General features: G+C 41.7%; 48 protein-coding genes and 1 pseudogene (1 of these 49 running past the window's edge). 32 read left to right on the top strand and 17 right to left on the bottom strand.

Going from position 1 to position 57,671, the window contains the following annotated elements; translation table 11 throughout:
* Positions 1–130 precede the first annotated feature (130 nt).
* The 4 genes from V7K44_RS24745 (at position 131) to tatA (ending at position 2,595) form a co-directional block, all read left to right on the top strand.
* Positions 131–1,402, top strand: a complete 1,272-nt coding sequence (locus V7K44_RS24745; protein WP_334935348.1) for a restriction endonuclease — start codon at positions 131–133, stop codon at positions 1,400–1,402.
* Positions 1,403–1,767: 365 nt separating this feature from the next.
* Positions 1,768–1,995 carry a DUF2188 domain-containing protein gene (locus V7K44_RS24750; RefSeq protein ID WP_334935350.1) on the top strand — a complete coding sequence of 76 codons (228 nt, stop codon included), beginning with the start codon at positions 1,768–1,770 and terminating at the stop codon, positions 1,993–1,995.
* Positions 1,996–2,073: 78 nt separating this feature from the next.
* Positions 2,074–2,286 (top strand): KTSC domain-containing protein, encoded by a 213-nt coding sequence (locus tag V7K44_RS24755; protein WP_334935352.1) that lies wholly within the window; start codon positions 2,074–2,076, stop codon positions 2,284–2,286.
* Between the two features lie 135 nt (positions 2,287–2,421).
* Positions 2,422–2,595, top strand: a complete 174-nt coding sequence (gene tatA / locus V7K44_RS24760; protein ID WP_094348761.1) for a twin-arginine translocase TatA/TatE family subunit — start codon at positions 2,422–2,424, stop codon at positions 2,593–2,595.
* Positions 2,596–2,636: 41 nt separating this feature from the next.
* Here tatA and cphA read toward each other — a convergent pair whose 3' ends face one another.
* Both cphA and V7K44_RS24770 read right to left on the bottom strand, forming a co-directional pair.
* Positions 2,637–5,342, bottom strand: coding sequence for a cyanophycin synthetase (gene cphA / locus V7K44_RS24765; protein WP_334935354.1), 2,706 nt, complete (start codon positions 5,340–5,342; stop codon positions 2,637–2,639).
* A 174-nt stretch (positions 5,343–5,516) separates the two neighbouring features.
* The gene (locus tag V7K44_RS24770) at positions 5,517–6,380 is read right to left on the bottom strand and encodes a cyanophycinase (RefSeq protein WP_094348499.1); all 864 of its coding nucleotides are present in this window, start codon (positions 6,378–6,380) and stop codon (positions 5,517–5,519) included.
* A 538-nt stretch (positions 6,381–6,918) separates the two neighbouring features.
* Here V7K44_RS24770 and trmD point away from each other — a divergent pair.
* The 8 genes from trmD to argH all read left to right on the top strand — a co-directional run bounded on the left by trmD (position 6,919) and on the right by argH (position 14,876).
* Complete coding sequence (trmD, locus tag V7K44_RS24775) at positions 6,919–7,701, top strand: tRNA (guanosine(37)-N1)-methyltransferase TrmD (RefSeq protein ID WP_334935356.1); 783 nt, start codon at positions 6,919–6,921, stop codon at positions 7,699–7,701.
* A 59-nt stretch (positions 7,702–7,760) separates the two neighbouring features.
* Entirely contained in the window at positions 7,761–8,246 is a 486-nt protein-coding gene (gene ispF / locus V7K44_RS24780) for a 2-C-methyl-D-erythritol 2,4-cyclodiphosphate synthase (RefSeq protein ID WP_334935358.1), read from the top strand.
* A 63-nt stretch (positions 8,247–8,309) separates the two neighbouring features.
* The gene (locus V7K44_RS24785) at positions 8,310–10,091 is read left to right on the top strand and encodes an ABC transporter substrate-binding protein (protein ID WP_334935360.1); all 1,782 of its coding nucleotides are present in this window, start codon (positions 8,310–8,312) and stop codon (positions 10,089–10,091) included.
* Between the two features lie 94 nt (positions 10,092–10,185).
* On the top strand, positions 10,186–10,317 hold the full coding sequence (locus V7K44_RS24790; protein WP_442940714.1) for a hypothetical protein: 132 nt from the start codon (positions 10,186–10,188) through the stop codon (positions 10,315–10,317).
* A 25-nt stretch (positions 10,318–10,342) separates the two neighbouring features.
* Positions 10,343–12,133 (top strand): ABC transporter substrate-binding protein, encoded by a 1,791-nt coding sequence (locus V7K44_RS24795; RefSeq protein ID WP_334935362.1) that lies wholly within the window; start codon positions 10,343–10,345, stop codon positions 12,131–12,133.
* Positions 12,134–12,305: 172 nt separating this feature from the next.
* The gene (gene larB, locus V7K44_RS24800; RefSeq protein ID WP_334935364.1) at positions 12,306–13,094 is read left to right on the top strand and encodes a nickel pincer cofactor biosynthesis protein LarB; all 789 of its coding nucleotides are present in this window, start codon (positions 12,306–12,308) and stop codon (positions 13,092–13,094) included.
* 107 nt (positions 13,095–13,201) lie between these two features.
* Entirely contained in the window at positions 13,202–13,408 is a 207-nt protein-coding gene (locus V7K44_RS24805; protein WP_334935366.1) for a hypothetical protein, read from the top strand.
* An 82-nt stretch (positions 13,409–13,490) separates the two neighbouring features.
* Complete coding sequence (argH, locus tag V7K44_RS24810) at positions 13,491–14,876, top strand: argininosuccinate lyase (protein ID WP_334935368.1); 1,386 nt, start codon at positions 13,491–13,493, stop codon at positions 14,874–14,876.
* 171 nt (positions 14,877–15,047) lie between these two features.
* Here the strand turns inward: argH and V7K44_RS24815 are convergent, their stop codons facing one another.
* Positions 15,048–15,215: a hypothetical protein gene (locus tag V7K44_RS24815; protein ID WP_012412073.1), complete on the bottom strand. Its 168-nt coding sequence runs from the start codon at positions 15,213–15,215 to the stop codon at positions 15,048–15,050.
* A 716-nt stretch (positions 15,216–15,931) separates the two neighbouring features.
* Between V7K44_RS24815 and V7K44_RS24820 the strand changes: the two genes are divergently transcribed.
* Complete coding sequence (locus V7K44_RS24820; RefSeq protein ID WP_094348491.1) at positions 15,932–16,426, top strand: NUDIX hydrolase; 495 nt, start codon at positions 15,932–15,934, stop codon at positions 16,424–16,426.
* A 192-nt stretch (positions 16,427–16,618) separates the two neighbouring features.
* Positions 16,619–17,461 carry an alpha/beta fold hydrolase gene (locus tag V7K44_RS24825; RefSeq protein WP_334935369.1) on the top strand — a complete coding sequence of 281 codons (843 nt, stop codon included), beginning with the start codon at positions 16,619–16,621 and terminating at the stop codon, positions 17,459–17,461.
* Here V7K44_RS24825 and V7K44_RS24830 read toward each other — a convergent pair.
* The 3 genes and pseudogenes from V7K44_RS24830 to V7K44_RS24840 all read right to left on the bottom strand — a co-directional run bounded on the left by V7K44_RS24830 (position 17,453) and on the right by V7K44_RS24840 (position 19,339).
* A pseudogene (locus tag V7K44_RS24830) lies at positions 17,453–17,916 on the bottom strand (type II toxin-antitoxin system VapC family toxin). The gene V7K44_RS24825 and the pseudogene V7K44_RS24830 sit on opposite strands and share 9 nt — an antisense overlap.
* A gap of 14 nt (positions 17,917–17,930) precedes the next feature.
* Positions 17,931–18,407, bottom strand: a complete 477-nt coding sequence (locus tag V7K44_RS24835; protein WP_334935370.1) for a hypothetical protein — start codon at positions 18,405–18,407, stop codon at positions 17,931–17,933.
* An 83-nt stretch (positions 18,408–18,490) separates the two neighbouring features.
* Positions 18,491–19,339, bottom strand: coding sequence for a pantothenate kinase (locus V7K44_RS24840; RefSeq protein WP_334935372.1), 849 nt, complete (start codon positions 19,337–19,339; stop codon positions 18,491–18,493).
* Between the two features lie 110 nt (positions 19,340–19,449).
* Between V7K44_RS24840 and V7K44_RS24845 the strand changes: the two genes are divergently transcribed.
* Both V7K44_RS24845 and V7K44_RS24850 read left to right on the top strand, forming a co-directional pair.
* Positions 19,450–21,174 carry a diflavin flavoprotein gene (locus V7K44_RS24845; protein ID WP_334935374.1) on the top strand — a complete coding sequence of 575 codons (1,725 nt, stop codon included), beginning with the start codon at positions 19,450–19,452 and terminating at the stop codon, positions 21,172–21,174.
* Between the two features lie 141 nt (positions 21,175–21,315).
* On the top strand, positions 21,316–23,028 hold the full coding sequence (locus V7K44_RS24850; protein ID WP_334935376.1) for a diflavin flavoprotein: 1,713 nt from the start codon (positions 21,316–21,318) through the stop codon (positions 23,026–23,028).
* 74 nt (positions 23,029–23,102) lie between these two features.
* Here the strand turns inward: V7K44_RS24850 and V7K44_RS24855 are convergent, their stop codons facing one another.
* Complete coding sequence (locus tag V7K44_RS24855; protein ID WP_334935378.1) at positions 23,103–24,533, bottom strand: M48 family metalloprotease; 1,431 nt, start codon at positions 24,531–24,533, stop codon at positions 23,103–23,105.
* Between the two features lie 33 nt (positions 24,534–24,566).
* Positions 24,567–25,019, bottom strand: a complete 453-nt coding sequence (locus V7K44_RS24860; protein ID WP_334935380.1) for a hypothetical protein — start codon at positions 25,017–25,019, stop codon at positions 24,567–24,569.
* A 127-nt stretch (positions 25,020–25,146) separates the two neighbouring features.
* Between V7K44_RS24860 and V7K44_RS24865 the strand changes: the two genes are divergently transcribed.
* Positions 25,147–25,275: a hypothetical protein gene (locus tag V7K44_RS24865; protein WP_334935382.1), complete on the top strand. Its 129-nt coding sequence runs from the start codon at positions 25,147–25,149 to the stop codon at positions 25,273–25,275.
* Positions 25,276–25,334: 59 nt separating this feature from the next.
* On the opposite strand, the gene ribBA is transcribed toward V7K44_RS24865, so the two are convergent.
* Positions 25,335–27,008 (bottom strand): bifunctional 3,4-dihydroxy-2-butanone-4-phosphate synthase/GTP cyclohydrolase II, encoded by a 1,674-nt coding sequence (gene ribBA / locus V7K44_RS24870; RefSeq protein WP_334935384.1) that lies wholly within the window; start codon positions 27,006–27,008, stop codon positions 25,335–25,337.
* A 314-nt stretch (positions 27,009–27,322) separates the two neighbouring features.
* Here ribBA and argC point away from each other — a divergent pair, with 314 nt between their 5' ends.
* Positions 27,323–28,381, top strand: a complete 1,059-nt coding sequence (gene argC / locus V7K44_RS24875) for an N-acetyl-gamma-glutamyl-phosphate reductase (protein ID WP_334935386.1) — start codon at positions 27,323–27,325, stop codon at positions 28,379–28,381.
* Positions 28,382–28,451: 70 nt separating this feature from the next.
* On the opposite strand, the gene eno is transcribed toward argC, so the two are convergent.
* The gene (gene eno / locus V7K44_RS24880) at positions 28,452–29,741 is read right to left on the bottom strand and encodes a phosphopyruvate hydratase (RefSeq protein ID WP_334935388.1); all 1,290 of its coding nucleotides are present in this window, start codon (positions 29,739–29,741) and stop codon (positions 28,452–28,454) included.
* Positions 29,742–29,998: 257 nt separating this feature from the next.
* Here eno and gloA point away from each other — a divergent pair, with 257 nt between their 5' ends.
* From gloA to V7K44_RS24935, 11 genes are all read left to right on the top strand, one after another.
* Positions 29,999–30,433, top strand: a complete 435-nt coding sequence (gloA, locus tag V7K44_RS24885; RefSeq protein ID WP_334935390.1) for a lactoylglutathione lyase — start codon at positions 29,999–30,001, stop codon at positions 30,431–30,433.
* A 539-nt stretch (positions 30,434–30,972) separates the two neighbouring features.
* The gene (clpB, locus tag V7K44_RS24890; RefSeq protein WP_334935392.1) at positions 30,973–33,615 is read left to right on the top strand and encodes an ATP-dependent chaperone ClpB; all 2,643 of its coding nucleotides are present in this window, start codon (positions 30,973–30,975) and stop codon (positions 33,613–33,615) included.
* A 774-nt stretch (positions 33,616–34,389) separates the two neighbouring features.
* A complete protein-coding gene (gene hpsA / locus V7K44_RS24895; protein ID WP_334935394.1) occupies positions 34,390–39,333 on the top strand; it encodes a hormogonium polysaccharide biosynthesis protein HpsA in 4,944 nt (1,647 codons plus the stop codon).
* 146 nt (positions 39,334–39,479) lie between these two features.
* A complete protein-coding gene (gene hpsB / locus V7K44_RS24900; RefSeq protein WP_334935396.1) occupies positions 39,480–40,184 on the top strand; it encodes a hormogonium polysaccharide secretion pseudopilin HpsB in 705 nt (234 codons plus the stop codon).
* A 64-nt stretch (positions 40,185–40,248) separates the two neighbouring features.
* Entirely contained in the window at positions 40,249–41,268 is a 1,020-nt protein-coding gene (gene hpsC, locus V7K44_RS24905) for a hormogonium polysaccharide secretion pseudopilin HpsC (RefSeq protein ID WP_334935398.1), read from the top strand.
* Between the two features lie 38 nt (positions 41,269–41,306).
* Positions 41,307–42,026, top strand: coding sequence for a pilus assembly FimT family protein (locus tag V7K44_RS24910; protein ID WP_334935400.1), 720 nt, complete (start codon positions 41,307–41,309; stop codon positions 42,024–42,026).
* A gap of 189 nt (positions 42,027–42,215) precedes the next feature.
* The gene (hpsE, locus tag V7K44_RS24915) at positions 42,216–43,175 is read left to right on the top strand and encodes a hormogonium polysaccharide biosynthesis glycosyltransferase HpsE (protein WP_334935402.1); all 960 of its coding nucleotides are present in this window, start codon (positions 42,216–42,218) and stop codon (positions 43,173–43,175) included.
* Positions 43,176–43,196: 21 nt separating this feature from the next.
* Positions 43,197–44,189 (top strand): hormogonium polysaccharide biosynthesis glycosyltransferase HpsE, encoded by a 993-nt coding sequence (hpsE, locus tag V7K44_RS24920; RefSeq protein ID WP_334935405.1) that lies wholly within the window; start codon positions 43,197–43,199, stop codon positions 44,187–44,189.
* 1 nt (position 44,190) lies between these two features.
* The gene (locus V7K44_RS24925; protein WP_334935407.1) at positions 44,191–45,156 is read left to right on the top strand and encodes a glycosyltransferase; all 966 of its coding nucleotides are present in this window, start codon (positions 44,191–44,193) and stop codon (positions 45,154–45,156) included.
* Positions 45,157–45,209: 53 nt separating this feature from the next.
* The gene (locus V7K44_RS24930) at positions 45,210–45,860 is read left to right on the top strand and encodes a pilus assembly FimT family protein (RefSeq protein WP_334935409.1); all 651 of its coding nucleotides are present in this window, start codon (positions 45,210–45,212) and stop codon (positions 45,858–45,860) included.
* 30 nt (positions 45,861–45,890) lie between these two features.
* Positions 45,891–46,547, top strand: a complete 657-nt coding sequence (locus V7K44_RS24935; RefSeq protein ID WP_334935411.1) for a TIGR04282 family arsenosugar biosynthesis glycosyltransferase — start codon at positions 45,891–45,893, stop codon at positions 46,545–46,547.
* A 138-nt stretch (positions 46,548–46,685) separates the two neighbouring features.
* Here V7K44_RS24935 and V7K44_RS24940 read toward each other — a convergent pair whose 3' ends face one another.
* On the bottom strand, positions 46,686–47,342 hold the full coding sequence (locus tag V7K44_RS24940) for an NAD(P)H-binding protein (RefSeq protein ID WP_334935413.1): 657 nt from the start codon (positions 47,340–47,342) through the stop codon (positions 46,686–46,688).
* Positions 47,343–47,520: 178 nt separating this feature from the next.
* Here V7K44_RS24940 and V7K44_RS24945 point away from each other — a divergent pair, with 178 nt between their 5' ends.
* The gene (locus V7K44_RS24945; protein WP_334935415.1) at positions 47,521–48,192 is read left to right on the top strand and encodes a DUF1997 domain-containing protein; all 672 of its coding nucleotides are present in this window, start codon (positions 47,521–47,523) and stop codon (positions 48,190–48,192) included.
* 81 nt (positions 48,193–48,273) lie between these two features.
* Here the strand turns inward: V7K44_RS24945 and V7K44_RS24950 are convergent, their stop codons facing one another.
* Positions 48,274–48,744, bottom strand: coding sequence for a DUF4079 domain-containing protein (locus V7K44_RS24950; protein ID WP_334935417.1), 471 nt, complete (start codon positions 48,742–48,744; stop codon positions 48,274–48,276).
* Between the two features lie 196 nt (positions 48,745–48,940).
* Between V7K44_RS24950 and V7K44_RS24955 the strand changes: the two genes are divergently transcribed.
* Entirely contained in the window at positions 48,941–50,224 is a 1,284-nt protein-coding gene (locus tag V7K44_RS24955) for an ankyrin repeat domain-containing protein (RefSeq protein WP_334935419.1), read from the top strand.
* Positions 50,225–50,795: 571 nt separating this feature from the next.
* Here V7K44_RS24955 and V7K44_RS24960 read toward each other — a convergent pair.
* Entirely contained in the window at positions 50,796–52,187 is a 1,392-nt protein-coding gene (locus tag V7K44_RS24960) for a PP2C family protein-serine/threonine phosphatase (RefSeq protein ID WP_334935421.1), read from the bottom strand.
* Positions 52,188–52,897: 710 nt separating this feature from the next.
* Between V7K44_RS24960 and V7K44_RS24965 the strand changes: the two genes are divergently transcribed.
* A complete protein-coding gene (locus tag V7K44_RS24965; protein ID WP_334935423.1) occupies positions 52,898–53,128 on the top strand; it encodes a hypothetical protein in 231 nt (76 codons plus the stop codon).
* Between the two features lie 414 nt (positions 53,129–53,542).
* Here the strand turns inward: V7K44_RS24965 and ftsY are convergent, their stop codons facing one another.
* From ftsY to V7K44_RS24985, 4 genes are all read right to left on the bottom strand, one after another.
* A complete protein-coding gene (ftsY, locus tag V7K44_RS24970; protein WP_334935425.1) occupies positions 53,543–55,213 on the bottom strand; it encodes a signal recognition particle-docking protein FtsY in 1,671 nt (556 codons plus the stop codon).
* Positions 55,214–55,493: 280 nt separating this feature from the next.
* A complete protein-coding gene (nusB, locus tag V7K44_RS24975; protein WP_190896800.1) occupies positions 55,494–56,135 on the bottom strand; it encodes a transcription antitermination factor NusB in 642 nt (213 codons plus the stop codon).
* Between the two features lie 122 nt (positions 56,136–56,257).
* The gene (locus V7K44_RS24980; RefSeq protein ID WP_334935428.1) at positions 56,258–57,022 is read right to left on the bottom strand and encodes a DUF502 domain-containing protein; all 765 of its coding nucleotides are present in this window, start codon (positions 57,020–57,022) and stop codon (positions 56,258–56,260) included.
* 642 nt (positions 57,023–57,664) lie between these two features.
* Positions 57,665–57,671 carry the final stretch of a glycosyltransferase family 2 protein gene (locus V7K44_RS24985; RefSeq protein WP_334935430.1) on the bottom strand. It continues 902 nt past the right edge of the window, so the window shows 7 of its 909 coding nt (coding positions 903–909); the start codon falls outside the window, past its right edge — the gene reads right to left on this strand; its stop codon occupies positions 57,665–57,667.

Consider the following 57,671-nt stretch of genomic DNA (forward strand, 5'->3'; position numbering starts at 1 on the left):
TCATCTCGTAGTGCATATCGGCGCGTCATCTTTTTCCTGTTATTTATCTTTCTTCACCTGTTCTTATTCCACTTTACCTAATTGATGACACGCCCGATAGCTAGCTTCAGAAAATATCAGCAAATTGGCAATGAATTGTTTCTTATCACTCAGAGCCTATCAGCTTATTGGAGACTTGGAACAGCCACGCCAATATAAAATCACTCCTCTTGTTGAGGAAATTTTATCGAAGTCCAACAATACTTCTTTTGTAAATCGACGGTTTGCGGCTCACATATTAAATAATCTGTCAGGCATGGCTTTATTAAAAGCTATCGACGCAATTAATTCTAGAGGAGAAGAACCACAGTTGGAGTCGATAGCTTATGAATTACAAGAAAGGGGATATGCCATATCGCCCAACGCCATTTACACAAGTACCATGAGAAGTTGGTTGTTCCAAGCAGGTGTTTTTGAACGGGAATACGAAATAAACTGGGATATTGTTTCAGAAATTTTAGGCATCAATAAAGATTTTATTGACGAGCTTTATACCCTGACTCCCGGACAAAAACATTTTCTGCTTAGTCTGCTGAATCTTGATGTGAAAGAACTTATACCAGCTAATAAAGTTGCCCAACATACCAGAAGTATTTATAAATTAAGACTAACAACTAAAAATTTAGTCAAGGATGTTATTGAACCTCTTGCAAATCTCGGTTTGATAGAAACAGAAAAAACCACAGGTGGTAGAGGAGCTAAACCGAATAAAGTCAGATTAACAAGCATTGCCCAGTCTGAACTATTAGCACCCTTTCTAAAATCAATCGCTAATGAAACAAGGCTTTCGGAAATTGAACTCAACCGTACCTTTGATGATGTTGTAAATGAATTAAATCATCCAGATAAACATATTAAAGGCAAAGCGTTAGAGCTTCTGGCAGTCTGGATGATACGCCTAACTAGTCTGCGTTTTACAAAATGGCGCAGTAGAGAAAATGGCAAAGGGGAAGTAGATGTTCTGGCAGCTTCAGACAGATTTGTTTATAGTCGGTGGCAGATTCAATGCAAAAATACAAATAAGGTTGATATTGATGTCTTAGCCAAAGAAATCGGGCTGACATTTGTTACGGGGGCAGACGTGGTAATGGTTGTAACAACTGGTGAGTTTACAAGGGATGCTTATCAATATGCTTACAGAATGATGGAAGTATCCCGCTATTATATGATTTTGTTACAAAAAGATGATATTGAAGCAATTAAAAGGGATAAGACGAATATTGTTGAAATTTTCGGCAGAAAGGCTAGGCGAGTCTTTGCGAAGAAAGAACTCGACGTGTCTGACGAAGAGTTAAATGAAATTGAACAGGAAGAAGATTTGATGGCTGAAGCTATCGAAGATGAAATAGATGATAACACTTGAGATATTTATTTGATAATATCGATATTTCTATACGTCTAAATTAATATTTAGCCGTGGATCTCGCTTCAATTTCAAGCATTATCTAATTATAAGCTTAATGACACAATAATGTGGCACTTAGTATTTTTACCATTAAATTTTCCGTCATGTAGAGACAGTTATAACTCCTCAAAAAAAGGTATTAATATTGAAATCTAAAACTTAGATTAAAATGACTGCTGATGGAGAACAATTTTAAAAACTTATTTTGAAAGAATAACCAAAATTATTTAATAATTATTTAATATTGCTTCTACTGCAAGATACTTACATTAGTAAATATTGTGCTAAGGTATAAAAGTAGTTAAGTATAAATAATATCACTAATGTCTAAAGGTAAAGACCAACATATTGTCCCTCACTCTGAAGGTTGGGCAGTTAAGTCTGAGGGTGCTAGTAAGGCTACTAAAATATTCCCAACCCAGCAAGAAGCAATTGAGAAAGGGCGTGAGATTGCTATTAATCAGCAGTCTGAATTATTGATACATAACCGAGAAGGGCAAATTCGAGAGCGGAACAGCTACGGCAATGACCCGCACCCACCTAAAGGTTAAAGACTAGTAGATTAGTTCAAGATAGACTGTCAGGTGAGTAATTTTCACCTGACATTTATTTTTGTATAGGAATAAAGAATGCTACGAACACAAGTTAGCTCAAGCGATCTGCAAAGTGTTGGTTACGATGCCACAACTTGCACGCTTGAAATTAAGTTTCATAGTGGAGGCATATACCAATATCTTATAGTTCCAGAAACTCTTTATAGGGGACTAATGGCTGCTTCCTCACACGGGAAGTATTTTCACGCTTACATCAAAGATTTATACTCTTATGAAAAAATAGCCTAAAATTTGATTCCCAACTCGACTTGTGTATACACGGTAGATTTCTGCAAGAGGGTCGAGCGCTGATCATTGGGGAACTCATCGTATTTGAGCCATCAATGTCTATATTTAATTACAGATGCCTTAGAGGAAATTTATATGTTTGGACTGGGATGGCCAGAAATAGCTGTAATTAGCATAGTCGCTATTCTAATTTTCGGCCCAAAAAAAATTCCTGAACTGGGGACTGCACTGGGCAAAACCTTACGAGGTTTTAAGGAAGAGATGAAAACTCCCAGCGAGGAAACCAATCAGGAAGAAGAAAAACAGTAATAAAAGTAGTCAGTAGAAGTCAGCGCACTGACTCCTGCTGACTACAGCAAGGTATTAACCACAGAAGAAGGTGCGATCCCATTTTGGGAATCGATGACAGTTGTGCCGGGATTTGGTTGGTGTGTCTCTTCTTTCGCTAAACCACGCAGCTTAATTAACTTAATTGCGCGAGTAACGCTTTCTGGCAAAATTACTACCAGACTGTTATCAGGAGCCATGTCTAAGCCTTTATTAATCGCTTGAGTTTCATCCAGAATCGATTCATAACGGCTATCAGGTTTCACTTCCGTGATGCCTTGAATAATCAACTGGGCAGCCGATCCCCGTGGTCGTCCCCGTGTATCATCGTCTTCTTTGATGATGATGTAATCAAAAATTTGCGCTGCTAATTTGCCCAAAGTAACAAAATCTTCGTCACGGCGATCGCCAGGACCACCAATTACGCCAATCCGTTGTCCTGTAGTCCAGTTCCGTACAAAGGAACCTACAGCTTCGTAACTGGCTGCGTTGTGGGCATAATCTACTAAAGCGTGGTAGTTGCCTAAATTAAATAAATTCATTCGTCCCGGGGTTTGACTAACTGAAGCCCGGAAGGTCTTCAAACCAGCACGAATCTGCTCAATTGTGACGTTTTGCACGAATGCTGCCAAACTTGCAGCTAAAGCGTTGGCAATCATAAACGGCGCACGTCCGCCCATTGTTAAAGGTATATTTTCGGCTCTTTCTATGCGGTGTGTCCAATCACCTTTAACAATTGACAAATAGCCATTTTCATATACTGCCGCTACTCCACCCTTTTGGATGTGCTTCCGCACTAATTCCGAGTCGGGGTTCATGGTGAAGTAAGCAATATTAGCCTTAGTTTTTTCTGACATCGCAGCGACGCGGCGATCGTCGGCATTAAGTACCGCATAGCCATCAGGGAATACAGCTTCCGCTACTACGCTTTTAAGGTTAGCTAACTGCTCAATGGTATCTATATCGCCGATCCCTAAGTGGTCGGATGCTACATTCAATACCACCCCTACATTTGCGGCTTCAAAGCCCAATCCAGAGCGGAGAATGCCACCGCGAGCTGTTTCCAGCACTGCTACCTCTACTGTGGGATCTTGGAGGATGACGTGGGCACTTTGGGGGCCTGTATTATCACCAGCTTCTACTAAGTAATCACCGATATATGTCCCATCAGTTGTAGTATAACCTACTACTTTTCCGGTCTGTTTATAAATATGTGCTAGTAGTCGAGTCGTGGTAGTTTTGCCATTAGTACCCGTAATGCTGAGGATGGGAATTTGGCTAGATTGCTCGTTAGGAAACAGCATATCCATCACTGCGCCAGCGACGTTGCGAGGGATGCCCACGCTTGGGGCAACGTGCATTCGGAAGCCGGGGGCGGCGTTAACTTCGACAATCACGCCATCAACTTCCCGCAGAGGACGGCTAATATCCGTGGTGACAATATCGAGTCCGGCGATATCCAAACCGATAATCTTGACAACTCGTTGTGCCAACCAAAGATTTTCTGGGTGAATTTCATCGGTACGGTCAACGGCACTACCACCTGTACTCAAGTTGGCTGTTGCCCTGAGATAACAAAGAGTACCCTTGGGTGGCACGCTATTTAGGGTGTAACCTTGCCTTTCTAGCAACTGGTAGCTGGTGCGGTCTAGTTCAATTTTGGTCAGGACGTTATCATGTCCTTCACCGCGATTTGGGTCAAGGTTTGTTTCCTCAATCAGTTCGGCAATGGTGGATCTGCCGTTGCCAATGACATGAGCCGGGACACGTTCGGCTACTGCTACTACTTTTCCATTTACCACTAGTACCCTGTGGTCACGCCCAACGTAATATCTTTCGACAATAATTGACCGAGAAACTTGTCTGGCAGCTTCATATCCAGCTTCAGCTTCTTCCCAAGTTCTAATATCAATGGTGATCCCACGTCCATGATTGCCATCTAGGGGCTTGATGACGATGGGATAGCCGCCAACGAATTCAATTGCTTGTTCTAAATCGTCTAAAAAGTTGATTACTGTACCTCTGGGTACTGGCGCACCAGCCGCAGCGAGGATACGTTTAGTGGCTTCTTTATCGCAAGCTAGTTCTACGCCCAGAATACTGGTGTTGTCCGTCATTGTCGCCTGCATCCGCTTCTGGTTGACGCCGTAGCCTAGCTGAATCAAAAAGCGGGCTTCCAGCGACATCCAGGGAATACCTCTTTTTTCTGCTTCTTTAACGATCGCTTCGGTGGAAGGGCCTAAAGAAGCATCACGGGTGAAGTCTTTCAGGTCTTGGATATCTTGCTCTAGTTCTGCTTTGGGATAACGGCCTCGATCGACGATACTCTGGCACAGCCGTACTGCGGCTCGTCCAGCGTAGCGTCCCGCTTCCTCATTCAGGTACTCGATTACTACTTGGTAAATTCCGGGTGTGGCAGTTTCGCGGGTGCGACCAAAGCCGACATGCATACCAGCTAATTCTTGGAGTTCTAAGGCTACGTGTTCCACTATGTGGCCAATCATAGTGCCTTCTTTGACTCGCATTAGAAAACCACCACGACAGCCAGGCGAACAATAGTGGCCCTCCAGACTTGGCAGCGCCTCAACTAATCCTTCATAAAAGCCAGGGATTTCATTCGAGGGCGTCTCGCCAAGGGTTTCTAAATCGAGGCGCATGACGATCAGCTTGTGGCGTCGAATGCTCCAATAGTTTGGGCCGCGTAAGGTCTGGATCTTGAGGATTCTCATGGGAATAGGTAGATGGAGATTCGGAACCAAAATTCTAGTTTCTTACTGGAATTGACCGCTAAACTGTTCATTAGAAACAGTTTTTTCTTTTTACATGGTATTCTTATCATTTTTCTACGGTAAGAAATAATAAATGTGCGGTCAACTCAGTGTAACCTCAGATACTCTATCCCGTCAGCTGGAGATTCGGTGTACAGCAGGCAATACAGTCCGCTGGTACAAGTGGAAGCGATCGCCGTAGCTGAGGATATGGAGACGTAAATTATGTACGGTTAAGGGTTCATTAGCGCCGACGTGGGGTTCGTTGGTGTGGGTTAGCTCTGTGGGATCGACAATAGTGACACTGCCTTTGCCCATGACTTGTAACCAACCATCACGTTCAAACACAGCACAAGTATCTTCGTCAATGCCAATACCTAAGCGATCGGGATGAGCTGCGATCGCACTAATCAGTCGCCCCATCCGATTACGGTTGTGAAAGTGTTGGTCAACGATGACTTCAGGAATAAATCCCAAACCCGTTGCCATATCCACTAGGGAACGATTGGGCGTCTCTCCACTACCGCCGCCAGCAATCATGTGATGCCCCATCACCGCCGCTCCTGCACTGGTGCCTGCTAACGTAAGTTGCCCCGCCCTCACCCGCTGGCGAATAATTTCCATTGCTGGCGTATCTGCCAATACGCCACAAAGACGCAGCTGGTCTCCTCCTGTCAAAAATACCCCGCTACAGGCTTCTAAGGATGCTTTGATCTGGGAGGCTTCACACTGTTCTCGTTCGCGGATGTCTAAAATCTCTACCTTCTGGGCACCCATTTCTTCAAAAATGCGAATATACCGACCACCAATGATGGCGGGTTCGCGAGAGGCAGATGGAATAATTGTAATATAAGCCTTACTAGCACCGGCGCGTCCAAAAAAAGTTCGTAGGATTTCGCGTCCATGAACTTTATCTTCTGCACCTCCGATAACTAGAACGGCGGTTTTAGTTGCTTGGGGTGTCCTCATTTCTAGCGATTTAGCTTGTAATTGCGGCATTTTGGTTCTCCTGTCAACAACTTCAGGTGAATTTAACAAGGTTCAGTTGCCTGATAATTTTTGCGCTTTGCAACTTTTGAGAGGACACTTTTTGGAAGTTTGGAACTGGGTCAGCCACTCTCCAAATTCTCGCTTAAAGCTCGCGTTGCCTCAGTCTAAACGTGTTTGTTCACATTCCTCAAAGCCAGCGCCTTGTTTTTCACCTGTCCACTTGTAGCAGGGCAAAATAGTCTTTAAGTGGCTATATTCCCCCTTTCGGGTTGGGGAAGAGCAGTTAAGACTACGCTTTTTTCTGAGGCTGGCTCGATGCATCCTGGAAGTTGTTAACTTGATATGATTATTAATTTAAATGTAGTTGTGACAACATTTAAACATAAATTAAGTAATTAGAAAAACTTTTGATCCCATCTAAAATCCAGGAGGTCTGGTAGTTTTAGATACTATTGATAAAGTTTAACTGGAGTTTAACCCGACCTTGGCTTGCTGGTGTTTGCTAGACATTCAAATTTAAGATTAGTGTCCTCGAATACGAATAACTGTGCGCTTTGATATAGTTACGCTTTTTCCTGACTGTTTTAACTCTGTTCTCAATTCTGGGCTGCTAGGTAAAGCCTTAGCCAAACAGATTGCTGAAGTGCATCTGATTAATCCACGGGACTTTACCACTGACAAGCACCGAAAAGTAGATGATGAACCCTACGGCGGTGGTGTTGGGATGCTAATGAAGCCAGAACCTATTTTTACCGCTGTAGAGTCGCTGCCGATTCTACCCCGAAGAGAAGTAATTTTGATGAGTCCCCAGGGTCAAACAATTAATCAACCTCTTTTGAAAGAATTGGTGACAAATTATGACCAGTTAGTAGTTATTTGTGGGCATTACGAAGGAGTTGATGAGAGGGTGCTACATTTGGTGACTCGTGAAGTATCTTTGGGCGATTTTATTCTGACTGGTGGGGAAATTCCAGCAATGGCTTTGATTAATGGCGTCGTGCGCCTGCTCCCAGGCACTGTGGCCAAAACTGAGTCCCTCATAGCAGAAAGTTTTGAGGAAGGGTTGTTGGACTATCCCCAATATACTCGCCCTGCGAATTTTCGCGGTTTGAAAGTGCCTGATGTCTTGCTCAGTGGGAATCATGCCGCGATCGCTCGGTGGCGTTACGAACAACAAATTAAAAAAACCCGCGATCGCCGCCCCGATCTTTTGGAGAAATTGCAGCAGGAGGAGCAGGGGAGCAGCACTTCGACTCCTTTCGACTTCGCTCAAGGCAAGTCGCTCAGTGACCGAGGAGCAGGGGAGCAGGGAGAGAATAATAATTTCTAACTCCTGACAAATGACAAATGACCAATGACAAATGACTAATAACTAATAACTAATAACTAATGACAAAAATTCGTATTGGTAACGGCTACGATATTCATCAACTGGTGAGCGATCGCGCTTTGATTTTAGGTGGAATTAAAATTCCCCATGAACTCGGCTTATTAGGGCACAGTGACGCTGATGTACTGACCCACGCGATTATGGATGCCATGCTTGGGGCATTATCTTTGGGGGATATTGGTCATTATTTCCCGCCTAGCGATCCTCAATGGGCGGGAGCAGATAGTTTAATACTATTAACTCAAGTGAATCAACTGATTCGCGATCGAGGCTGGCAGGTGGGGAATATTGACTCGGTGATAGTAGCAGAACGTCCAAAATTAAAACCGCATATTCACAATATGCGTGACAAACTAGCGGCGGTTTTAGAATTAGAACCAAATCAAATTGGCATCAAAGCTACCACTAACGAAAAATTAGGCCCCGTTGGACGGGAAGAAGGGATATGTGCTTATTCTGTCGTCTTGCTAGTTGCTTCAGAGTAACTTTTGTTTTAACCTCGGATCGAGATATTGAAGACTGATTAGGATGGAAATAAATTTGGAATTATGAAATTTTTTAGACAAATTTTTCTGGCAATTAAAGATTTTTGGTTGCCAATAATTTTGGCTTCAGCAACAGCATTTATACTTACTGCCTGCAACCCAGCTAACTTCAAAAGTGCAGCTGCTCAAATGCCGCAATTGGTCAGTGCCATTCTCAGCGATCCCAAAACCTTTAACTACCCTCTGAGTCAAGAGTCTCCTAATGTTTTTTCTCTAATTTACGAGGGGCTAGTTACCCAAAACTCGATAACTGCTAAAGTTGAGCCAGCTTTAGCGGAATCCTGGCAAATTTCTGATGATAAATTAAAGATTGTTTTTACCCTACGTGAAGGGTTGAAATGGTCTGATGGTCAGCCGCTAACAGTAGATGATGTAGTGTTTACCTACAACGATATTTACTTTAACGAAGCGATTCCTACAGATGTAAGAGACGGCTTGAGGATTGGTGAAAGTCGGAAACTGCCCACTGTGCGAAAAGTGGATGATCGCCGGGTTGAGTTTAGCGTACCGGAACCCTTTAGACCTTTCTTGCTAAGTACAAGTTATCCCATTTTGCCCGCTCATGTGTTGCAAAAATTGGTAAAAACGAAAGACCAAGATGGGAAGCCGATTTTTCTGACACAATGGGGCGTTGATACTCCTCCCGACCAAATTATTGTCAACGGCCCTTACAAAATAGAGCGCTACGATACTAGTCAGCGTGTGGTCTTCCGGCGCAATCCCAACTACTGGCGCAAGGATGCTCAAGGTAATTCCCAGCCTTATATTGAACGGGTAATTTGGCAAATTGTGGAATCAACAGATACCTCCTTGCTGCAATTTCGTTCTGGTGGGTTAGATACTGTGGGAGTATCGCCAGATTACTTTTCTTTGCTAAAGCTGCAAGAAAAACAGGGTAATTTCACAATTTATAATGGTGGGCCAACATCTAGTACATCGTTTGTTTGGTTCAATCTCAACAAAGGTAAAAGGGACGGAAAACCACTGGTCGATCCAGTTAAATCTCGGTGGTTCAATAATGTGCAATTTCGGCAAGCTATAGCTTATGCAATTGACCGCCAAACGATGATTAATAACACTTTTCGCGGCTTGGGCGTACCACAAGATTCACCGATTTCTGTGCAAAGCCCCTATTACCTTTCACCAAAAGAGGGGTTAAAAATCTACGATTACAACCAGCAAAAAGCGAAGGAATTACTGCTAAAAGCAGGATTTAAGTACAACAACAATCAGTTAGTAGACGATCGCGGAAATCGTGTCCGTTTCTCTTTGCTTACCAATGCTGGAAATAAAATCCGTGAGGCAATGGGATCGCAGATTAAACAAGACTTGAGCAAAATCGGTATTCAAGTTGATTTCACTCCGTTGGCATGGAATACTTTTACTGATAAAACTTCTAACTCCTTAGATTGGGAAGCTTCTTTGATGGGTTTGACCGGCGGATTAGAACCGAATGACGGTGCTAATGTCTGGGCACCTGAAGGCGGATTGCACATGTTTAATCAAAAACCCCAAGCAGGACAAAAGCCAATTCAGGGTTGGGAAGTTGCTCCTTGGGAAGCGGAAATAGGAAATCTTTACATTCAAGCTGCACGAGAATTAGACGAAGCTAAAGTTAAAGCGATTTATGCCGAAACACAGCGGATTACTCAGGAAAATTTACCTTTTATTTACTTGGTTAATCCTTATTCAATGTCAGCTGTGCGTAATCGTTTTGAAGGAATTAAATTCTCTGCTCTTGGTGGCGCATTCTGGAATATCGAACAAATTAAAGTAACCGATTAGTCATTAGTCAATATTCATTAGTCAGTAATTAGTGGTATCTAACAACTGATAACTGACAACTGACAACTGATAAGTAACAAAGTACAAATGACCAATGACAAATGACAAAACTTTGCGATCGCTCTTAGAAGCGGTTGCCAATGGTAAAGTTACGCCAGATATAGGATTAGACGCACTTGAATTTTTGTCCTATAAACCTGCGGGTGAATTGATTGACCATAATTAGATAGAATTCCAGTAAATTTAATTCTATGAAATCACCCTCCACCTTTTTTGCAATCAGGCGTTTTTGGTTGCCAATAATTCTGACTTCAGCAATAGCACTTACACTTACCGCCTGCAACCCAGGGAACTTTAAAAGCGCAGCTGCTCAAGTAACGCAACTCGTCACCGCAGTTTTGAGTGAGCCTTCAACTTTTAACTATGCTTTAAATGAATCAGCATATAGTGTTTTTAGCTTCATCTATGACTCATTGATTAATGAGAATCCCCTAACTACAAAACTAGAGCCTGCTTTAGCAGAGGACTGGGAAGTTTCTGAAGATGGTCAACGGATTGCGATCACTCTGCGAGAAGGAATTAAGTGGTCAGATGGTCAGCCAATGACTGCTGATGATGTTGTCTTTACTTATAACGAAATCTACCTCAACCCCAAAATTCCTACCTCTACCAAGGATGCCCTAAGAATTGGTGATAAGGGCACTTTGCCAAAGGTCAAAAAAATCGATGAGCGCCGAGTTGAATTTAGTATACTAGAACCCTTTGCTCCTTTTTTAAGATATGTAGGTGGTATCCCAATTATGCCAGCCCATGCTCTACAGAAAGCAATTCGCACAGTTGGATCTGATGGAAATCCAAAGTTTCTCTCAATGTGGGGAACAGGCACTGATCCGAAACAAATTGTTGGTAACGGCCCATATATCATGGAAAGTTACGTTTCCAGTCAGCGAATTATATTTCGGCGTAATCCATATTACTGGCGCAAAGATGCTCAGGGTAATTCTCAGCCTTACATTGAGCGTATTGTTTGGCAAATTATTGAATCTACTGAAAACCAGTTGATTAGTTTTCGCTCTGGGCAGTTGGATAATTTAGAAGTTCCTCCTGAAGGTTTCAGTTTGCTCAAGCGAGAAGAAAAACGGGCGAAGTTTAAAATTTATAATGGTGGGCCAGGTACAAGTACGAGTTTTATTGCTTTCAATCTGAGTAAAGCAAAGAATTCTCAGGGTAAACCTTTTGTAGACCCAATTAAATCTATATGGTTTAATAAAAAGGAATTCAGGCAGGCTATAGCCTACGCCCTCGACCGCGAAACGATGAAAACAAATGTTTATCGGGGACTGGGTGAACTGCAAAATTCATTTGTTTATGTCAAAAGTCCCTATTTCCTGACTCCAGAAAAAGGGCTAAATGTATATAATTACGAACCAGAGAAATCGAAGAAATTACTGTTACAAGCTGGTTTCAAATATAATGACCAAAATCAGCTTTTAGATACTGATGGTAACAGAGTCAGATTTACACTCTTAACGAATTCGGAAAGAAAAGTTAGAGGAGATATGGCATCCCAAATCAGGCGGGATCTTGCTAATATTGGGATTCAAGTAGATTTGCAAATTCTCAGCTTCAATTCCTATCTAGAAAAACTCAAAGTTACGCATAATTGGGATTGTTACCTTGGAGGATTTACTGAAGGCGGTATTGAACCCCACGGCGCTAGCAATATATGGAGAATTACTGGTGCATCCCACGCATTTAATTTAGGGCCACAACCGGGAGATCCACCCATAATTGGCTGGGAAGTTTCCGACTGGGAAAAGCAAATCGACAGCCTTTACATTAAAGGCGCACAGGTATTGGATGAAAACAAGCGCAAGGAGATTTATTACGAATATCAGCGCATCGCCTCAGAACAGTTGCCGTTTATTCATTTAGTGGAGGCGTTGAATTTGCAAGCAGTGCGCGATCGCTTCCAAGGAATTAAATATACTGCTCTTGGTGGCCCATTTTGGAATCTCTATGAACTAAAAGTAACTGATTAGGTATTGGGCATTGGGCAAAACAGTTCGGTTAGCGGATAGCTAAGGTTTAGCCCGTTCCGAGTTCTAAGTAAAGAAGTGAAATTCGTTACTCAGCACTCCTGAAGGGCATAGAAAATTAGTTATTAGACGACTGATAAATCACAAAGGGCAAAAGACAAAGGGCTAATTACCGATGACCGATGAAAAAACTTTGCGATCGCTACTCGTTGCGGTTGCTAATGGTAAAGTTACGCCAGATACGGCATTAGACTCACTCAAAGACTTAACTTATGAATCTGTAGGTGAATTTGCCAAAATTGACCACCATCGCCAGCTAAGAACTGGTTTCCCAGAAGTGATTTGGGGTCCTGGTAAGACTCCCGAACAAATTGCTCAAATTATGGAAGTGATGCGCCTGCGCAACCCGGTGGTGATGGCGACTCGGATTGAACCAGCAGTTTATACCGCACTGCAATCAAAAGTTAGCGATTTGCGATATTACCAATCGGCGCGAATTTGTGCGATCGCTCCCCTTACCATCGAACCACAATTTGTGGGTGAAATTGGCATTCTTTCTGCTGGTACTGCCGATTTACCCGTTGCTGAAGAAGCTGCTGTCACTGCTGAACTTTCTGGTTTTAAGGTACAGCGCCTCTGGGATGTTGGCGTTGCTGGGATTCATCGTTTGCTGAGTAACCGCCACCTGATAGAATCAGCATCAGTGTTGATTGTTGTGGCGGGGATGGAAGGCGCTTTACCCAGCGTTGTCGCAGGTTTAGCGAGTTGTCCTGTGATTGCCGTACCCACCAGCATCGGTTATGGTGCAAGTTTTGGTGGTTTAGCGCCTTTGTTGACAATGCTTAACTCTTGTGCTGCGGGAGTAGGCGTAGTAAATATCGATAATGGTTTTGGTGCAGCAGTTTTGGCGGGGCAAATTTTGCGGACTGCCGAGAAATTGCGGTTGGCATCGTCTGCATCTTGAGTTAAGACATTGAAGTTATATTCAAGATTTCAGTAAATATCAGTAATTAAGGTAAATAAGAAACTGATGCTGAAATTTGCCACCCCTAACTTCATTAAGCACCAAATATGAGCCATTACAGCGATTTCATATCTCAGTTTTTTTGGCACTTGCCTGTAAATTTAACGGCATTAGCACAAACAATTACCGATCCAAACGTCATGGGTCAGATGCAAAAAGCTTGGAGCCACTTTATACAGACAGGTCAAGTGTGGGCATTGTTGATTGGTGTAATCATTGGCTATATGATTCGGAATCTAACTAGCTACGGTTAAAGAAATTTTAGATTTTGGATTTTAGATTTTAGATTAATCATTAATCTAAAATCCAAAATTGATGCTCAATCCCTTGATATTTATGACCAAAGAACAAACTTGGAGCCAGAGGTTTGAATCAGCGTTGCATCCAGCGATCGCTCGTTTTAATGCCAGTATAAGTTTTGATATTGAATTAATCGAATACGACCTCACTGGTTCTCAAGCTCATGCCAAAATGCTTGCTCACACGGGCATTATCTCCCCAGAAGAAGGAGAGCAACTGATTGCCGGTTTAGAACAAATTCGCCAAGAGTATCGCCAAGGTAAATTTCAGCCTGGTGTCGATGCTGAAGATGTGCATTTTGCAGTTGAACGCCGACTGACAGAAATTGTTGGCGATGTAGGTAAAAAGGTGCATACAGCGCGATCGCGTAATGACCAAGTTGGCACTGACACCAGACTTTACCTGCGCGACCAAATCCAACAAATCAAAAGCGAATTGCGAGAATTTCAAGGTGTTTTACTAGATATAGCCGAAAAGCACGTTGAAACCTTGATTCCTGGCTATACTCATCTACAACGCGCCCAGCCCGTGAGTTTAGCTCATCACCTTTTGGCATACTTTCAAATGGCCCAACGCGACTGGGAACGCTTAGGAGATGTTTCTCGCCGCGTGAATATCTCACCTTTGGGATGTGGTGCTTTAGCGGGAACGACTTTCCCCATCGATCGCCACTACACAGCCAAACTATTGAATTTTGACGATATTTATGCTAATAGCCTCGATGGAGTGAGCGATCGCGATTTTGCGATCGAATTTTTGTGTGCTGCTAGCCTGATTATGGTTCACCTCAGCCGCCTTGCAGAAGAAGTGATTCTTTGGTCATCTGAAGAATTTCGCTTTGTCACGCTCAAAGATAGCTGTGCTACTGGTTCCAGTATCATGCCCCAAAAGAAAAACCCCGATGTCCCAGAACTCGTGCGAGGGAAAACAGGACGTGTATTTGGTCATCTCCAGGCGATGTTAGTGATTATGAAGGGGCTACCTCTGGCATATAACAAAGACTTACAAGAAGATAAAGAAGGTCTATTTGATAGCGTTAATACAGTCAAAGCGTCTCTAGAAGCGATGACGATTTTGCTCAGAGAAGGCTTAGAATTTCGTACCCAACGGTTAGCATCAGCTGTGGCGGAAGATTTTTCTAATGCTACCGATGTAGCAGATTATCTAGCAGCACGGGGCGTTCCTTTTCGGGAAGCTTACAACCTTGTGGGTAAGGTGGTAAAAACTAGTATTGCCGCAGGTAAACTCTTAAAAGATTTGAAATTGGAAGAGTGGCAACAACTACATCCGGCATTTGCAGCAGATATTTATGAGGCAATATCCCCTCGTCAAGTAGTGGCAGCCCGCAACAGTCACGGAGGTACTGGCTTTGTACAGGTAAACAAAGCACTCATAGCCGCCCGCGCTCAAATTGCTCAATAGAGGGACTGGGGAAAAGGAGACAAGGGGAGTTTTGGAAAAAATCTCTCCCTTGTCTCCCTTATCTTTTCTCTATGCCCAATGCCCCAATCCCCAAAAATAAATAAGGGCGTACAAATAAATATACGCCCTAAAAGATAAATAATCTAAATAAAAAGGCTTTAAGCAGACAGCTTAGTCAGTGTCAGCTGCTGTTGCTGCGCCTTCTTCTTCTTCACTCTTCGGTGGTCTTTGTTGGAACCTTCTCTGCATTCTTCCTGTCGTAGTTCGTTTACGAAACTTTCTGGCATACGCCTGGTTACGTAGCGCCTTTTCTTTTTTCGGGTTACGGCGCTTGGCCATGTTCACCTCTATTAATAAACAACAAAAAAGTAGCAACTAGGCATCACGTAGGCAATATTAGCTACCAATGTTATTGATATACTTTTAACCTAGTGCAGCAATAAATACGCTTTAAACAGTGTACTAGTATATCGCATTATATCTAACTTTGTCAATAAAAATTATGAATTTTCCCTGCTAGCAAGACGAAAAATATCTTTTCTGAGATTCTAATCTATTTAATAGATTGGAAATTAGCTCATTAGTTGTTGTTCTTGAAACAAACCAATATTATCAAGAAATAATTCAGAAGGCATAGGTGGGTTTAAGCATAGAGTCTAAATATTTGATTTAGCTATCTTTAATTAATTATAGGTTTTAAACCCTACTTAATTGCCTCTTATAAATTCAGAATTCATAATTTTGGATTTCGACTTATTATTCATATTATTTATTTTAATGTGTTCTAAAAAACTATTAGTAACAGCTAGTTTCAACAGCACTAATGCTAGCTATCAACTGAAAATTTACCTGATTCAAGAAATATTATGTATATACAAACACAGTGCTTCTCTTGAAACTTGATGTTAGAATTGATAATATTCTACGTAAATCGTGAGAATAAAATCTCAAGCCACAAACATTTTTGTATAAAACAAAACTCAGCAAAAATCTTATTAGTTGAGCCTATGTTAAGTGGTAGGGAACTATAGAATACAACACATAAATTTTGAAGATTGAACGTTATTGCTTTTTTTCCGGCAGCTGTAGAGTCCACACGTAGCTTATGGCGTATTGGACAAACAGTATTGGGTATAATATTTCGTCATCCCATTACTGGCACTAGTATCATCCCAATTTTACCCGATGGTCGGATTGTACTGATCCGGCGGCGCGACAATGGTCTTTGGTCATTGCCTGGAGGGATTGTGGATTGGGGAGAAGATATTCCCAATACAGTTCGCCGGGAATTGATGGAGGAAACCGGGCTAGAATTAGTGAAAATTAACCGTTTGGTAGGAGTTTACTCTGCACCAGACCGCGATCCCAGAATCCATTCAATTTGTATTGTGGTTGAAGCCGAAGTGTATGGGACAATGGAGATTCAAGACACTTTAGAAGTCATGGAAATCCAAGCTTTCTCTCCCAGTTTACTACCTTCAGAAAAGATGTCTCACGACCATACTAGGCAGTTGCAAGACTACTTGAATGGCTTGACAACACTGGCATAATAATATTTTGTCATTAGTCATTAGTCATTGGTCATTTGCCACCAAAGTTATGATTTAAGGAATCTTCTCTACGAGAGGCTCCCCCAAGGAGACGCTCAACGAATCGCACCACATCTTTGTGTTTGTAATTTGACTAATGACTAATGACTAATGACTATTTATTATGGTGCTAAAAGTTAACTACTAAATAAAATGGATACACTATTCCGTAACTCCCGGAGAAAGCTCTCTCAAGGGCTACTTTTCTGGCGTGAAGTTGGTGAAAAAACTCCTATAATTTTTTTACATGGTGCTTGGAATGAGAGCAGTCAATGGTTATCTGTGATGGAATCCCTTGCACAAGATTTTCATTGTTTTGCACCTGATTTGTTAGGATTTGGTGAATCAGAAAATCCCAATATCCACCATTCGATAGATTTACAAGTTGAGTGTTTAGCTGAATTTTTGCAAGCTGTGAAGTTAGAAAAAGTATATTTAGTGGGGCATTCTCTTGGGGGTTGGATTGCTGCTAGTTATGCTTTAAAGTATCCAGAGAAAGTTGATGGTGTGGTACTGCTAGCACCAGAGGGCGTAGAGATAGCAGGACAAGAAGAGTATTGCCAGAAGATGCGGCGATTATTGAATTATCCACCACTAGTAGTTAAATTGTTGCGATCGCTAACTCCCTTGACTAAAATCCTGGGTTGGCATGAAAAAATCGCACAAGACTTGCAGTTGCGTCAATCGCTATTGCCCTATCCCATAGGTTGCCAGTTACTTTTCAAACGGCGACAAGTAGAAATTGAGGCGGAATTACTGCAAAAGCAGCTTTACATGATAGATGTCCCAGTTTTTATTTTACAAGGTGGCCAGGATACACCAGATGCTTTAGCCAGAAGTCGTGTTTATGCTCAACTAATGCCAAAAGTCGAGTTAAAAATGATTGCCCATGCCGGAAATGACTTGCCAGAATCTTGTGCTGAGGTTGTGGCGACCGAAATTCAGGAGTTTATTCAAGGTATTTTAAAAATCCATAATTTCAATGAGTTAAACTAGCTCATTCAGGGTTTGTTGCCAATCCACTACACATATTCCTTCGCTCTCAAACCGTGATATGTGTTTCAAGTTTGTTGTCACAACTATGACTTGATCAAAACTCTTCAATTGGAGAATTGCTTGAGCAGCAAGAATTACATCACCATCCAAACTTTCATTGCTTGCTGTAGGCTTCCCCTGGTTTCTTACCCATGCCCATAATTCGGCTGCTTTTCGCATTGGTTCGGGAGTCAGTGGTATCAGACAAATTTGACTAAGTTTGTTGAGGCGATCTATACTTCTTTGTTTTCCTTGTCTCAATAGTTCACGCCGAAGTTCATAATCGGCTATTTCTGGCACACGTATAACAGTTTCGGTTTTCCCTAAGATCGCAACCACTGTTGTACTAGTGGGTTTACTTTTGGATGCGTTACTTGACTCAAAGGATGAGTGTCTAGCAATACGGCTCTACTCATCTGTGTTTTTACACTTATATCCGATTTTGATTCAAGCCTGTCTCAATCTGTGGGTACGTTTGTTCATCATATCCAGATTCATCAGCTATCCATTCGTCAACCAATCCTGTTACTTTTTTTAAAGTATCATCTACTTTTGCTTCCGATTCAGAAAATTGGGCAAGTTGATTTTGTCTTGATTCTCGTAACCAGGTTGGCAAGAGATTTATTGCATTTGTTCCGAGTGTGTTTATGGTTGTAAGTGCAGCAAGGATGTCTACATCGTTATTATCATTACGAATAAATGTAAATCTACTAAAACTCCCACGATATGCAATATTTTCAGCGTTCCGAACGTTACGCCAACGAAATAAAGGTGGTAGAACTTTACCCACTGGCAACGATTGTCCCTCAATCAAGGCATCGATTTTTGCCCTAACTACTAGCAATTCTGCTGAAGAAAGGGCATCCAATTGCTGCATAATTACATCTAGCTGTGAAGTTTTGGGCATAGTTTATTTAGGGGGTAAACTTCTCTTTTAATTCTATGCTATCTGGGATTTGGATTGTATCTTTGCCGTGAAAAATCTGATTCCTATTCCTTATTCTCCATTAGTATTTCGCGCATTCCCCAAAAAATTAAATTTGGTTCCACAATTAAACGTTCTGCAATTTCAGGATATAAGGCTTGTAAATAGGTTACTAATAAAGCGCGATCGCCTCCTTTAATCGCAATCTTACCATTAGGATATAATTGCAACCACGCTTCAATAAAATCTTTGATTCCAGCTATTAAAGTGTAAATTACCCCGCTTTGAATTGCTTCTGTAGTATTGAGAGCAAAACGTGGTGGTAGAGACGGAAAGTTTTGCATTTCCACTAATGGTAATTGTCCTGTTTGTTGACCAAGAGTTGCAAATTGTAAGCCCAATCCCGGCAAAATTGCACCTCCAACTAGACACTCATTAGTATCCGCAGCCGTAAAAGTTAGCGCTGTCCCAGTATCAATTACTAACATTGGAAAACCCCACATTTTCCCCGCACCCCACAAAGCTAAAGCGCGGTCAATTCCTAGTGTGGGATAAACACCTTTTAGTGGTACTTGGTCTAAGGTAATAACGCGAACATTTGGGTAAGCTTGCCAAATAGCGGTTTGGCTGGGAACTACCGAGGCAAGGACAAGAGGGCACGGGGGCAGAGAGACAAAAGCGCAAAGGGGTGGAGTATTTGTGAGAAAATTACTTTGTTGATGGCTTGGAGAAATTGCTAGCAATAAATCATCTAGGGTTTGAAATTCAGCTAGATGTTGTATGACAGACTCAGCAAAATAGTCGGTATCCCAAGCTGAGTAAAGTGTCTCGCCAATAAACAATGCCCAATGCAGCCGCGAATTACCAATTTCCAAGGCTAGCCAAATTTCCTCTCTGTGGCTCTGTGGTTTCACAGTTTTAACTTTATTTAAGTCAACTATAGATTTTTTAATAAAAATTAACATTAAAGCCGTGTAACAATAAAAGAAGAGGAAGAAATACTCATTGTGTCAAGGAGGGAGTTATGGTAGCACTCACCGAAAAAACTGAAAAACGGCTCACCATACAGACTGTAGAGATTGCTCAAGAGACGACGGCAATTCGTTCTTTGGATTGGGATCGCGATCGCTTCGATATTGAGTTTGGTCTGCAAAACGGTACTACTTATAACTCGTTTCTCATCCGTGGCGAGCAGACTGCTTTAGTTGATACCTCCCATGAAAAGTTTCGTCAACTATACTTTGATACGCTCACCGGATTAATCAAGCCAACAGAGATTGATTATTTAATTATCAGCCACACGGAGCCAGACCATAGCGGTTTAGTTAAAGATTTGCTGCTGATGGCTCCAGAAATAACCGTTGTCGGTTCTAAAGTGGCGATTCAGTTTCTTGAGGATTTGGTACATCAGCCATTTAAACGGCGGATTGTGAAAAATGGCGATCGCTTAGATTTGGGCAATGGTCATGAATTTGAATTTGTGATTGCCCCAAATTTACATTGGCCGGATACCATTTTCAGCTTTGACCACAAAACCAAAACTCTCTATACTTGTGATGCCTTTGGGTTGCACTATTGCTCAGATAGCACCTTTGATGAAAACCTGGCAGCGATCGAAGAAGATTTTCATTACTACTACGATTGCTTGATGGGGCCAAATGCCCGATCGGTTTTGTCTGCCCTGAAGCGGATGGCAGAACTGAAAACCATCGACATGATTGCTACAGGACACGGGCCATTATTATCTCACAATGTTGAAGAACTAGTTGGACGTTATCGCACTTGGAGCCAAAGCCAAACCAAGGCAGAAACGGTAGTGGGAATATTTTACGTTTCCGAATACGGATATAGCGATCGCCTCGCGCAAGCAATTGCCAACGGTATCGGGAAAACCGGTGTCGCTGTGGAAATTGTCGATTTGGGATCGGAAGTCGATTTACAAGAACTGCGGGAAGTAGTTAGCCGTTGTGCTGGACTAGTCGTTGGATTACCTCCGGCTTCTGGCGCTGCGAACATCCAAGCTGCACTTAGCACAGTTTTAGGATCAGCCAAAGAAAAGCAAGCTATCGGCGTATTTGAAACTGGCGGTGGCGATGATGAGCCAATAGATCCTTTGGTGAGTAAATTCCGCAATTTGGGTTTGACAACAGTTTTTCCAGCGATTCGGATTAAACAAACACCCACAGAAAATACCTACAAGTTGTGTGAAGAAGCAGGTACAGACTTAGCTCAATGGGTAACACGCGATCGCAACATCAAAGCCATGAAATCTCTTGGTGCTGACTTAGATAAAGCATTAGGTAGAATCAGCGGTGGGTTATATATTATTACTGCCAAAAAAGGCGATGTTTCCAGTGCCATGCTAGCCTCCTGGGTTGCTCAAGCTAGCTTCAAACCCTTGGGATTCTCCATTGCAGTCGCAAAAGATCGGGCAATTGAATCACTCATGCAAGTAGGCGATCGCTTTGTTCTCAATGTCTTAGAAGAAGGCAATTTCCAACCATTAATGAAGCACTTTTTGAAACGATTCGCCCCTGGTGCAGATCGCTTTCAAGGTGTGAGAACTCAGCCAGCCGAAAATGGTGCGCCTATCCTCAACGATGCGCTCGCCTACATGGAGTGCGAAGTCATCAGTAGAATGGATTGTGGCGACCATTGGGCAGTATACAGCACAGTCTACGCCGGAGGAGTTTCTAAGCCAGAAAGTTTGACTGCTGTGCATCACCGTAAAGTTGGTAATCATTATTAATTTTGGATTTTGGATTTTGGAATTTAGATTAATAATCCAAAATCCATAACCACTCAATAAAGCATTTGTGTAGTATAGCCGTGCCTACTTAAGGATCTTTAATTAACAATCCAAAATCTAAAATCTAAAATTGTTTCAGCCATGTCAAAAAATAAACCCCGTGACGTTCAAGTTTTCCCCATTGCGACAGATACGAGAATACTGCGATCGCGCAGTTGGTCAAGGCTGAGATTTGAAATTGAATATGCTCTTGCTAAGGGTACAACTGCTAACTCTTATTTAATCGAAAGCGAGAAAACCGCCATTATCGATCCTCCAGGGGAAACATTTACACAAATTTATTTAGAAGCTTTACAGCAACGTTTCCATCTGGAAGATTTAGATTATGTAATTTTAGGACACGTAAATCCTAACCGCGCTGCAACTTTAAAAGCTTTGTTAGAAATTGCCCCGCAAATCACTTTTGTATGTTCTAATCCAGGGGCGAGAAATTTACGTGCGGCGCTGGAAAATCCTGATTTACAAATTCTTGTCATGCGGGGCGAAGAAACTCTAGATTTGGGTAACGGGCATAATTTACAATTTATTCCTACCCCCAATCCCCGCTATGCAGATCAACTTTGCACCTACGATCCACAAACAGAAATTCTGTACACAGATAAGTTATTTGGGGCCCATGTTTGTGGAGATCAGGTATTTGATGAAGGCTGGGAAGTATATAACGAAGATCGGCGCTATTATTTTGATTGCCTCATGGCTCCCCACGCCCGTCAAGTTGAAACAGCGCTGGATAAACTTGCTGATTTTCCTGTGCGAATGTATGCCACTGGACACGGGCCCTTGGTACGCTATGGCTTAATCGAGCTAACCAAAGCTTATCGGGAATGGAGTCAACAGCAAGCATCTGCTGAATTGACAGTAGCATTGATTTATGCATCAGCTTATGGGAATACAGCCACATTAGCCCAAGCGATCGCTCGTGGGATCACCAAAGCTGGTGTTGCTGTAGAATCGATTAACTGCGAATTTACGGAACCAGAAGAAATCCGCGCGGCTGTGGAAAAAGCCGGTGGTTTCATCATCGGTTCTCCTACTCTCGGCGGTCATGCACCGACACCCGTACAAACAGCTTTAGGAATTGTATTATCCACCGCTACTAACAATAAACTCGCTGGTGCTTTTGGTTCCTTTGGCTGGAGTGGGGAAGCGGTTGATTTAATTGAGGGTAAATTAAAAGATGCTGGCTATCGGTTTGGTTTTGATACCATCCGCGTAAAATTCAAACCCGACGATGCCACCTTACAATTGTGTGAAGAAGCCGGAACAGACTTCGCCCAAGCACTGAAGAAAGCGAAAAAAGTGCGATCGCCAAGTCAACCTGCAACCAATGTAGAACAAGCAGTTGGTCGGATTGTCGGTTCTCTTTGCGTTCTCACAGCCAAAGAAGGCGATCGCTCCAGTGCTATGTTAGCCTCGTGGGTGTCTCAAGCTAGCTTTAATCCCCCTGGTTTAACCATAGCCGTCGCCAAAGACCGTGCAGTAGAAACACTGACGCATACAGGAAACAAATTTGTCCTTAACATCCTCAAAGAAGGGAATCACCTGGGATTGATGAAGCACTTCCTCAAACCTTTTGGCCCAGGACAAGACCGATTTGCTGATGTCGCCGCCAAAGAAGCTGAAAGCGGTTCTCCCATACTTACAGATGCCCTAGCATATCTTGAATGTTCCGTACAAAACCGGATGGAATCTGGCGACCACTGGCTGGTTTATGCGACTGTCGAGAGTGGCAAATTGTTAGATACTGATGGCGTCACAGCCGTGCATCATCGCAAGTCGGCAACTCATTATTAATTTAGCGTTTTGGATTTTGGATGAATTATTTAAAATCTAAAATCCGAAACAGCAATTTTAATCTCGCAAAATTACTATTTATAATAAATAAGAGATTGTTTTATTTGTTGCATCTTTTTGATAACTTTGGAATTGCCATTAGCCACGACTATAATCTCCCAATTGTGCTGAATTTGGAGTTTCTTTTTTAAAATTGTTGTTAGCTCTAAATCAGCATCACTAGACTCTAGTCGAAGGAAGCTTGAGTGGCGAACAATTCCCAGAACAAAAAAAGATATATTCGAGAAGTGATTCATGACTTTTTGCACTAAGAAAGCTTTTTTGACTTGAGGACATTGGGATATCAAAGTGCGAATTTTGCGTATTTCAGTTTTTTCTAATCCGTGCTGACAGAAAGTGTCTTGATGACTCACAACAGAACGTTCCTTCTTAGCTTTGCTCAATTGCTCATTAAAAGCATCTAGCCTATCACGATAATAGTTAGATTTTTCTACTTCACTGCGTTGCCAAAACAATTCATACAGAATTTGTAGACAACGATTTGTTAAACTAACATCTTGGCTTAAAGCTGTTTCTAGATGCTGTACTCCATCCAAATTATCTTGTTTGAGCAAAATCTGTCCTAGCAAGTAATGTACGCTCACATTATCCGAATCCATGATGAGTAACTGATGTAGCCTTTGCATAGCTAATTCTTCTTTGTTTACTTCTAAACTCCAATTAGCTAACTTCCAGATATCTTCTAAACTTAAATTATCCTGAGTTTCCTTTTCTTCCAAGATTTTTATTTCTTGCAGAACTTCTTGTACAACTGCATAACGTTGTCTCCAGGAACTCTCAATTTGCTGTTTCCAAACTTTATCTAAATCAAGGGTAAACTCTTGTAATGCCTGTTTACCTAATAGCACTTCTGCGGCATTTTCTTGAAGCACAAAACAGCGTGAAAGAAGTTCCTGAGAAACTGAAGTAATACCTAGTATTTTCAAACGTTCATTCAGACAAGGATGGGTATCTATATTATTGGTTTTGCGAGCTAAAGCTTGTTTAAGAAACTTATAGCTTTCATGAAAGTTATTGGGTTGGAATAAAGCTGTTAGTAGTTTGGTGTATGCATCAGCAGGTGGTTGTGGTTTATGTTCTACCTGCTGGTATAGATTAGGCCAAAAAGTATGCAATGCAAATTCACTTGTTAACTGCATTTTAATAAGTGACACAGCATAAGTTTCAGATCCTGCTAACTTAAGAGCGCACTTGTCAGCATCATACTCATCAATTCGAGCAAGTACAAACGAATAAGCATTAAAAAACGGAATGTACCATTTAACAAAAGGTGTAATGAAGATAGAGGGATGTCCTTCATTGACTTGCTGCATGTGTTTAACGGTATCTGCTAAAGTTTGTCGCAACAGATAAATCCATCTATCAAATTGAGAATGATTTCCTGACAAATGCGCTAATTCATGAATCAAAACAGCCTTTAATTCATCGCACGATAGAGATGCCATTAGAGGAAGCCCCAAAATAAGATAATTATCATACTAACCAAATATCCCTAGTCTAGGAGCTTGTATAATAGAAGCATTAAATTCCGCCGTCAGTAAAACTTTCTTTAGGGAAGTAACTTTGACTTTGACTTGTAATTCATCAATCAAGCTAAATAGTTTTGGAAACTGGGAGCGACTTAGACATTTTCCATAAATTGGTGAACTATTTCTCAAGAGAGCTGGTAGAGTTCCTATAGCAAACTGAACTCCAGGAAAACTAATAATAATTACATAAAACCATGCCCAAATATTGAAAGGCTGCTTGAGTATCACCAACCCAAGTACTAAAATTGCTGGTGATAGTAAAAAGACAAGCATAAACAGTAGATATCCATAACCCAGAAGGGCGAACAAAGCTACTTGTAATCTATATAAATTGGGATGCTTTCGGGCAAATTTCTCTGTACGCTCAATCAAACTATCGAACTGAGCTGTATTCCAAAGCATTTTAGACGACTCCCTGTTAAACAAATCTCTTTGTTTAGAATTCCCTAAATCGGATACGATCTGGTCATGGAGTTCGAGTGGGATAAATCAAAAGCAGTCGCAAATTTGAAGAAGCACGGTATCAGCCTTGAAAAAGCCAAAACTGTCTTTCAGCAATTCTCTGGGAGTCATATTTGATGATGAAGCGCATTCTATAAATCATTATTGGCTGACAACCGCGTTGCATCGAGCGATCGCGGCGCATTTTTTGATGTAGTTTGTCACGAAAAACATGACATGAGCGCCTAATGCACCGCTAAACAATATAGTCTGTGGCTATTTGCTAAAGCTGTAAATTTGCTGTGTCTCCAAGCGATCGCTAATCGATGAAGGCAGTGTACCATCGGTGAATGTCTGCCGATCTAGTTGGACTTGTAAATTACTCAAAGGATCGCAACCAGAAGAAATCAGAAATTCTAGTTTTTGGATGTATGGCAAAGTTGCGAGGTTGTCCAGAATTTGGAAGATTGCCTGTATATAAGGATGACCACTCTGCTGATACCAATCACAGCTAGCAACTTTTGCCTGATCGAAACCTAAGTGTACTGTTAAAGATGGCTCATCAAATATAGCGATCGCTAACGGACGCGCTTCTTCCTGCAACAATAGATCGTTAGTTTTCGCTAAATGCCGCAGTTTCTCCAAGCGTTCATAACGTTCCGTTACAGCTTCCGGGTCATCTTGCCAATGGATTGCTACTGTCACCAGATAAGTCTGTAACAGCATATGACCCAGCTTTTTCGCCTTTGTCGCTAGATAATAGGAATTGTAATCGGTTGCCTCAATCAACAATGGCACGCGATCGACTACTTCCAATCCATAACCCTTGACTCCAGCAATTTTACGGGGATTATTGGTAATCAGGCGAATCTTTTTGATGCCCAAATCCATGAGCATTTGTGCCCCCATCCCGTAGTCTCGCAAGTCAGCAGGAAATCCCAAACGCTCATTAGCTTCTACTGTATCCAGTCCCATATCCTGCAACGAGTAGGCTTTCAGCTTATTAATCAAACCGATTCCCCGCCCTTCTTGACGCAGGTATACAACTACACCTTGACCAGCAGCCTCAATCATTTTCAGTGCAGCTTCAAGCTGCATCCGACAATCGCAGCGCAAAGACCCCAAAGCGTCACCAGTTAAGCATTCTGAGTGCATCCGCACCATCACTGGCTCATCTTTGAAGTTAGCTGGATCGCCCTTGACAATTGCAACGTGTTCTGTATTATCCAGAGTATGACGATAGGCGTAAATTTCAAACTGACCGAATTGACTAGGCAGCTTGGTAATCACCTCACGATACACTAGGCGATCGTGCTTTAGGCGATAACTGATTAAATCAGCAATACTAATAATTTTTAAATTGTGACGTTTTGCGTATTCAACCAACTGCTGCAACCGCGCCATTGAACCATCAGGGTTTTGAATTTCGCAAATTACCCCGGCTGGGTATAGCCCTGCTAATCTAGCTAAGTCCACAGCCGCTTCCGTATGTCCTGCGCGTTTGAGTACGCCTCCAGCCTTAGCCCGTATGGGAAAAATATGACCAGGACGACGTAAATCGGTAGGTTTTGTGGCTGGGTTGAGAGTAACCTGGATAGTGCGGGCGCGGTCTTCTGCTGAAATGCCTGTAGTGACACCTAATTCTGGCCCGGCATCAATACTGACAGTAAAGGCAGTTTGGTTAGTATCTGTAATATTGCTTACCATCAAGGGTAAGTCTAGCTCGTCTAGGCGATCGCCTGTCATTGCCAAACAAATTAGTCCTCTTGCTTCCACCGCCATAAAATTAATCATGTCGGGTGTGGCAAATTGGGCAGCACAAATTAAGTCGCCTTCATTTTCTCTATTTTCATCATCTACCACTACAATGACGCGACCAGCTTTTAGGTCTGCTAAAGCGGCATCAATCGAATCAAATTTAAAAGCTTGGGTAGGATTAGTCTGTGACACAGAAAGATTTCCAGCTATAAACGTAAATTTTTTTAACAATTTCTTCTTTTAGATTGTAGCTCCTTTATAAGGCAGAGAAGTAGACTAGCAATGATTTGATAATGGGGCAAAAATTTTTGCCATCAAAAGTGGCGATAAAGTGGAGCGACAGTAAAGGATGAAGGGGATGAGGAATAATAATCGTTTGTTTGCTCGCCCATCTTCTCAGAACAAAGTAGAGGGGTTTAAGACCTTTTGTGCGCTGTGCGTCTGGTCGCTGATATTGTTGATAGCTGAGAACGAATTAACCATTCATGGGATAAGGATTTCAGATCATGGGCAAATTTAGACGCGTACCCGTTGGGATTGTTGGCGCGTCGGGCTATGGTGGAGTGCAGTTAGTACGACTACTGATGGATCATCCAGAAGTTGAACTGGTTTATTTAGGAGGTGAAACCAGTATCGGAAAATCCTTCGGGGATCTCTACCCGCATCTGGCTCATGCAACTAACCTACTAATAGAAGCGGTAGACCCAGAAATAATTGCTCACCGCTGTGAAGTAGTTTTCCTGTCTTTACCAAATGGTCTGGCTTGCCAAATCGCGCCCAAACTGTTGGAAAAAGGATGTAAAGTACTAGATTTGAGTGCAGACTATCGGTTTAGTGATTTGACAACTTATACAAATTGGTATGGTAAAGAGAGAAGCGATCGCACAATTGCAGCTACAGCAGTTTATGGATTACCAGAACTTTACCGCGATCGCATTGCCGAAGCTCAACTCATTGGCTGTCCTGGTTCCTATCCCACTGCAAGTCTCCTTGCGCTTTCGCCACTCTTAAAGCAAGGTTTAATCGTACCAGAAACAGCTATTATCGATGCCAAGTCAGGCACATCTAGCAGTGGACGACAGCCTCAAACCAACTTATTACTAGCTGAAGCAGACAACTCGATAGCAGCTTTCAACGTCGGTCGTCACCGTCATACCCCAGAAATTGAGCAAATTTGCAGTGACTTAGCTGGTCACGAACTCATGATCCAATTTACACCGCATCTTATCCCAATGGTACGCGGGATTTTGGCAACGGTATATGCCAAAATGAGCGATCCTGGTCTAGTGCGAGATGACTTAATCACAATTTTTTCAGCCTTTTACCGCAACTCTCCTTGGGTGAAAATCTGCGGTAGCGGCATTTACCCGCAAACCAAGTGGGCTAATGGCAGTAATCTTTGTTATATCGGTGTAGAAGTTGACCCGCGCACAAGTCGCGTAATTGTCATGTCAGCAATTGACAATCTAATCAAAGGACAGGCGGGCCAAGCTATTCAGTGTCTAAACCTGATGATGGGCTGGGATGAAACTTTGGGGTTGCCCAAGTTGGGGTTTTATCCTTGATTAGGGGAAAGGGGATAGGGGATAGGGTACAGGGTACAGGAAATACCTGTAACCTGTAGTAACCTATTCCCTACTTCGGCCCTAACCCCACAGCACCAGCATAAACGGCGCGATCGCCTAGTTCATCTTCAATTCGCAGCAAGCGATTATATTTTGCTACGCGTTCGCTGCGACACAGAGAACCTGTTTTGATTTGACCGGCACGGGTTGCTACAGCTAAATCAGCGATCGTTGTGTCTTCTGTTTCACCAGAACGATGGCTAATTACTGAACGGATACTATTGCGAGTTGCCAAATCAATCGTTTCCAAGGTTTCGGTAAGTGAACCGATTTGATTGAGTTTAATCAAAATGGCATTAGCGGCTTTTTCCTGGATGCCTCTTTGCAAGCGAGTAACGTTAGTCACAAATAAATCATCCCCTACCAATTGCACCTGCGAACCTAACTTCTGGGTAAGCAATTGCCAACTTTGCCAATCTTCTTCGTGCAAGCCATCCTCAATTGACACAATTGGATATTGGTCAACTAGTTGTCCTAAATAATCAATAAATTCAGCCGGGGCGTGAGGTTTACCATCGTAAACATACTGACCATTCTTGTAAAATTCGCTAGCCGCCACATCCAACGCCAAAGCGACTTGTTCCCCTGGTTTGTAACCAGCTTTCTTAATGGCAGCAACCAGCAATTCCAAAGCCACCTGATTAGATTCTAGATTAGGGGCAAAGCCGCCTTCATCGCCCACGCCAGTAAGCAAACCCTTTTCATCTAATACTTGACTGAGGGTAGCAAACACCTCAGCACCCCAGCGCAATGCTTCCCGGAAGGAAGTTGCACCAATTGGGACAATCATAAACTCTTGAAAGTCCACGTTATTTGAGGCGTGTGCGCCACCGTTAATTACATTCATCAACGGCACTGGGAGCAAATTCGCTAAAGGCCCACCCAAATAGCGATATAGAGGAATATCTAGAGATTCAGCACCAGCTTTTGCTGCTGCTAAGGAAACCCCCAAAATCGCATTCGCGCCCAAATTAGATTTGTTAGGAGAACCATCTATGGCGATCATCGTGCGGTCTAGGAGTTCTTGGTTGAGGGCATCTAAACCTAGTAATTTTGGTGCTAGTGCTTCTTTGACGTTTTGTACTGCCTTGAGTACGCCTTTGCCCCCATAACGGCTTTTATCACCATCACGCAGTTCGTGGGCTTCAAAAGTGCCAGTAGAAGCACCACTGGGAACTTGCGCCAGTCCGACAACACCGTTAGCTAAATGCACTTCGGCTTCAATTGTCGGTCTACCGCGAGAATCAAGAATTTCACGGGCTGCGATCGCCTCAATGGCAGTATCTAGAAATTTACTCATCTGTAATTTATCCTTTATTCGAGTGTGTTACGCATCCAGTCCAGTTGCCTAACCCAATCGCTAGCATAGGCGTTTAAGAGACTTTATTGGCTGAGATTAAAGAAGATTTCCATTGTATGGATAGGGAGCAACACCAAAAATGGTTAAGGGAATGTTTATTTAATTCTTTCCCTGATGGCATTTCTACCTGAAGACTTTCAGCTAGGTAAAATGTTGGCAGAGAATAAGACTAAATCAATTACACAGAAAAGGTCAATATGCGATTACTACATACAATGCTGCGAGTGGGCAACCTGGAAGAATCTTTAAAGTTCTACTGCGAACTTCTGGGAATGAAATTACTACGCCGAAAAGATTATCCAGGGGGAGAATTTACCTTAGCTTTTGTGGGCTATGGTGACGAAAGCGACAATGCGGTAATTGAATTAACCTACAACTGGGGGGTGGAAAAGTACGAATTGGGTAATGCTTACGGTCACATTGCCCTTGGAGTTGATGATATTTACGCTACCTGTGAGGAAATCCGCAATCAAGGCGGTAAAGTTGTGCGCGAACCAGGGCCAATGAAACATGGTTCGACAGTAATTGCTTTTGTAGAAGATCCAGATGGGTATAAAATTGAACTGATTCAACTGGGATCTCAAGGTTCAGCAGTTAAACAGGAATCACAAGAGCAACTTGTGAGTCAGTAATTCTTATAATTAAGAATATGTAGCGCTTCTCAGTTGAAGGCAATAAAGCTGTAGGAAAATACCCACTGATGTCTTGAAAAGTTGAAGCAGATGCGGGTAGATTGATTTTCCCGCAGACAGGTGTCTCGTGCGTCTGCCTAACAGAGTGCGAGACTTTTCCCTTTTTGCATACCCTTTTTAGGCGGGTTAGGGGATCTCCTCTGCGTAAATCCTATCAGTATTAGCAACACTAAGACTGTAGGCGTAGCCTGTCATAGACATCACTAAAATAGCACCATCTGGAAAAGTCCGCTCAGAACAGTGTTTTAGTTTTAAATTAGAAAATAGGTAATCGATTAAATTATCACAAAATTACCAATCCTAAATTGCCACTGGAGATACACGCGGATATACGCTAAGAATGTTTGGATAATTAGGGACTGGGGACTAGAGACTAGAAATTAGTAACTAGGTAAAAGTCTTTCCAATCGCCAATCCCCAGTACCCAAGCCTCAATCCCCAATCCCTAAACTAAAAATCAAAATTCCAAAATTATAAAGATGCAACCTACAGATCCGAATAAATTTACTGACAAAGCCTGGGAAGCGATTGTTAAATCTCAGGATATAGTCCGTGCTTATCAACAACAACAACTAGATGTTGAACATTTAATTATTGCCCTGTTAGAAGAACCCACTAGTCTAGCAATACGTATCCTAGCTCGATCTGAGGTCGATCCAATCCGCTTGCAGCAGCAGCTAGAAGCCTTTACCCAACGCCAGCCCAAAGTTGGTAAAAGCGATCAGCTTTACCTTAGCCGTAATTTAGATATTTTACTAGACCGAGCCGAGGAAGCTAGAGCTAGGATGAAAGATTCCTACATTTCCGTGGAACACATACTTTTGGCCTTTGCTGAAGACGATCGCATTGGACGAAAGATACTCAAAGGCTTTAGCGCGGATGCACCTAAACTCGAAGCTACTATCAAAACCGTTCGCGGTAGCCAAAAGGTGACAGATCAAACCCCAGAATCCCGCTATGAAGCCTTACAAAAATTTGGTAGAGATTTGACAGAACAGGCAAAAGCGGGAAAACTCGACCCGGTGATTGGGCGGGATGACGAAATTCGGCGGGTAATTCAAGTATTGTCTCGTCGTAGCAAGAATAACCCCGTACTCATTGGTGAACCTGGGGTAGGTAAAACTGCGATCGCAGAAGCATTAGCACAACGGATGGTAAACGGTGATGTTCCTGAATCTCTAAAAAACCGCAAGTTGATCTCGTTAGATATCGGCAGTTTAATTGCTGGAGCAAAATTACGAGGTGAATTTGAAGAACGCCTAAAAGCGGTTCTCAAGGAAGTTACTGAATCTAACGGTGACATTGTTCTGTTTATTGACGAACTACACACTGTAGTCGGTGCAGGTTCCAACCAACAAGGGGCAATGGATGCGGGAAATCTGCTCAAACCAATGCTGGCGCGGGGAGAACTGCGTTGTATTGGCGCTACTACCCTCGACGAATTCCGCAAACACATTGAGAAAGATGCCGCCCTAGAACGCCGCTTTCAGCAAGTGTTTGTCGATCAGCCAAGTGTGGAAAATACTATTTCCATTCTCCGGGGGTTGAAAGAACGCTATGAAGTGCATCACAACGTCAAAATTTCTGATTCTGCTTTGGTAGCAGCAGCGACTTTATCAGCACGTTACATTAGCGATCGCTTTTTACCAGATAAAGCTATTGACTTAGTAGATGAAGCAGCAGCACAGTTGAAAATGGAGATTACCTCCAAACCAGCGGAATTGGAAACCATTGATCGCCGCCTCATGCAGTTAGAAATGGAAAAGCTGTCATTAGCTGGCGAAGAAAAGGGTACTCCCCAAACGAAAGAACGTTTAGAGCGGATTGAACAAGAAATCGCCAATTTAACGGTAAAGCAGCAAATATTTAATGAGCAATGGCAAGGTGAAAAGCAGATATTGGAGGCTATAAGCGCCTTAAAGAAAGAAGAAGATGCGCTGCGAGTGCAAATTGAACAGGCAGAACGTGCTTATGACCTAAATAAAGCTGCACAACTAAAGTACGGCAAATTGGAGGGAGTGCAGCACGATCGCGAAGCCAAAGAAGCGAGCCTTTTAGAAATTCAAAATCAAGGTTCCACGTTGCTGCGAGAACAAGTTACCGAAGCTGATATTGCCGAAATCGTCGCCAAATGGACAGGAATTCCCGTTAATCGCTTGTTGGAATCGGAACGACAAAAATTACTGCAATTAGAAAGTCATTTGCATCAACGAGTCATTGGGCAAGAAGAGGCTGTAGAAGCAGTAGCCGCGGCAATTCGCCGCGCCCGTGCGGGGATGAAAGATCCCTCTCGTCCTATTGGTTCATTTTTGTTCATGGGCCCTACAGGTGTGGGTAAAACCGAACTCGCCCGTGCTTTAGCTCAGTTTCTCTTTGATTCTGATGATGCCATCATTCGACTTGATATGTCGGAATATATGGAAAAGAATTCTGTCATGCGAATAGTTGGTTCTCCTCCAGGCTATGTAGACTCTGAAAGGGGAGGGCAGCTGACTGAAGCTGTTCGTCGTAAGCCTTACTCCGTAGTGTTGTTAGATGAAGTTGAGAAAGCTCACCCAGATGTATTTAACATATTTCTGCAAATGTTGGATGATGGTCGCATTACTGATGGATTAGGGCGTACAGCAGATTTTCGCAACACTGTGATTGTCATGACCAGTAACATTGGTAGCGAACATATCCTAGATGTATCTGGTGATGATTCCGAGTATGAAACGATGCGAAAACGGGTAATGGAAAACTTGCGATCGCATTTCCGCCCCGAATTTCTCAACCGCGTCGATGATATTATTCTCTTCCACACACTAAATCGCACAGAAATGCGGCAGATCATCCGTATTCAACTCAAACGGGTAGAAAATCTCCTGCGCGAGCAAAAAATCTTCTTTGAGATATCCCAATCTGCTTGCGATCATCTTGTCGAATCAGGCTATGACCCAGTTTACGGTGCGCGTCCACTCAAACGGGCAATTCAGCGAGAAGTAGAAAACCCCCTCGCTACCAAATTATTGGAAAATACTTTTATCTCTGGAGACACAATTATCATCGACAAAAATGAAACCGGTCTGTCTTTTAACAAAAAAATGCTGGTGAAGGTGTCATTACCACAGATTGCTACATAGCACCTAGCGTCTCCCCCTTCACTCAACGGGACGTACCCAAAGGGCTGTAGGGAGAAGACCAAACTGGCTTGGATACAGAAACAAAGTCTAAGTAATAATTGAGGGTTTGAAACCCACGGATGTGGGTAAACCCCATATAGTTGCGGTTTCTAACCCACCCTTTTAAGATTAATGTGACTGCGTGTTGCATCTATGATGCCTAGTAGCTTCTGCCACAAGGTACTAATTTCTCGTACCTTGTGGCAGAAGCTTGCTTGCCTTTAAAAGTGGTATCGGGATTTACGCCAAGCCGTACTAATGAGTAATTAGTAATTATTAATCAAAGCAATGTCAACAACAAAATTCCCGACTTCTTAATTAAAGAAGTCGAAAATCTAAGCAGCACATCTGATTATTTTGCACCTAACTGATATCTTTCCTTTAACAGATGGGTATTATAAGCATACTCTGTTGATAACATCTTCATAAATTTGTCTTCAAATAAAACACATTTACGCAAATATACTGTGAAGTAATACTCTTATGATTTATCAGATTGGAGCTAAATAATTCTGAAAAAATCAGTGTTTACCGGATAAAATGAACAATTCATAAATGATATAACTTTAATAAATTATCTTTTTTATAGCTACTTTGTTTGGAGGTTAGCAAAGCCAAATAAAGTAGTTAGATAAATATCGTCTCATCCAATGTCTGTAGAAATACTTGATAGGTATGAGTGAAACTTTGAAAAAATAGAAAATCCGCTATAATCTACTCGATCAGGAAGCAGATATGTCTCGAAAACGCCAGCTATTCAAGGTAATTCAAAAAAACTTCAGACAAATTAACAAGCAGCTTTTATCTGCAATCAATAAGCAAATTATTTGGCTTTTGCGAACTATCTCTGGGACTCAAAGAAGACGCGGTTCGGTTAATTCTGGCTTTGTATTGCCAACAGTGGCGATGGTACTTTTGGTAGTCGTACTGTTAACAACTGCAATTTTGTTTCGGTCTTTTGAGCGTTCTAAAAATGCTAGTAATGTCCGCGTGAATGAAGCAACAATGCAAGCTGCTACCCCTGCATTAGACAGGGCTAAAGCCAAAATAAGTGCACTGTTTGCCGACGCGACTTTACCACGTTCTGTACCATCAAATCTAACCCTATACAATACCTTAGTTAATAAACTTTCTGTCTATACATTTGGTGATGAAACTCCTATAACCCTGGCTTATAACCTTAATAAAAGTACTTTAGCTCCGAAGATTGAAGCAGCTAGTAGTATGGCTTTAGAAAATCAAGAAAACATACAAACAGCCTGGAAATTTCCTGCCGATACAGATAATAACGGTAAATTTGATAGCTTTATTCTCTATGGAATCTACTTCCGCACTCCTCCCCAAACTGGTACACTCCGAAATAGAAGCCCATTAGATGCTAGAACCCCTCCTATGCTACCAGCTAAGGCAGGTGGAGCTTGTGACGTAGCTGGTGATACTAGTGCCAGCTTAGTAGGTAGTTCGGGTTGGTATAAACTACCAACAGGCGAATTGAAAAAAAGCTTTTTCGTTTATGCAGTAACAGTTCCCATTAGTGATATTGCTCAAGCTACTTCTCTTGATACAACCAAATATGAGAAGTATCGAGGTAATAAAGGCTTTTCTGCATTAGAAATGCAACAAGATCGTAGTCAAATTTCTATTACTAATAATGCTGTTGTCTACGAAGATGACTTAGATATTACACCAGGACCTAGATTCCGTCTCAATGGGCGCATCTTTACCAACAGTAACTTATTTACTGCTAAAAGCGATAAAGATATAACCCTATTTCAGGTCAGTAGTAGGTATTCTTGTTATTACGAACGAGAAAATGGCAAAATAGTTATTGGCGGCAATATTGCAACTAGTAGTCCAATCAGTACAAGTAATACAGGTGGAACATATGTAGATTTATTTGTAGAAAATGGTGCGCCTACTACAAATAAAACTTTAGTATCTACTAATAAAACCACTTCAAATAACTCGAATGACATTGCCTATAACACTCAGGCTTATGCTCAACGTATAGACTTATTAGTGAAGGCACAACTTAACAATGCTGCTACTACTGACCCTCAAGAAATCAGAACTAATATAACTAACCGGACTCTAAACGATCCAAGTTTAGATGCGACTAAAGTACGCAAGGAAGAATTAGAAAACTGGTTCCGTAAACGTACTAGGCGTGTACCATTTCTAGAAGTTCCTTATGGTACTTCTGCTATCATAAAAACTGGCACTACTGAGTACGACTATATCACAGATGCAGCAACCTTTATGAAAGGTTCTGTTAATACGCTACGTCCAATGGATGCCTGGATTTATCCAACAGATGCTAATACAACACTAACACTAAATACAGCGCAACTACCTACTAGAGATCCAGACGTTGTAGATAATACTCCTGTAATAGAAACAGAGTTAGGCGATCGCATCGTAGTAGGCAACAACCTGCCTGAACTTATATGGGATAGCACAAAAGGAGACTTTGTAGGAGAGAATGATTCCCAAACCATCACTGGTGTGAAGTGGACAGGTAGCACTACCAAAGATCGAACTCGTAGCACTCGCGTCAGACAGTTATCAGATTTAGGGGTAACAGGACGTGATGGTTTTTGGGAAATTTCAGCCGCTTCACCCCGATCTAATCCCCTTGATGTGGTCGGTGGATTGAGGGTAATTACTGGTACTGGAATATACAAGCTTATAGGTTCTGGACTACCTACTCGTCCAACAACAGTGCCTAACGATCCAGGTACATCAGGAGTCAACGAAAATGCTGGCACAGTAATCTGGCCTGATACTATGCCTATGCTTGTACCCGATCCGACCGATCCTCTTGATGCGAGTAAACAAAGACGTGGTGATTTGGTAATGCGTGCCACGGTAGTGTATCACTACAATTTTAATTCCTACAATCCTCAGGCGAGTACACCAGACGATTATCAAACACCAATGGCCTGTGTAAGTAGCTACTACAACCCTACCAATCAGACAACAGCAACTACAAACACCTATAATCCCCTTGATTTGACAACAGTAGCAGCATCCAACAATGGGATTGTTTATGCTGCTCCCGCTACTGCATCTGATGGTATAACTAGAGGACAAGCAGTAGATACCAATGGTTTTTTAACACCTGGGGCTAACGCTGATGATGTGACTAACACTGGTATAACTTTGCTAAATCGCTTGAAATATCAAGCCAACTTGGTATTTCCCAATGGCCGCCTTGTTAATCCTCTACTACGGCAAGCACTGGCCAAAGCGACAACTAGCAAACTCACTCTCTCTGAGCAATCAGCAATTGACTCTACCATCTGTGCAATCCAAATTGCTGATGGCACTTTGACTAGGAGTACTACCTACGTTCCTGATGGCGCAATCAAAGAAATTGCATTTCTTGATGCCCGACAAATTAAGGCTATAGATAAAGGTGATGCATTAACTGGAAAATACAATCTAGAAGTTGAACAGCGTCAGCCACTAGAAATTCGTGCTACCACCATAGATTTAAGTCTGCTTCGCACACAAGCAATCGGCGTTGCAGCGGATAAGGAATATCTATTGCCTAATAGCGGCATTATCTATGCCTCTCGTGATGATGCTCAGAAAGATCGCAGTGACTCAACAAGTGATAATATCAGCGCCAGTGACTACAAGCTCGACCCAGAACGCCGACCCAATGCCATCATGTTGATTAATGGCAGTGACTTGAGTCGTCTGACTGATTACAGACCGGAAGAAAAAGGCTTGATTTTAGCAACCGAGCTACCAGCGTATGTTAAGGGCAATTTTAATCTGCATACGAAACAAGAATTTAAAGGTGCGGATCTTTTACCTGCTCCCAGTGCTAGTACTTACGATACTAAATTTTACACTCGTGCTGCGGCAAATCGCGATCCTGACTTTGCTTGTCGGCCTAATGACTCTAGACTACCTAATTGCACAACAGGCGAAACCTGGCGACCAGCATCAGTAATTGCCGATGCTGTCACCTTGCTGTCTGGTAACTTTCGTGAAGGTTTCCGCAACGAGGGTGATTACGACTTGCGAAATAATCACCAAGTGAGTGATGCTGACACCGTATTGAATCGATTGAAGGCAGGTTTTTGGAATAACAACTTTGTTACTTCATCTAATTTCTTCACTTCATCTAATGATGATACGTACTATAAGGGTGGTCCAAACGATACTACAAACGACTTTAATAATACTACTCGTCTTGTTCCAAATCCGAACAACAGTTCTTACCTGAACAACTTCGTCACGCCCATTCAACGACGAGGGAGTTTCCCAGAGTATGTAATGGAAATGTGCTTCAAAATACCAGTTTCGGAATGTAGAGAAACTGATTGGTATATTGGTTACGACGGCGATAGATCAATACAATCTCATAATCTTCCAGCAAATGCACAGCGTGACAAACTCTTAGCTGGTACTACTGCCCAATCAGCAAACGTTGATTTTAGAAGATTTGCCCGCCGGGTTGCGTTCAAACGAAATAGTTCTGGTAGGTTGCTTACTAGCACTAATGTTGTCATAACTAGTACAAATCTTAGCCAGAGTAACATTACTCCCGTTGCATTAGGCATAACAACAGTAGGAGGAGTTAAAGTAGTAGCTCAATTTAGTGATGGCAGCCTACCCGAACCAGCAAATAATGCCCTCTGGTTTGCAACCACCAAAGATATTAATACTACTAAGGCACCAGGATTCAGCGGCAGCGATATAATTTACAAAAATAATATTCGTCTATTTTACAGGTATCCCCAAGTACCAGCTGCTTCGCTTTCTTCGCTTAGGGATTTTCCTGGAAGCACGACAACATTCACAAGAGATGGATCTTTTCAACCACTATTAGAGCCTGTATTGCAATTACAGGTAACAACCACAGATGTTGACGATACTGAAAAGACTTACACCGACATAGCATCATCATCTAGTTTTGTTAAAAATACTAGATGGTTGTCTCTGGCAAGTGACACAACTTTTAATCTAGTAATTGCTTCTGGTGACACTCCTGCTCGTGTGAATTCAATTAGCGGGGGTTCAACTCCAACTACCTACGAAATTAACGGGGGTTTGCATAACTTTGTGCGCTTCTTAGAAAACTGGAATGGGATTAATGCCAATATCAACGGTTCATTCATCCAATTTAAACGCAGTATCTATGCTAGCGCACCATTCCAAGTTCTCGTCAGACCAGGACCAACAACTGTTGCTACAACCTCTTCTACCCCTAGTTCTCTTTCTTCTACTGCCAATATTGACAGTATATTTTTCAGAACTCTCTTTTCTACAAGACCTGGTTACACATCAGATAGTACTTTCACTAATAATGGTGCTGGGGAAGCGCCTTATTATATGCCTCCTAACCGTAACTGGGGTTTTGATGTGGCGTTACTAGCGCAAAACCCCGACTTATTTGCCCAGCGCTTTGTAACTCCAGCAGCAGATCCTCCGAATGAATACTTCAGAGAAGTAGGCCGCGATGACCTTTGGGTGAAAACTCTCTTGTGTGCTGTCCAAGATGAAAATGCGAATGCAGGGAATGGGTTTGAGGATGCGCCCAGCGCCTACTTTGGCACCATCGTCTCTACCCCTGTTACTACCCCTCCGGCCCCTGACCGCAAGTTCAAATTTGCGCTACCTGCAACTGAACGTCCTACTAGCTGCGAACTCCAACCATCCTAAAGTGTCTGAATGAGAGTTTTTACAGCACTTTTTGGGTGAGTAGACCACGTTAACAGACCTAATCCTCTAGTCTCCTTCGCTGATAGGAAGGGGTAAAATTCAAAGCCTCTTCTCTTTGTAGGGGAGAGGTTTAAAGGAGGTTACGAGTGTATTACACCCGATCGCAAATTGCTGTAAAACATAGCTTTATTGAGGAATTGAGTATGAACCCACGCCAACTACAAGAATTATCTGCCCAGTCTAACGAGTCTGGTTTTACGATCATTGAGTCGCTTGTGGCGATCCTCGTAGTTACCATTTTGTTGGTAGCGATCGCACCTGTCCTAGTAATGTCAACAGCAACTCGTGTGCAAGCTAAACGGGTAGAATTGGCAACAGGAGCGGCTAAAGCCTTTATTGATGCTATTAAGTCTAAAACAATCTCAGATCCGACAATCACCGTTACACTGGCTGCTAGCACAACTAGAAATGTATCCAGTTCAAGCAGTGACTATTTATTGAGTAGTACGTTAGCTCCTACTGCTAGCACTGGTTTGTATTGCTTTAACAAAAATGGCAGCCTTGCTAATCCCGACTGTACTAGCGATCTATTTTACATTCAGGCTATTCGCGTTGCTGTCACAAATAGTGACGCTGATAAGGGTCAAGGCTATCGTTTGGGAATTCGGGTATATCGTTCAGATGCTCAATTTGGTACCTTAACTGCGGGTAGCAGTGGAAAAACAGCAGCAACATTCACAGGGGGACTAGGCGATCGCAAAGCACCACTAGTAGAAATGACAACTGAAATTGTCAGGGGTCAAAGCTCGTATAGCGCTTTGTGCGATCGCCTTGGTGGTTGTCAACCATAATTAACCCGTTAAACTAAATAATTTCATGACTCAGTATCAGTCACTAAGGAGAACCTGTAGCAAAATGAATATATTGAGGTGGCTGTTAAGTAATCAGCTAAAACCCTCTCACAAGCAAAACAAAAATAGTGGCTTTACCCTGATTGAATTATTGGTGGCTATGCTTATTGCATTTTTAGTAATTACGCCGTTACTAAGTTTTATGATCAGTATTTTAAACACTGATGGTCAGGAACAAGCCAAAGCAACCTCTGAGCAAGAAATTAAAGCAGCGCTTGACTATATTACTCGCGATCTCCAACAAGCGATATATATTTATGATGCTACTGGAATTGCTTGTCTAAGCGGTACTGTTGATGCTAGCACCGATAACACTTGTCCAAATGCAGGTACAACTGGGAATCAACTACCTAACGGAACAGATAAAGTTCCTGTGCTTGTTTTTTGGAAACGAGAATTAATTAATCAAGCAATTACAATTACAGGCACTCAAAAAGATGATACTTTTGTTTACTCATTAGTTGCCTACTATTTAATTAAAGACACTAATACTACTTGGTCTAACGCTGCACGCATCGCTAGATGGGAAATTAAAGATGGCGTTCCAAATACTGCTGCGACAGCAGGTGCTTGCTCTGGATTTGCTGCAACCGACAAATATCTCCCATGTCCAGATAAAGGTTTTAAACCATTTGACTTGTCACAAAAAGGCATAACATTACAAGCAAAAATGAATAGTTGGGCAGGAGGGGGGAGTTTCGATCAAGTTCCTGTGGTGTTGGTTGATTTTATAGATCAAACAACAACAGCACAGGAAACTCCAACAGCTACAGCAACAGTGACTTGTTCTACTGGCTTTAGTCAAGTTCCAGCAGTCGCAAACCTTGCTAGAAGAGGCTTTTATGCTTGTGTAGATTCAGTTAGCGCAGATAATAGGAGTGCTGCGGAAGTTTATTTAAGGGGTAATGCACAAGCTCGTTTAATACAAGATGAAACTAAAGCACGTTACGCGCAAATCAAATCTAGTTATTTTCCGAGTGGAAACATTAAAGTTCAAGGAAGCAGCTTCATTTTTACCAAATAGCTTCTATCTTTGATAAATATTAATAAAAGCAGGATAGTATGCCGAATATTCTTAGTTTAAAACTATTAGATTCTTTGCAGTTGCACAGCCAAAAAACAAAGCTAAAACAGCAATATTTAGCAAATAGACCCTCTACTAATGGCTACAATCAACAAGATGCTGGATTTAGTCTTATAGAGTTAATAGTAGTAGTGCTGTTAGTAGGAATTTTAGCAGCGATCGCAGCTCCTGGTTGGGCTGCCTTTGTAAATCGGCAACGGATAAATAAGGTTAACGACGCCGTTTTCGCCGCACTGCAACAAGCACAACGTGAAGCTAAAAACAAAAAACTTAGCTACAGTGTCAGTTTTCAGAGAAATAGCACAACCCAAAATGTAGAGGTTGCTATTTATCGTAGCGATGCAGCAACTGCCACATGGACATGGAAACCTTTAGGGGGCGATGTGGGAGCTAATTCTGATAAATTTTTGCTGGGCGGAAATATTAGTGGAGAAAACATTGCTAATACTACTATTAATTCTCCTGTATCATACCCTTTAAGTACATCAGCAAAAATTACCTTTGACTATATGGGAGTTCTAACTCTGCCAAATAACTTTGGAACAGTAGCAGCAGGTACAGAGCCACCTGGGTTAAAAATAGTGGTAGCTGTACCAAGCTCTGCAAATCCTGCATCGGCTAGTAGCGTAAAGCGATGTGTCATTGTAAAAACTCTCTTAGGCTCAATGCTGACAGCAAAAGATAATAATTGCAGTTAAGTAATTTAAATACCACTATTTATTTAAAAATAGGTAATATTGCTGAACATAAAACTGCACATTGATAGCAAAATTGAAACATCATGTGTAGTTTTAATATTTGATAGAGTTATTTAAGAGCCATTGATAAATTAGCCATTGCCTGAACATAATAAAAAGCGTCATCATTAAAATATACTTTTCGGAATAATGACTGAGAACCTTGACTTGACTGTAGCTATCCCAACTTATAACGGTGAAAGTCGTTTGCCTGAACTACTAGAACGACTACAAAATCAAGTTCATACCGAAAATTTATCTTGGGAAATTATAGTTGTAGACAACAACAGCACTGATAATACAGCTAAAGTTGTTCAAACCTATCAAAAAGATTGGCGATGTCCTTACCCTTTAAAGTATTGCTTTGAAGCAAAACAAGGTGCAGCTTATGCGCGAAAAAGGGCAGTTGCAGAAGCTAAAGGTAGACTCATAGGTTTTCTAGATGATGACAACTACCCAGTATCAAATTGGGTAGTCGCAGCTTATACTTTTGGTGAAAAATATCCCAAAACGGGAGCTTATGGCAGCCAGATTCACCCAGATTGGGAAGTAGAACCACCGGAAAACTTTAAGCGAATTGCTCCATTCTTAGCAATTACAGAACGCGGTAATCTACCGCTATTATATGAAGCGTCTAAAAAATTACTACCCCCTTCCGCCGGACTTGTTGTCCGTAAACAAGCATGGTTAGAAAGTGTACCCGATAAGTCTATTTTAACTGGTAGAGTTAAAGGCAATATGCTTACCAGTGAAGATTTAGAAATGTTGTCTTACATCCAAAAATCAGGATGGGAAATCTGGTACAATCCAGAAATGGAAATATCACACAAAATACCAAAATTGCGTTTGCAAAAAGATTATTTGATTCCATTTTTCAGAGGGATTGGACTTAGCCGTTATGTAACGAGAATGGTAAATATCAAACAAATATATAGACCATTTGCTCTTTTATCTTATATGATAAATGACTTGCGTAAAATCACCTTACACTTACTCAAATATCGAACTAATCTAAAAGATGATTTGGTAGCTACTTGTGAAATGGAACTTTTTTTAAGTAGTTTCATTAGTCCTTTTTATCTTTGGAAAAATGGATACTTTAAAAAATAAATTATTAAAACATTAGGTATTATGAGTGAATTAAAAGCTGAAGATTTAGATATTAGCGTAGCCATTCCTGCATACAATGGAGCAACCCGTTTACCTAAAATTTTGGATAAACTATTAACCCAGACAGGAGTAGAAAAACTTAGCTGGGAAATTATTATTGTAGATAATAATAGTTCTGATAATACATTTGAAATTATCCAAAACTACCAAAAAATATATAATGGAAACTGTCATTTAAGATATTTTTTAGAACCCGAACAGGGAGCAGCTTTTGCGAGATTGCGAGCAGTACGTGAAGCCAAGGGGCAGCTAATTGCATTTTTAGATGATGATAATTTACCTGCTCCTGATTGGTTATCAGAAGCATATACTTTTGGATTAAAACATCCTCAAGCAGGTGCTTGGAGTGGACAGATTCATGGTGATTTTGAAGTAAACCCGCCAGAAAATTTTGAAAGAATTCAAGCTTTTTTAGCTATTAGAGAACATGGTTCAAATCCATATTTGTTTGACGCAGATAATTTAAGACTTCCTCCTGGTGCGGCGCTTGTTGTTCGGAAACAGGTATGGCGTGAAAATGTACCACAGCGGCCTAATTTAAGTGGGAAGCTGCCTGGTATTTTGGTACAGGGTGATGACTATGAACCATTGCTTTACATACATTATGCAGGCTGGCAAATTTGGTATAACCCTACCATGCACACTTATCATCAGATACCACATTGGCGACTTGAAAGAGATTATCTCTTAACTCTGGCACGCGGTTGTGGCTTGTGTATTTTCCAATTAAGCTTGATAAATACTCAAACTTGGCAAAAACCAATAGTGTTTATGAAAACTATTTTAGGAAATTTACGCCGAGTATTAAAGCACCGTATTCACTATAGAGGGCAATTAAACAGTAATTTAATTGCACTTTTTGAAATGGAATTTTACTTGGCTAGTATGATGAGTCCTTTTTACTACTTAAAATCTAATTTGCGCAAAGGATTAAAAAATAAGTTAGCCCTATAAAATGATTAACTCTAGTAAACATTTGCCGAAAACTTCTGTAATCATCCCCGCTTATAATAGTGAGAATACTATTACTAAAACAATTCAATCTGTTCTAAATCAAACTTTTAATGACCTAGAATTAATTGTAATTAATGATGGTTCAGAAGACTCAACTTTAGATGTTGTTACACAAATTCAAGATCCCCGAATAAAAATATTTTCCTATACCAATGCTGGCGGAAACGTTAGTCGTAACCGAGGTTTACAGCTTGCAGTTGGAGAATTTGTTAGTTTCTTAGATGCGGACGATCTTTGGACATCTGATAAGCTTCAGTCTCAGTTACAGGCTTTGCAAGAAAACACTACTGCGACAGTTGCTTACAGTTGGACTGATTATATCGATGAAAATGGTGAAATAGTACTCTCTGGTACACACGTTACAGCCAATGGAGACGTTTATCAAAAGTTATTGTTGACAAACTTTTTAGAGAATGGCTCCAATCCTTTGATTCGTAGAGAAGCTTTAATCAAATTAGGTGGATTTGATGAATCTCTAAGTGCTGCTCAAGATTGGGATATGTGGTTGCGATTAGCTTGCCAGTTTGATTTTGTATGCGTACCATCTGTACAAATATTGTACAGAATAAGTGCTAATTCCGTTTCTTCTAATCTTATAAGGCAAGAACAAGCTTGCTTGCAAGTGCTTGAGAGAGCATATAAGAAAAGACCTTTAGCACTTAAGAGTACTTGGAATCTAAGTTTGACAAATTTATATAAATACCTGACATGCAAAGCCCTACAAAAGCCGTTTAATCGACAAAAAGCTTTAACTGCCGCTAAATTCTTATGGAATTATATTCTGAATAATTCTTCAAGACTTCAGCGGATAAATTTTACTTTAAAATTATTATTAAAAATTTTCATAATCATTTTAATACCTACGTTGTTCGAAAATATTACTAACCAGCGCGAAGTAAAAAGCTAAACAAATTGAAAATTATTTAACAGCGAGGTAGTTGAAAAAATCTCAGAATAAAAATGGATAGCCTAGTGCATCTACCGTCTTTAGTTTATGCAAAAAATTTCTTGAAGAATAATCATTCTAACAGTGGTTTTACCTTACCAGAGATGTTAGTAGTTATTGTATTAATTAGTATATTAGCTACGATCGGAATATCCAATTGGCTGGCTTTTGTGGACACTCGCCGTCTCAAGACTGCCCAAAATGAGGTTTATTATGCTATGCGCCAAGCACAAAGCCAAGCCACTAAAGATAAATTGACTAGACAAACCAGTTTTCGCATACAAAATGGTGTCGTGCAATGGGCAGTTCATCAAGCAGAGGCAGGACAATTCATTCCTGATAGTGTTAAAACCAATGGCAATCTATGGCATAATCTTGAGCCAAACATTCGCATTGATGAAGAGGAAAACAATAAAGGAAAAAAGGAGACAACTTTACAAAAACATACTTCACAGCAAATGTGGCGAGTTTTATTTAACTATCACGGTTGTCCTATCTCTGAAATTGGAAATCAGTGTACAGTAGGCGGATTAGGACAGATAACCTTTTACAGCTTGAATGGTGGTAAAGCTAGACGTTGTGTCTATGTTTCTACAATTTTGGGGGCTATGCGAACGGGAAAAGATCGCACTAGAGCTAATGAAAACGATAAGTATTGCTATTAAGATATTTTTAATTGTCAAACAAGGTATTTTGTGCTTAACTTACCAGCAAACCCAAAACAACACCTGATTATTTTCACTCGCTATCCAGAACCAGGTAGGACAAAAACCCGATTGATACCTGTTTTGGGAGATGTTGGTGCTGCCAATCTTCAACGGGAAATGACTGAGCATACAATATTTCAGGTTCAAGAATTGCAAAAAGCCATTGACATATCTGTAGAAGTGCGGTTTGCGGGTGGCGATTCGCAACTTATGCAAGACTGGCTGGGGTTGGATTTGGTTTACCAGTCTCAAGGTGAAGGGGATCTAGGTTTGCGGATGGGGCGATCGCTTTTCGATGCCTTTCAATCTGGTGCAGAAAAAGTAATTATCATTGGTACAGATTGTCCTGGACTGGATGCCCAGATTTTAGCAACAGCTTTTGAGAAGTTATACGCTTTTGACCTCGTACTTGGGCCTGCGATCGATGGTGGATATTACTTAATTGGTTTGCGCCAACTCATCCCGGAGCTATTCGTTAACATCGAGTGGGGAACTGCTCAAGTATTCCAGAAAACCGTGGATATTGCCCAGAAACTTAATTTATCATACGTGGACTTGTTGCCCTTAGCTGATGTTGACCGACCGGAGGATCTGCCGATTTGGGAACAAGCCCTTGCAGGGAAAATAGAGCGATCGCTTTTGTGAGTTGAATCAAAGGCGGGGTTAATTTAGATAATGCAAGCTAATTGAAAAGTTTGTAGGCATCACTTTTGTATAAAGATGTGAGCCGATTATCTTGGGGATGAGAATTAAGAGACAGAAGCAATAAAATCCTGTGAAATATCAGCACTGCTGAAATAGCTCCTTGAAACTTTTTGAGGCTGCTTCAGGTTTGGCAATAATTTCGACAATTTTATTGCGTGCATCTGCTTCAAACAGCGCCTCAACAGCAACTTGGGCGACTTTCTGCCTGGGGATACTACCATCAAATAGCGTATCTGCACTCTGCATCACGATGCGGTCGGAGTTGTCTTCATTCTTCAACCCACCAGGCCGCACAATCGTATAAGTAAGACCACTTTTCTGAATATACTCTTCAGCTTGTTTTTTCCACAACAAAATTAGCCAAAACAAGTTCAGCGGATGGAAAAGTCGGGAAGTACACAAAGAAGAAACTAAGATCAAATGCTCAATTCCCTTTGCCTTAGCTGCATCTACTAAATTTTTAGTCCCTTCAAAATCCACTTTATAGGGGCCAGTGGGGTCAAAGCTAGGTTTTGCCCCAGTCGCAACCAAAAGAACTGTGGTATCTCCCAAGGCAGCAGTTAAACTTTCTGGTTGTAATACATCACCTACCACTAATTCGGCTTCAGGAGACAGAATAGCTCTAGCTTTCTCTATATCCCGCACCAGGGCTATGACGGGAATATTCCGCGCGATCAATTCTTGCACAATCCGGCGACCTGTTTCACCTGTTGCCCCTGCTACAAATGCTTTCATGATAAATGCTATCCTGGGAAACTATTGTGTGCTTGTTCAGTTCTTTATTTTAGTAATTCTATGGAGTCGATCGCAGATTAATGAGGTTTCGGTCAAAATGGGATCTGAATGCGAAATGACCCAGGTATGTGGGGAATCATTAATATAGACTAACGCCAAAATATACAGTAATGCATTTATGCTTTCAAGAAAAGGCGAATATAAATCCTGGGAAATAACAGAAGCAGTTTTACCTGTAGCGTCCAGCCAAGAAGCCGAGGACACATTAACAGAACCAAATGTAGCGACGCTCACAAAATTTTACGGTCGTTATCAAGATTGTATGGAAATGGGTGCCCCAGTAGAGAAGGTTGCTGAGTATCTCAATTCTCACGCCTCATGGTTTTCGCGCTGTGCTGAACCCATGAAGGTACAATCACTTGGGGAAAATGGCTATGCTTTAACAATTGGTCGTTTTGGTTCTTTTGGTTATGAAGTAGAACCGAAAATAGGTTTGGAATTGTTGCCCCCAGACGAGGGTATTTACCGCATCCGTACAATCCCCATTCCTGACTACCAGCCGCCTGGTTATGACGTAGATTATCGGGCATCTCTACAGTTAATCGGAAACGATGCTTGCAGTAGTATTGGCGAAGTTACAAAAGTTGAATGGGAATTGGATTTAATAGTTTATCTTCACTTTCCCCGATTTATTCAGCGATTACCCAAGTCTATAATTCAATCTACTGGCGATCGCTTACTTAATCAAATTGTCCGCCAAGTCTCCCGCCGCTTAACTCGCAAAGTTCAGGAAGATTTTCATAAATCTTTGGGAATACCCTTTCCTGCTAATTCTAAGCAAAAGCGTTGATAGGGATTTCTAAAAAATCAATAATTCCAAATTATTTGTACCTTTGTAGGGTAGCACAGCTGTGCTACCCTGCTTTGCTAACTATGCTTGAGTGAGAATTTTTTGGACAATTTGCACGCCAGTAACAGCCTGCCAAGCAAAAAGTCCCAAAAGCGTGAAATTTATTAAAATATGAGTTGCACGTGCCCAATTTGCCCCTTTTTGCATATAAGGGGACAAGGCAGCAGAAAATGCAATCAAACCTGTCATACTTAGTCCTGCTAGTAGGTGAGGCCCGACAAATAACTTTTGGTTATTAATGTAAGTGACAGCCATCCCGCCGATCGCACCTGCCACCATCAAAGCTAGTAGTATAGACCCGATTTGGTAGTGTCTGACGTTATATCTACCTTTAATCAATTCTTTTTTTTCTTCCCCCTGAGCATTTCTGGTACGCTGCAATTGCAGTCCTAAATAGGCAGCATAAATTGAGAGTACTAATAGCGCCCACATGAGCACTGGATGGAAGAAGTTCAGCCAATATTTCACCGACGTAGAAAGTTCTAGACTCATCGTGTTCTCGCTTAATGATTAAATCTTCATAAAAATTAGCATAACTCTATTTTCTGTGCTTAAAGTTGCACAAATTAAAAGAGACTCCCCCATCTCCCCAGACTATTTTGCTTCGCCCTCTTGCCAAAGTGGATAAACAATCTCAGACTAAATTTTGAGGGTAGACGAACAAAACCCCCTGTGTGGGATCTCATTCATGACTGAAAACAACGATACTTTGCTGCTCAAAACTGCTAAAAGTGGTGATATCAAGGGGCTGTGTGCGCTACTATCTGCTGGTGCGAGGGTAGACGCGTGCGATCGCCAAGGTACTACGGCGTTAATGTTTGCTGCCAATTTAGGCTACACCGAAATTGTGCGATCGCTTCTGGATGCTGGGGCAAATATCAACTTGCCGAGAAAACTCTATGGTTTGACGGCTTTGATGTTGGCGGCTAGTGCCAAACAGCTTGACATTGTGCAACTTTTACTATCTAGAGGTGCGGATGTCAATGCCACTAATGAAGATGGCAGTACAGCTTTAATGGCAGCAGTACTCAAAGGTAACATTGATGTAGTGCGAGTTTTATTAGCTGCTGGTGCCCAAGTTAAGATCGCTGATAAAGATGATGATACGGCGTTGAAACTTGCCGTTAAGCAGGGAAAAATAGAGGTTTTACAAGCAATTCTCCAAACTGGTGTTGATGTCAATATCCCAGATGAGGAGGGTGAGACACTTTTAATGCTAGCAGCAGATTTGGGACATCTGGAAGTTGTGGAAGCACTGTTGGCCGCGGGGGCTGATGTGAATGTGAAAAATGCCGATGGTGGAACTGCATTATCGGCAGCAGCAGCAGGTAGACATAGTGCGATCGCAGCAACTTTACTAGATGGAGGTGCCCAGATTAATCTTCAAGATCGAGATGGTGAAACTGCCCTACATCTTGCCGTTGTGGAAGGCTACATTGATGTCGTACAAATATTACTTAACAGGGGTGCAGATGTCCAAATTAGCAACCACCTGGGCGATACACCACTACTTGTAGCAGCATTGCAGGGACATAGCCAAATTGTCGAGGCACTGCTACGTTCTGGCGGAGATATAAATGGGAAAAATCTTGGTGAAGTTCCTTTGACGTTGGCTGCATCACAAGGACACATCCAAACGGTGCAAGTGTTGTTAGACTATGGTGCTGATGTCAACATTCCAGGGGATGATGGTAAAACTGCTTTGATTAAGGCAACCGAACGCAAACACAAAGAGATCGTACATTTGCTGCTGGCAAAGGGGGCAGATGTGAATTTTCAAGACTCAGCGAGAGCCACATCATTGATGTGGGCTGCCTCAGCAGGTTATGACGAAATTTTGCAGTTATTACTTCAAGCTGGGGCAGATGTGAATTTGAAAAATCGGGGCGGTTATACTGCTTTAATGATTGCAGAATTTAATGGTTATAAGAATGTGGTACGGAGTCTGCAAAAAGCTGGGGCGCAAGAATAGCAATCTAAATTCTTCATCTTAAATATTTTCAGAAATATTTTGACAAATCATTAAATGAAGATTTTCAGCTTAAATATTAAGGAAGTTTAAAAAAGCAAATCTAGGACGAAGAAACAAAGAAAGCAAAACTCCGTCGTAGCTGTTGTGAACTTGCTACGGCGGAGAAAGAAAAATTAAAACGCCAAAAGCGAGCAGACCAAATGCTTGCGTCACAAGGATAGAAAGAAAGCAAAAATGAAGAAGTAAATTTACCTTTTACTTTTTACCTTGTACATTTTACCTTTTACCTGCTCTCCCCCTTGGCGTTTCCTACTGTGCTAGATGTGCAAAATATATAGTTTTTAATTGAACAGAAAAGTATTCTAACGATCATTTTTTATGTATTATCCTAAAGGCTAAATACAAACAAGTTTTCAAAAAAGGTTGATGTACAATCGTTTGAGAGATCGCGACGGTAATTCAAAGAAAAATAAATAAAAAATTAAATTTAGTGGAATCACTGTGGTGAATCCTCTGCCACCATAAACTCAAGCATTGACTCATGACTTAACCGAGCATAAATGCCCAACGATCATAAAATTTGCAGAACAACTAGTGTCATATCATCAGTGTTTTGTTTATCAGCACCGATAAATTGCTGAACTTGGTCAAAGAGGTAATCCACTATCTCCTCTGGCCCATTGCAGTATTTACAAGCCGTATTGAAGCCAGTAACAAAATTGTCTTCATCGAAGCGATCGCCACCAGCAGCAGCGGCATCGGTCAAGCCATCTGTATAGTAGATAATTGTATCCCCAGGCTCTAACTGTGCCTGGGCATCTTCATATTGGCTGTTAGCATCCAAACCTATTAACATTCCCAAAGTATCTAAACGGCTGACAGTTTTTGTTGCTGCGTGCCACCATAAGGGAGGATTGTGTGCCGCATTGCTATAAGACAGAATTCGGCTGTAAGGGTTATATTCTGAGTAAAATAGCGTTACAAAGCGGTGGGAATTTTCCAAATCCGCATACATAACTCTATTTAAGTTTTGTAGAATTCCGGCTGGGGAATTACCATGTAGCACTTCTCCCCGTAGCATTCCCCGCATCATCGTCATAATCAGCCCAGCGGGGACACCTTTGCCCATGACATCTCCAATAACCAAACCCCAGCGACTAGTTTCGCTGCCACCTTTGAGCTTGGGCTGAATCTTATTATGATTGGTAGCAATAAAGTCGTAATAGTCTCCACCGACGCGATTGGCAGGTTTACAGCGTGCCGCTAGGACTGCACCAGGGATTGTAGGGCATTGACGTGGTAGAAGTCGCCTTTGGATTTCTGCGCCAATTTCTAATTCTTGGTCTAAGCGTTCTTTTTTTCTTAGTTCTACAGCTAGTTCATCGTTTTCGATCGCTACGGCTGTTTGGTCTGCCACTAACCTAACTAACTTTTGCCTAGTTTCTGTCCAACTATATTCTGGATCGCGGCTCAAGACATAGAGCCATCCCCGTTCTGTATGCTTTACCAGAATCGCCGTACCAAAGATTTGCACATCTGGCCCCAAATAGCGATGCATCTGGTCATCCAAAATCCCCGTGGCATTCGCTAGGGGGGCAGTATTGGGCAAAAGCGTGATTTGACTACTGGCTATTTCTAGCGCTTTGCGGATATTCTTGCGCTGGCCACTATCTTGCCAATGTAACTGTTCTAACCTGACTTGACCATTAGGTTTGTAGAGAAACAGGGCGCTACCGTCTGCATCTGTCACTCTTGTTGCCATCAGCGGAATCAGTTCCAAAAACTGATTCAAATTATTGAAACTTCTCAGAGCAAATCCTAAAGAACTTAGCAAATCTTGAATTTTGTTCTGTTCCCGGTGCAACCTTGCCACGAGTTCCTTGAGTGCCACGACTGGTGTGACATCCGTCGCGGCACTACTATTATTATCAGTGGGTTGAGAGGGCAGTTGAGACACAGGCACAGGTATTATTGCACTTTAATATTGGCAGATTTTAGATGACTTATAAATCTTTTTGCTTTGGCATTGCTAAACCATATTTAGACAAGACTTGCCATTTTAGCAAGAGTATAAAGACGTAACAGGCAAATTTTATAAGTATTTTATTTGCTTATTGTATTTATGATGGAATATTAGTAATTTCAAATCATGTATTTTTAGTCCAAATTCTACCCGTAAAAATTACTAGTTTTGCTGATACATCAGAAAGCTTTTCATAACTTAATTACCAAAGCATATCTCTAAAGTCATAGAAATACTTTATTCAAAGAATAATTTATAACGCTTTCAGAGGGAGTGTTTGTTTGGGCAGAAGCAACTAGAAGACTAGAAGTCTTTTGAGTGAAAGCCTCTATAAGGACTCAAATCGAGCTTTATTTGCTCAAAAACAGACTTACACTCCTTTACAAACCTGAGAATATGTAAATAAGTTTTCAAATACTTAATTTGTATACCATAATTACTGCGATAATCGCCAAAATTGAGCTTTTCCATTTTTAATTTCTCGTTTTGTGAATTTTGAGTTGCTGAATACGCAAAATTTAAACCCATCAAAAGTTGATAAAAGTGAAGTAACTCTATCTTCTTAGTCAGAGGTAACAGAGTTAAACCATTCGCCTGTAATTTATTTTAGGGGTGAGTCATTTGGTAAGTGTAAGATATGAATAAAAGAGATGACACTAAAAATAGAAGAAATATCTTCTAAGAACTTTAAGTCAAAAGTCAAAAAAGTGTTTTCATTTAACCATCAGAATTCCAACCTCTCGATAGACGTTGCACGAGTAAGTCGCCATAACCAACACCAAACACCTATGGAGAAAAAAACCTCCCACAGCGTTGAAATCACCCGCGCTGGTTCCCCAACGCACTGCTCACCATTGGGACTGCTGTCTATCCCACAATAGAGTTGTATTTGTGGGCGTGAGCGTCTCGATTCCCTTTTCAATTGCTGCAAGATGAAAGTCTAGGGGATTATGTCGCAACTAAATACCGTGCTGCTACATTTAAAAAGCCCATTTAAGACTTCAAAAAGGGCATTAGCTAGAAATTTTAGCAAAAGTCACCTATTTATTGTGACAAATTCATAATTTTAGGACTTGATCTGTTTCTAGTTAGTTCAAGTGATAATACCAGATAGGTCATCCTTAAATTTATCAGTTTTAGGACTTACGCAAAAATAGCTAAAAAGCTTAATTTATCGAACCTCTTTTTCTGTCAGAGGCTGACGCCAACGCGCAGTGTCTCCCAGAGAAGAATCATACAGTATTGCGTAAGTCCTAAGTTTGGTAAGAAAAATTTTATAACTCGAAATTTTTCAACTAACCACTCAAGAGAGCTTCGACAAACTCATAGCTCGAAAAAGGACGTAGGTCTTCAATTCCTTCGCCAGCACCAATAAAGCGAATGGGTAAACCTAGCTGCTGCACAACGGCAAGGGCAACGCCGCCTTTGGCAGTGCCATCTAGCTTGGTTAAGACAACACCACTAAGTTGGGCAGCTTGGGAAAAAACTTCGGCTTGCCGCAGTCCATTTTGACCTAAAGTTGCATCTAGAACCAAAAGAGATTCTACTTTAGCATCTGGGGCTTTTTTGTCGATAATTCGCCGGATTTTACCGAGTTCGTCCATTAAATTTTTCTTGTTTTGCAATCGCCCAGCTGTATCTACCAGAAGTAATTCGGTTTGACGCGCTTGGGCGGCTGCGATCGCATCAAATACAACTGCTGCCGGATCTGTATTCTTTCCAGGATTGGCAATAACATCCACGCCACTTCTACTACCCCAAACCTTCACCTGTTCCACAGCGGCGGCGCGGAAGGTATCTGCTGCGCCAATCAAGCATTTATAGCCAGATTTTTGTCCCAGGTGGGCAATTTTACCGATGGTGGTGGTTTTACCGGCACCATTTACCCCGGTAATTAACCAAATATTCAAGGTTTCTTTTTCTGGCGTAAAGGTAGTTTTGTGGGATGTTTTGCTCGGTGCATCCAGCATATCCCGGAGGATTTTTTTCAGGAAAGCGATCGCTTCTTCAGGTGCGGTGACTTCTTCTCGAAGTTTTGTCTGTAAAGCATTGATAATAAAGTCTGTCGCCTCTACACCCACATCAGCTTGTAAAAGCAATGCTTCAATTTCCGTGACAGCAGCTTGGTTTAGCGGCCCTTGACCAACGATCGCCTTCAGTTGGTTGAGAATACTACGGCGAGTTTTGTCTAACCCTTGCCGGAGCTTTTTCAGCCAGGTAATTTCTTCAATAGAAACGTCTTCTGCACTTCTACCTTGAGCTGCTAAGACTTTCGCTGACCAGACAAACCCATCATCAAATACCAATCCGGGAATTTCTTCTGCTATTTCTGAGGTTGTAGCTACTGGCTGTGCTACCTCCGGTTCTGGAACTTCTATGGCGGTGGCTATTAGTTGTTCTAGCTTGGCTTGCCGTTCTGCCGCCGCTCGTTCTAAAAAGGATAAGTTAGCTGGTGCTGTTGGCTGTGTTACCTCTGGCGTAGCTAGTGGTTCGGTGGGTGTTGGTTCAACTTCACTTGCTGTGAGTTCTGGGTTTTTGACATCTGGCTGTTCAGCAATTTCTGCCACTGGGGAATCTTCTGTAATTTCTTCCTCAATAGCAGCTTGGATAACTTCTGGCTGTGTAGTTTCTACATTTGTACTAACAGGTTCCTCAATTGCTTCTGGTTCAGTGATTTCCGCAATTACTGTTTCTGCGGTTTCAGGTTGTATTGATGGTGCTAAGGTATCTGCTGCCGGTGGGGTTTCTACTACCTCGACTTGCTGTTTTTGCTGAATATTTTTGTAGGCAGCTTTAGCAAATGCCAATAAGTCTGCCGTTGTGTCTGGTGCCGTTTCAGCAGTTGGTGTTGAGGTTTCGGCTGGCTCTGGTTGGGGTTCTTGTGCAGGAGGAGTTTCTTCCTGTTTCTTATCAGAAGGAGTGTTAGAGGAATCGTTATGTTGACGACGGAACCAATTAAAAACCATTGCAGCAGTATTGTTTATATGAGTTATGAGTTATGAATTATGAGTTTAATTTAACTTTGCACTTTTTCTAGGGGTGAAAACTTCCGGGTTATCCTCACCTTTTAAAACCAGTTTAAGGAGAATCGGTATAACAGACGGTTCTTTGCGTTCGCGTAGCGTCTCTCCTTCTCCCAAAAGGAGAGGCTAGCATCAAAAGAGAAGTTCTGCTTGGAGGAACCCACAGAATCGACTACAGACTTTTCTCCACGGCAGTATAGAAATTATGAATTCCGCAGCGGTACTACGCAGTTTTTTTCTGCTCAGTGACTCGGCGCAAAACACCGTTAATAAACCGATGACCATCGTCTCCACTGTAGCGTTTGGCTAGCTCCACAGCTTCGTTGATGGCGATACTGTCGGGAACTCCTAAGAACTTCATTTCTGCAACCGCGATTTGCAAGATATCGCGGTCAATTTGGGCGAGGCGAGTTACTTGCCAATCTACTAAGGCGGTAGAAATGAGTTCATCTATAATGTGTCGATTTTCGTTGACGGTAATCACAAGCTCTTTAGCGTAATTCCGAACTCCCTTGTCCTGATTGGCTAACTGAATCAATACTGGGAAATCAACTGCTGTACCCAACTGATTTATTGCTGTCTGGGTACAGGCGATCGCTTCTTGAAGCATTGTTCTGGCAGTATTGAGGTCGGAGGCCCGAGTTTGGCTACTTAAGAGGCGATCGTTACTGCGTTGCAGTTCACCTGCGGCATTATCGAGGGTATCTTGTACTTCTGAGGTCAGAGTACGTACTGCTCCTAGCACCAACTTTGATACTAGTTGATCGTCTTCTAATTTATCTAATTTCTTTGGGTTCACTGGCAATTGGCTAAGGCTTAAAAGCGCCAATTCACGAGCAATTTGCTGGGGTTTACGAGGTTGCATAAAACTGAGGGGTGATTGTGCAAGAACTGATTAACTAAGCAAGAAAAACTTACAAGCCTATCAATTTTGGCACAGTTAAACAACAACATTACGCATTTGCTTGTGACTATGCCAGATTGATTTTAAGTTTCTTCAACAGGAATAACCTGCTGCTTGATTTCGTCGTGTTTCACTTCCAATGTAGACTCTTTGGAGAAAACCAAAGGCGTATTGGGGGCGACAATGCCACCAGATACAACTATTTTAAAGGCGTCTTCAATGGACATGGAGAGGTTCACTACCTCCTCTTCAGGAACAACTGCGTACCATCCGGTAGTCGGATTTGGGGTGGTAGGGATAAAAACACTTAGCACGGGGCGAGACATCTGGGCTTGGATATCACTGCTAATTGCACCAGTCACAAAAGCGATCGCCCAAATTCCTCGGCGGGGATACTCTACCAAAATTACCCGACGAAACTTGCCATTAGAATCTTTTAGTATTGTTTCTAAAAGCTGTTTAAGAGTTTTGTATACCTGTCCTGCTAAAGGAATTGCCTGTAATAATTGCTCACCAAAATCTAACAACCATCGCCCAGCTATATTCCGAGCCATCAATCCCATCAACAATATACTTAGTAGGGGTACAGCCAACCCTACTAATAAATTAAGTATATTTACTAAAATTGGGTTTAACCCATCAAAGGGATTCAATTGTTTGGGAATTTGGGTGAGGAAGTTGATTACCCAAGTAGCAATGGTAATTGTCAGCCAGATAGTGGTTGCTAGGGGAATTACTACTAATAAACCAGCAATCAGGTCGTTTTTTAAGTCCTGTTTTAGGCGATCGATTACCAAGCCCCGATTCTCCTGTTTTAAGCTAGAGGAACTTTTGTTATTCGTATCCATACCAGCAGATTCGTCAAATTCCGAAGGCTTTAACTTTGGCAGTTTTTGCCGCAAGCAACTGTCTAAAACGCTAGCAAGTTGCTTGCTGTCACAAAAACACGTACTTGCTGCTGGAAATTAGCTATTTTCCTATAAGCATACACATAGACATTCACCAATCCGATCGCAACTAGTTATTCTTAGAGGATGTTACTTTTCTTTATAAGACTTGTAAATGATTGTTGCAAGTTCTTAGATATTATTAATCTACCGCGCTTAATCAAAAGCTGCTGATGATTGTGCAAATACTACTGGATAAACTAATAAATTATTTTATCTGTTCAGTCACTCACTTTTGAGCAGGAGCGGCTTTTATGAAAATGTTCTATTAAAAATATTAATTTATTAAGGATTTCCAAGAAATAAATTATCCATCTTGTGGGGTAAGTATTCTGCTAGCCCTGAATACAGATGGAGACACCCATCCCACTAGAAAATTTGGGATGTTTTTTATTTGGAAGTCCCTTTTATCTAGTCTTGATTCATAAAAAACAAGATCCCTGACAACTTTTACGAAGTCAAGGATCTGTGTAGCACATCTGTGCGCCCTATGATTTTGCGATCGCTGATTTTACTGGAAATCCTTCTAATCTCCAGCCCTCTTCATGCC

This window comes from Nostoc sp., from assembly GCF_036917235.1.
Taxonomy (GTDB): Bacteria; Cyanobacteriota; Cyanobacteriia; order Cyanobacteriales; family Nostocaceae; genus Nostoc.

Excerpts from the sequence above, each read along its gene's own strand:
- V7K44_RS24750 (WP_334935350.1), top strand. The coding sequence starts at position 1,768 with ATGTCTAAAGGTAAAGACCAACATATTGTCCCTCACTCTGAAGGTTGG.
- argC (WP_334935386.1), top strand. The coding sequence starts at position 27,323 with ATGGGCAAATTTAGACGCGTACCCGTTGGGATTGTTGGCGCGTCGGGC.
- V7K44_RS24770 (WP_094348499.1), bottom strand. The coding sequence starts at position 6,380 with ATGCCGCAATTACAAGCTAAATCGCTAGAAATGAGGACACCCCAAGCA.
- V7K44_RS24980 (WP_334935428.1), bottom strand. The coding sequence starts at position 57,022 with ATGGATACGAATAACAAAAGTTCCTCTAGCTTAAAACAGGAGAATCGG.
- ispF (WP_334935358.1), top strand. The coding sequence starts at position 7,761 with ATGACAAAAATTCGTATTGGTAACGGCTACGATATTCATCAACTGGTG.
- V7K44_RS24860 (WP_334935380.1), bottom strand. The coding sequence starts at position 25,019 with ATGCTTTGGAATACAGCTCAGTTCGATAGTTTGATTGAGCGTACAGAG.
- V7K44_RS24855 (WP_334935378.1), bottom strand. The coding sequence starts at position 24,533 with ATGGCATCTCTATCGTGCGATGAATTAAAGGCTGTTTTGATTCATGAA.
- V7K44_RS24785 (WP_334935360.1), top strand. The coding sequence starts at position 8,310 with ATGAAATTTTTTAGACAAATTTTTCTGGCAATTAAAGATTTTTGGTTG.
- V7K44_RS24930 (WP_334935409.1), top strand. The coding sequence starts at position 45,210 with ATGGATAGCCTAGTGCATCTACCGTCTTTAGTTTATGCAAAAAATTTC.
- V7K44_RS24925 (WP_334935407.1), top strand. The coding sequence starts at position 44,191 with ATGATTAACTCTAGTAAACATTTGCCGAAAACTTCTGTAATCATCCCC.
- hpsE (WP_334935402.1), top strand. The coding sequence starts at position 42,216 with ATGACTGAGAACCTTGACTTGACTGTAGCTATCCCAACTTATAACGGT.
- hpsA (WP_334935394.1), top strand. The coding sequence starts at position 34,390 with ATGTCTCGAAAACGCCAGCTATTCAAGGTAATTCAAAAAAACTTCAGA.
- gloA (WP_334935390.1), top strand. The coding sequence starts at position 29,999 with ATGCGATTACTACATACAATGCTGCGAGTGGGCAACCTGGAAGAATCT.
- V7K44_RS24850 (WP_334935376.1), top strand. The coding sequence starts at position 21,316 with ATGTCAAAAAATAAACCCCGTGACGTTCAAGTTTTCCCCATTGCGACA.
- larB (WP_334935364.1), top strand. The coding sequence starts at position 12,306 with ATGACCGATGAAAAAACTTTGCGATCGCTACTCGTTGCGGTTGCTAAT.
- hpsC (WP_334935398.1), top strand. The coding sequence starts at position 40,249 with ATGAATATATTGAGGTGGCTGTTAAGTAATCAGCTAAAACCCTCTCAC.
- V7K44_RS24965 (WP_334935423.1), top strand. The coding sequence starts at position 52,898 with ATGACACTAAAAATAGAAGAAATATCTTCTAAGAACTTTAAGTCAAAA.
- V7K44_RS24835 (WP_334935370.1), bottom strand. The coding sequence starts at position 18,407 with ATGCCCAAAACTTCACAGCTAGATGTAATTATGCAGCAATTGGATGCC.
- V7K44_RS24790 (WP_442940714.1), top strand. The coding sequence starts at position 10,186 with ATGACAAATGACAAAACTTTGCGATCGCTCTTAGAAGCGGTTGCCAAT.
- V7K44_RS24910 (WP_334935400.1), top strand. The coding sequence starts at position 41,307 with ATGCCGAATATTCTTAGTTTAAAACTATTAGATTCTTTGCAGTTGCAC.
- V7K44_RS24745 (WP_334935348.1), top strand. The coding sequence starts at position 131 with ATGAATTGTTTCTTATCACTCAGAGCCTATCAGCTTATTGGAGACTTG.
- tatA (WP_094348761.1), top strand. The coding sequence starts at position 2,422 with ATGTTTGGACTGGGATGGCCAGAAATAGCTGTAATTAGCATAGTCGCT.
- argH (WP_334935368.1), top strand. The coding sequence starts at position 13,491 with ATGACCAAAGAACAAACTTGGAGCCAGAGGTTTGAATCAGCGTTGCAT.
- V7K44_RS24815 (WP_012412073.1), bottom strand. The coding sequence starts at position 15,215 with ATGGCCAAGCGCCGTAACCCGAAAAAAGAAAAGGCGCTACGTAACCAG.
- V7K44_RS24945 (WP_334935415.1), top strand. The coding sequence starts at position 47,521 with ATGCTTTCAAGAAAAGGCGAATATAAATCCTGGGAAATAACAGAAGCA.
- nusB (WP_190896800.1), bottom strand. The coding sequence starts at position 56,135 with ATGCAACCTCGTAAACCCCAGCAAATTGCTCGTGAATTGGCGCTTTTA.
- V7K44_RS24755 (WP_334935352.1), top strand. The coding sequence starts at position 2,074 with ATGCTACGAACACAAGTTAGCTCAAGCGATCTGCAAAGTGTTGGTTAC.
- V7K44_RS24845 (WP_334935374.1), top strand. The coding sequence starts at position 19,450 with ATGGTAGCACTCACCGAAAAAACTGAAAAACGGCTCACCATACAGACT.
- V7K44_RS24950 (WP_334935417.1), bottom strand. The coding sequence starts at position 48,744 with ATGAGTCTAGAACTTTCTACGTCGGTGAAATATTGGCTGAACTTCTTC.
- cphA (WP_334935354.1), bottom strand. The coding sequence starts at position 5,342 with ATGAGAATCCTCAAGATCCAGACCTTACGCGGCCCAAACTATTGGAGC.
- eno (WP_334935388.1), bottom strand. The coding sequence starts at position 29,741 with ATGAGTAAATTTCTAGATACTGCCATTGAGGCGATCGCAGCCCGTGAA.
- V7K44_RS24955 (WP_334935419.1), top strand. The coding sequence starts at position 48,941 with ATGACTGAAAACAACGATACTTTGCTGCTCAAAACTGCTAAAAGTGGT.
- hpsE (WP_334935405.1), top strand. The coding sequence starts at position 43,197 with ATGAGTGAATTAAAAGCTGAAGATTTAGATATTAGCGTAGCCATTCCT.
- V7K44_RS24940 (WP_334935413.1), bottom strand. The coding sequence starts at position 47,342 with ATGAAAGCATTTGTAGCAGGGGCAACAGGTGAAACAGGTCGCCGGATT.
- clpB (WP_334935392.1), top strand. The coding sequence starts at position 30,973 with ATGCAACCTACAGATCCGAATAAATTTACTGACAAAGCCTGGGAAGCG.
- V7K44_RS24805 (WP_334935366.1), top strand. The coding sequence starts at position 13,202 with ATGAGCCATTACAGCGATTTCATATCTCAGTTTTTTTGGCACTTGCCT.
- V7K44_RS24825 (WP_334935369.1), top strand. The coding sequence starts at position 16,619 with ATGGATACACTATTCCGTAACTCCCGGAGAAAGCTCTCTCAAGGGCTA.
- ftsY (WP_334935425.1), bottom strand. The coding sequence starts at position 55,213 with ATGGTTTTTAATTGGTTCCGTCGTCAACATAACGATTCCTCTAACACT.
- V7K44_RS24795 (WP_334935362.1), top strand. The coding sequence starts at position 10,343 with ATGAAATCACCCTCCACCTTTTTTGCAATCAGGCGTTTTTGGTTGCCA.